At 43.1% G+C, this 57,671-nt stretch carries 49 protein-coding genes and 1 tRNA gene (1 of these 50 running past the window's edge); 34 read left to right on the top strand and 16 right to left on the bottom strand.

Going from position 1 to position 57,671, the window contains the following annotated elements:
* From J7I42_RS14820 to J7I42_RS14855, 8 genes are all read left to right on the top strand, one after another.
* Window positions 1–6,945: non-ribosomal peptide synthetase (locus tag J7I42_RS14820; RefSeq protein WP_209139605.1), on the top strand; the 6,945-nt coding region annotated here is incomplete at its 5' end.
* Entirely contained in the window at window positions 6,914–8,041 is a 1,128-nt protein-coding gene (locus J7I42_RS14825; RefSeq protein ID WP_209139606.1) for a glycosyltransferase, read from the top strand. The genes J7I42_RS14820 and J7I42_RS14825, both read left to right, overlap by 32 nt.
* Before the next feature lie 27 nt (window positions 8,042–8,068).
* Window positions 8,069–9,247, top strand: coding sequence for an alpha-mannosyltransferase (locus J7I42_RS14830; protein WP_209139607.1), 1,179 nt, complete (start codon window positions 8,069–8,071; stop codon window positions 9,245–9,247).
* Between the two features lie 10 nt (window positions 9,248–9,257).
* Entirely contained in the window at window positions 9,258–9,455 is a 198-nt protein-coding gene (locus tag J7I42_RS14835; RefSeq protein WP_209139608.1) for a hypothetical protein, read from the top strand.
* 21 nt (window positions 9,456–9,476) lie between these two features.
* Entirely contained in the window at window positions 9,477–10,355 is an 879-nt protein-coding gene (locus J7I42_RS14840) for a glycosyltransferase family 9 protein (RefSeq protein ID WP_209139609.1), read from the top strand.
* Window positions 10,356–10,365: 10 nt separating this feature from the next.
* Entirely contained in the window at window positions 10,366–11,193 is an 828-nt protein-coding gene (locus J7I42_RS14845) for a phytanoyl-CoA dioxygenase family protein (protein ID WP_209139610.1), read from the top strand.
* Window positions 11,194–11,239: 46 nt separating this feature from the next.
* Window positions 11,240–12,976: a carbamoyltransferase N-terminal domain-containing protein gene (locus J7I42_RS14850; RefSeq protein WP_209139611.1), complete on the top strand. Its 1,737-nt coding sequence runs from the start codon at window positions 11,240–11,242 to the stop codon at window positions 12,974–12,976.
* A gap of 29 nt (window positions 12,977–13,005) precedes the next feature.
* Window positions 13,006–13,617: a DUF4254 domain-containing protein gene (locus J7I42_RS14855; protein WP_209139612.1), complete on the top strand. Its 612-nt coding sequence runs from the start codon at window positions 13,006–13,008 to the stop codon at window positions 13,615–13,617.
* A 62-nt stretch (window positions 13,618–13,679) separates the two neighbouring features.
* On the opposite strand, the gene J7I42_RS14860 is transcribed toward J7I42_RS14855, so the two are convergent.
* Window positions 13,680–13,994 carry a hypothetical protein gene (locus J7I42_RS14860; protein WP_209139613.1) on the bottom strand — a complete coding sequence of 105 codons (315 nt, stop codon included), beginning with the start codon at window positions 13,992–13,994 and terminating at the stop codon, window positions 13,680–13,682.
* Between the two features lie 988 nt (window positions 13,995–14,982).
* On the opposite strand from J7I42_RS14860, the gene J7I42_RS14865 reads away from it, so the two are divergent.
* The 9 genes from J7I42_RS14865 (at window position 14,983) to J7I42_RS14905 (ending at window position 24,948) form a co-directional block, all read left to right on the top strand.
* Complete coding sequence (locus J7I42_RS14865) at window positions 14,983–16,143, top strand: efflux RND transporter periplasmic adaptor subunit (RefSeq protein ID WP_209139614.1); 1,161 nt, start codon at window positions 14,983–14,985, stop codon at window positions 16,141–16,143.
* A gap of 23 nt (window positions 16,144–16,166) precedes the next feature.
* On the top strand, window positions 16,167–19,313 hold the full coding sequence (locus tag J7I42_RS14870) for an efflux RND transporter permease subunit (protein ID WP_209139615.1): 3,147 nt from the start codon (window positions 16,167–16,169) through the stop codon (window positions 19,311–19,313).
* Window positions 19,314–19,377: 64 nt separating this feature from the next.
* On the top strand, window positions 19,378–20,721 hold the full coding sequence (locus J7I42_RS14875; RefSeq protein ID WP_236065523.1) for a TolC family protein: 1,344 nt from the start codon (window positions 19,378–19,380) through the stop codon (window positions 20,719–20,721).
* A gap of 107 nt (window positions 20,722–20,828) precedes the next feature.
* The gene (locus J7I42_RS14880) at window positions 20,829–21,074 is read left to right on the top strand and encodes a hypothetical protein (protein WP_209139617.1); all 246 of its coding nucleotides are present in this window, start codon (window positions 20,829–20,831) and stop codon (window positions 21,072–21,074) included.
* A gap of 245 nt (window positions 21,075–21,319) precedes the next feature.
* A complete protein-coding gene (locus J7I42_RS14885) occupies window positions 21,320–21,556 on the top strand; it encodes a hypothetical protein (protein ID WP_209139618.1) in 237 nt (78 codons plus the stop codon).
* 32 nt (window positions 21,557–21,588) lie between these two features.
* Window positions 21,589–22,359: a carboxylesterase family protein gene (locus tag J7I42_RS14890; protein ID WP_209139619.1), complete on the top strand. Its 771-nt coding sequence runs from the start codon at window positions 21,589–21,591 to the stop codon at window positions 22,357–22,359.
* A gap of 531 nt (window positions 22,360–22,890) precedes the next feature.
* On the top strand, window positions 22,891–23,739 hold the full coding sequence (locus tag J7I42_RS14895; RefSeq protein WP_209139620.1) for an alpha/beta fold hydrolase: 849 nt from the start codon (window positions 22,891–22,893) through the stop codon (window positions 23,737–23,739).
* Between the two features lie 137 nt (window positions 23,740–23,876).
* Window positions 23,877–24,353: an RNA polymerase sigma factor gene (locus J7I42_RS14900; RefSeq protein WP_209139621.1), complete on the top strand. Its 477-nt coding sequence runs from the start codon at window positions 23,877–23,879 to the stop codon at window positions 24,351–24,353.
* Window positions 24,343–24,948 (top strand): hypothetical protein, encoded by a 606-nt coding sequence (locus J7I42_RS14905; RefSeq protein ID WP_209139622.1) that lies wholly within the window; start codon window positions 24,343–24,345, stop codon window positions 24,946–24,948. Before J7I42_RS14900 ends, J7I42_RS14905 begins: the two co-directional genes overlap by 11 nt.
* A gap of 593 nt (window positions 24,949–25,541) precedes the next feature.
* Here J7I42_RS14905 and J7I42_RS14910 read toward each other — a convergent pair.
* Both J7I42_RS14910 and J7I42_RS14915 read right to left on the bottom strand, forming a co-directional pair.
* The gene (locus J7I42_RS14910; protein WP_209139623.1) at window positions 25,542–25,919 is read right to left on the bottom strand and encodes a hypothetical protein; all 378 of its coding nucleotides are present in this window, start codon (window positions 25,917–25,919) and stop codon (window positions 25,542–25,544) included.
* A gap of 168 nt (window positions 25,920–26,087) precedes the next feature.
* The gene (locus tag J7I42_RS14915; RefSeq protein WP_209139624.1) at window positions 26,088–26,459 is read right to left on the bottom strand and encodes a GerW family sporulation protein; all 372 of its coding nucleotides are present in this window, start codon (window positions 26,457–26,459) and stop codon (window positions 26,088–26,090) included.
* Window positions 26,460–26,938: 479 nt separating this feature from the next.
* On the opposite strand from J7I42_RS14915, the gene J7I42_RS14920 reads away from it, so the two are divergent.
* Window positions 26,939–27,760 carry a universal stress protein gene (locus J7I42_RS14920; protein ID WP_209139625.1) on the top strand — a complete coding sequence of 274 codons (822 nt, stop codon included), beginning with the start codon at window positions 26,939–26,941 and terminating at the stop codon, window positions 27,758–27,760.
* 31 nt (window positions 27,761–27,791) lie between these two features.
* Window positions 27,792–30,182: a phosphoenolpyruvate synthase gene (gene ppsA / locus J7I42_RS14925; RefSeq protein ID WP_209139626.1), complete on the top strand. Its 2,391-nt coding sequence runs from the start codon at window positions 27,792–27,794 to the stop codon at window positions 30,180–30,182.
* Between the two features lie 136 nt (window positions 30,183–30,318).
* Here ppsA and J7I42_RS14930 read toward each other — a convergent pair whose 3' ends face one another.
* Window positions 30,319–30,753 (bottom strand): Hsp20/alpha crystallin family protein, encoded by a 435-nt coding sequence (locus J7I42_RS14930; RefSeq protein ID WP_209139627.1) that lies wholly within the window; start codon window positions 30,751–30,753, stop codon window positions 30,319–30,321.
* Between the two features lie 109 nt (window positions 30,754–30,862).
* Window positions 30,863–31,981, bottom strand: a complete 1,119-nt coding sequence (locus tag J7I42_RS14935; protein WP_209139628.1) for an AI-2E family transporter — start codon at window positions 31,979–31,981, stop codon at window positions 30,863–30,865.
* Window positions 31,982–32,239: 258 nt separating this feature from the next.
* Between J7I42_RS14935 and J7I42_RS14940 the strand changes: the two genes are divergently transcribed.
* A complete protein-coding gene (locus tag J7I42_RS14940; protein WP_209139629.1) occupies window positions 32,240–33,280 on the top strand; it encodes a zinc-dependent alcohol dehydrogenase family protein in 1,041 nt (346 codons plus the stop codon).
* A gap of 101 nt (window positions 33,281–33,381) precedes the next feature.
* Here the strand turns inward: J7I42_RS14940 and J7I42_RS14945 are convergent, their stop codons facing one another.
* Window positions 33,382–34,017: a hypothetical protein gene (locus J7I42_RS14945; RefSeq protein ID WP_209139630.1), complete on the bottom strand. Its 636-nt coding sequence runs from the start codon at window positions 34,015–34,017 to the stop codon at window positions 33,382–33,384.
* Window positions 34,018–34,062: 45 nt separating this feature from the next.
* Window positions 34,063–36,585 (bottom strand): cation-translocating P-type ATPase, encoded by a 2,523-nt coding sequence (locus J7I42_RS14950; RefSeq protein WP_209139631.1) that lies wholly within the window; start codon window positions 36,583–36,585, stop codon window positions 34,063–34,065.
* A gap of 153 nt (window positions 36,586–36,738) precedes the next feature.
* Between J7I42_RS14950 and J7I42_RS14955 the strand changes: the two genes are divergently transcribed.
* The 6 genes from J7I42_RS14955 to J7I42_RS14980 all read left to right on the top strand — a co-directional run bounded on the left by J7I42_RS14955 (window position 36,739) and on the right by J7I42_RS14980 (window position 39,968).
* On the top strand, window positions 36,739–37,041 hold the full coding sequence (locus J7I42_RS14955; RefSeq protein ID WP_209139632.1) for an HPF/RaiA family ribosome-associated protein: 303 nt from the start codon (window positions 36,739–36,741) through the stop codon (window positions 37,039–37,041).
* 23 nt (window positions 37,042–37,064) lie between these two features.
* Window positions 37,065–37,241 (top strand): hypothetical protein, encoded by a 177-nt coding sequence (locus J7I42_RS14960; RefSeq protein ID WP_209139633.1) that lies wholly within the window; start codon window positions 37,065–37,067, stop codon window positions 37,239–37,241.
* 7 nt (window positions 37,242–37,248) lie between these two features.
* The gene (locus J7I42_RS14965) at window positions 37,249–38,091 is read left to right on the top strand and encodes a universal stress protein (RefSeq protein WP_209139634.1); all 843 of its coding nucleotides are present in this window, start codon (window positions 37,249–37,251) and stop codon (window positions 38,089–38,091) included.
* 228 nt (window positions 38,092–38,319) lie between these two features.
* Window positions 38,320–38,454: a phosphatase PAP2 family protein gene (locus J7I42_RS14970; protein ID WP_236065508.1), complete on the top strand. Its 135-nt coding sequence runs from the start codon at window positions 38,320–38,322 to the stop codon at window positions 38,452–38,454.
* A gap of 96 nt (window positions 38,455–38,550) precedes the next feature.
* On the top strand, window positions 38,551–38,997 hold the full coding sequence (locus J7I42_RS14975) for a DUF2231 domain-containing protein (RefSeq protein ID WP_209139636.1): 447 nt from the start codon (window positions 38,551–38,553) through the stop codon (window positions 38,995–38,997).
* A 143-nt stretch (window positions 38,998–39,140) separates the two neighbouring features.
* Window positions 39,141–39,968 carry a hypothetical protein gene (locus J7I42_RS14980; RefSeq protein WP_209139637.1) on the top strand — a complete coding sequence of 276 codons (828 nt, stop codon included), beginning with the start codon at window positions 39,141–39,143 and terminating at the stop codon, window positions 39,966–39,968.
* Window positions 39,969–40,457: 489 nt separating this feature from the next.
* Here J7I42_RS14980 and J7I42_RS14985 read toward each other — a convergent pair whose 3' ends face one another.
* The 3 genes from J7I42_RS14985 to J7I42_RS14995 are packed head-to-tail and all read right to left on the bottom strand — an operon-like array spanning window position 40,458 to window position 41,760.
* Window positions 40,458–40,610, bottom strand: a complete 153-nt coding sequence (locus J7I42_RS14985; protein WP_209139638.1) for a hypothetical protein — start codon at window positions 40,608–40,610, stop codon at window positions 40,458–40,460.
* A 15-nt stretch (window positions 40,611–40,625) separates the two neighbouring features.
* A complete protein-coding gene (locus J7I42_RS14990) occupies window positions 40,626–40,949 on the bottom strand; it encodes a nuclear transport factor 2 family protein (protein ID WP_209139639.1) in 324 nt (107 codons plus the stop codon).
* 22 nt (window positions 40,950–40,971) lie between these two features.
* Entirely contained in the window at window positions 40,972–41,760 is a 789-nt protein-coding gene (locus J7I42_RS14995) for an SDR family oxidoreductase (protein ID WP_209139640.1), read from the bottom strand.
* Between the two features lie 122 nt (window positions 41,761–41,882).
* Between J7I42_RS14995 and J7I42_RS15000 the strand changes: the two genes are divergently transcribed.
* Entirely contained in the window at window positions 41,883–42,239 is a 357-nt protein-coding gene (locus tag J7I42_RS15000; protein ID WP_209139641.1) for a winged helix-turn-helix transcriptional regulator, read from the top strand.
* 52 nt (window positions 42,240–42,291) lie between these two features.
* On the opposite strand, the gene J7I42_RS15005 is transcribed toward J7I42_RS15000, so the two are convergent.
* The 5 genes from J7I42_RS15005 to J7I42_RS15025 form a co-directional block, all read right to left on the bottom strand.
* Entirely contained in the window at window positions 42,292–42,513 is a 222-nt protein-coding gene (locus J7I42_RS15005; protein ID WP_209139642.1) for a hypothetical protein, read from the bottom strand.
* Window positions 42,514–42,672: 159 nt separating this feature from the next.
* Window positions 42,673–43,902, bottom strand: coding sequence for a site-specific integrase (locus J7I42_RS15010; RefSeq protein WP_209139643.1), 1,230 nt, complete (start codon window positions 43,900–43,902; stop codon window positions 42,673–42,675).
* 118 nt (window positions 43,903–44,020) lie between these two features.
* Window positions 44,021–44,347 (bottom strand): hypothetical protein, encoded by a 327-nt coding sequence (locus J7I42_RS15015; RefSeq protein WP_209139644.1) that lies wholly within the window; start codon window positions 44,345–44,347, stop codon window positions 44,021–44,023.
* Between the two features lie 81 nt (window positions 44,348–44,428).
* Window positions 44,429–44,502: transfer RNA gene (locus J7I42_RS15020), tRNA-Pro, on the bottom strand.
* A gap of 129 nt (window positions 44,503–44,631) precedes the next feature.
* Window positions 44,632–45,018: a RidA family protein gene (locus J7I42_RS15025; RefSeq protein WP_209139645.1), complete on the bottom strand. Its 387-nt coding sequence runs from the start codon at window positions 45,016–45,018 to the stop codon at window positions 44,632–44,634.
* Window positions 45,019–45,150: 132 nt separating this feature from the next.
* On the opposite strand from J7I42_RS15025, the gene J7I42_RS15030 reads away from it, so the two are divergent.
* Window positions 45,151–45,594, top strand: a complete 444-nt coding sequence (locus J7I42_RS15030) for a carboxymuconolactone decarboxylase family protein (protein ID WP_209139646.1) — start codon at window positions 45,151–45,153, stop codon at window positions 45,592–45,594.
* A gap of 217 nt (window positions 45,595–45,811) precedes the next feature.
* Window positions 45,812–49,063, top strand: coding sequence for an AsmA-like C-terminal region-containing protein (locus tag J7I42_RS15035; protein WP_209139647.1), 3,252 nt, complete (start codon window positions 45,812–45,814; stop codon window positions 49,061–49,063).
* Window positions 49,064–49,218: 155 nt separating this feature from the next.
* On the opposite strand, the gene J7I42_RS15040 is transcribed toward J7I42_RS15035, so the two are convergent.
* Entirely contained in the window at window positions 49,219–50,586 is a 1,368-nt protein-coding gene (locus J7I42_RS15040; RefSeq protein ID WP_209139648.1) for a TlpA family protein disulfide reductase, read from the bottom strand.
* A 169-nt stretch (window positions 50,587–50,755) separates the two neighbouring features.
* Here J7I42_RS15040 and J7I42_RS15045 point away from each other — a divergent pair, with 169 nt between their 5' ends.
* The 5 genes from J7I42_RS15045 to J7I42_RS15065 form a co-directional block, all read left to right on the top strand.
* Window positions 50,756–51,391, top strand: a complete 636-nt coding sequence (locus tag J7I42_RS15045) for an RNA polymerase sigma factor (protein WP_209139649.1) — start codon at window positions 50,756–50,758, stop codon at window positions 51,389–51,391.
* 66 nt (window positions 51,392–51,457) lie between these two features.
* On the top strand, window positions 51,458–52,471 hold the full coding sequence (locus tag J7I42_RS15050) for a FecR family protein (protein WP_209139650.1): 1,014 nt from the start codon (window positions 51,458–51,460) through the stop codon (window positions 52,469–52,471).
* A 29-nt stretch (window positions 52,472–52,500) separates the two neighbouring features.
* Window positions 52,501–56,037: a SusC/RagA family TonB-linked outer membrane protein gene (locus tag J7I42_RS15055; RefSeq protein WP_209139651.1), complete on the top strand. Its 3,537-nt coding sequence runs from the start codon at window positions 52,501–52,503 to the stop codon at window positions 56,035–56,037.
* A 22-nt stretch (window positions 56,038–56,059) separates the two neighbouring features.
* On the top strand, window positions 56,060–57,493 hold the full coding sequence (locus J7I42_RS15060; protein WP_209139652.1) for a RagB/SusD family nutrient uptake outer membrane protein: 1,434 nt from the start codon (window positions 56,060–56,062) through the stop codon (window positions 57,491–57,493).
* Between the two features lie 21 nt (window positions 57,494–57,514).
* A protein-coding gene (locus J7I42_RS15065; RefSeq protein ID WP_209139653.1) for a DUF4843 domain-containing protein crosses the window boundary here: on the top strand, window positions 57,515–57,671 show its beginning. 596 nt of this gene lie beyond the right edge of the window; 157 of the gene's 753 nt are visible here — the first part of the coding sequence; the start codon lies at window positions 57,515–57,517; its stop codon lies beyond the right edge, outside the window.

Genomic DNA, 57,671 nt, shown 5'->3' on the forward strand with positions numbered 1-57,671 from the left:
TACAGCGGCCAAACCGATATCTGTGTAGGCACACCGATAGCAGGCCGTAACCAGCAGGAAATTGAAGGACTGATCGGCTTCTTCATCAATACCCTGGCACTACGCAGCACTATAGACAGTGAAATATCATTCCATAACCTGTTACAACAAGTACGTACAACAGTGCTCGATGCTTACGAACACCAGGATGTACCGTTTGAAAAAGTGGTGGAGGTGGTAGAAACAGAAAGAGACCGAAGCCATAGCGCCATCTTCCAGGCATGGTTTGTATTACAGAACGCACCGGAATCGGGCGAGCTCCATTTAAATGAAGTAAAACTATCCAGTGAAGGTTCGGCCGACATCACAACAAAATTCGATCTCAGTATCGGCATAGAAGAATCGGCAGCGGGACTGCAGATTGGTTTAACCTACGCAGCCGATCTGTACCGCCCGGAAACTATGGTGCAGCTGCTGGCGCATTATGAACAGCTGTTGCAGGCTATTTCCTATAATACCAACACCACCGTTGGCCATTTACCGATGATGACCGCAGCAGAAGAAGACCACCTCTTGCTTACCCTCGGTACAGCCACCGTAGAATACCCACGTAGCCAGTCTATAATACAATTATTCGAACAACAGACGGCTCTGACGCCAGATAACATCGCCATCGTTTTTGAGGATACCAGCCTCACCTATAAAATGCTTGATGAAAAAGCCACCCAACTGGCAGTATTCTTACAACAGCAGGGTGTGCAGCATGAAGACAGGGTAGTGGTATCTGTAAAAAGGTCCTGGGAATTGCTGGTGGGTATCATCGGCACACTAAAAGCAGGCGCCGCTTTTGTACCGGTTGATCCGGCTTATCCTGCAGAACGACTGCAATATATACTGAAAGATACCGGCAGTAAACTATGCATAGGCGATGAGGGATTAAAGCAAAAGCTGTCTGAAAGCACAGCTGTACTGTGTATTGACCTGATCAACGACTGGCCGCAGATCAATAGGGCAACGGGTGCTGTACAATCTTATAGAAGACCATCCAGCCTTGCCTATGTGATCTATACCTCCGGTTCTACCGGCAGGCCTAAAGGCGTGATGATAGAAGACAGTGCCTTGCTGAATCACGTGTATGGCATGATACAACAGGGCAATCTGTCGGCCTGCCGTTCATTCGCTATTTTCTCTATGCTCACATCAGATCTCAGCCATTCCATTTTGTTTTCGGGGCTAATGGTGGGTGGGGCTATACACATACTGTCGGACAGGGTACTGGAAAGCGGTCAACTGGTAGCCAATTATCTTCAGGCCCACCAGGTCGACTGTATGAAAATGGTTTCTTCGCTCTGGCTGGCCTACGCAGATGAAGCTGTTTTAACACCACGTAAAGTATTGGTGTTTGGCGGAGAGCCATTGTCCGTTCATATTCTCCGGTTATTACGCGAGGCACAATACAATGGAGAATTATATAATCACTACGGACCAACAGAAACTGCCATTGGCCGATGCATATATAAAATTGATCTTAACAAGAAGTACACAAATATTCCTATCGGCATACCGTTTTCCAACACCCGATTATATGTGGTAAATGGATCACAGGTATTGAACCCGGTCGGCGTGGCGGGTGAATTATACATTGGGGGCGAAGGGATTGCCCGCGGGTACCTGGCTTCACCGGAGCTCACTGCAGAAAAATTTATTCCCGATCCATTCAGCAAGGATGCAGCTGCACGTGTATATCGTACCGGTGATATTGTTCGCTGGACTGTTGATGGTTACCTTGAGTACATCGGGCGTAAAGACAGCCAGGTAAAAATAAACGGATACCGCGTAGAACCCGGCGAAGTGGAATCCGTGCTGCAGTCATGTCCTGCTATCCGGCAGGGTTATGTATTGGCGAAGAAGGACCAGTATGGCACTTTGCAATTGATCGCCTTTGTAGTGGCTGATACAGCGATCGATACCGAAGATGTATTGCAATTCCTTCAGACCAGACTGCCGCAATACATGGTGCCCGCTTTCATAACACAGATCCAGCAGGCCCCACTTACACCAAATGGTAAGATAAACAGGCAGCAACTGGCGGCTATGGATATCACAACCAGCGTCGTACTGGAATATGAGCCGCCACGTAACCATCAGGAAAAAGTACTCGTACAACTATGGCAGGAGCTGCTGCATGTGGAGGCAGTGGGTATCCATGATAATTTCTTCCGCCTGGGTGGACATTCATTATTAGCTATAAGACTGATCTCTGCCATTAGAAAAACATTGAAACGCGAAGTGGCCATCAGGGATATTTTCGATCATCCCACCATCGCATCCCTGGCATCGGCCATCGCCACCCGTTCGTTGTATGTAAACATGCCCGCTGTTACCGCGTCACCCCGACCGGATCGTATTCCTTTGTCGTTCGCACAGGAGCGGTTATGGTTTATAGACCGCTTCCAGGGCAGTCTGCAATACCATATGTCGTGGGTGTTTACCATACGGGGCATCCTCGACACCGCTGTTCTGGAGGACTGTTTCCGGGAAATCATTCAACGGCATGAAGTGCTGCGTACTGTTATCAGGGAATACGACGGTGAAGGATACCAGCACCTCCTGGATGGCTTTAACTGGCGGATGAACTGTGTAGATGAAGCCGCTATTCTTTCAGGCGGACATACCATCGAGGAATACACCACTGCACAGGTGCTTACGCCTTTTGATCTTTCCAACGATGCCATGATCAGGGTAACCCTTATACGTATCAGCGATACCGAGCACCGCCTGATCACTATTATACATCATATCGCATTTGACGGATGGTCCATCGCTATACTGGTCAACGAACTTACTGCTTTGTATGCAGGCAGGATAGCGGGTGTAGCGGCGGATCTAACGCCTTTACCGGTGCAATATGCCGACTATGCCAGCTGGCAGCGCGCATACTTCGAGGGGCCTGTGCTGGAATCGAAGATCCATTACTGGCAACAAAAATTGCAAGGTGCACTGCCACTTCAGTTACCCACAGATTTTGAAAGACCGGTTGAACAAAGTATACAGGGTGGTACGGCAGTAAAAATAATCGGCAAAACCCTGCGCAACCAACTGGTAGCCCTTTCGGAACAAGAAGGCGTGACTTTATTCATGACACTGCTTACCGCCTTCAAAATATTGTTATACCGGTACAGCGGCCAGCAGGATATCTGTGTAGGTACGCCCGTAGCCGGCCGGCACCAGCAGGAGCTCGAAGGATTGCTGGGCTTTTTCATCAATACCCTTGTTTTGCGAAGTGAATTGAACGGCAACCAGTCATTCAATACTTTATTGCACCAGGTAAAAGAAACTACCTTGTCTGCCTATGAAAACCAGGATGTGCCTTTTGAAAAAATAGTCGAGACACTCCACCTTACCCGCGACGCCAGCCGCAATCCCTTGTTTCAGGTAATGCTGGTATTGCGCAATACGCCCAGGGCGGAACTGCCCGAACTGGGTGAAACTACCATTGTGCCCGATGGCAAAACACAATTTACCTCCCAGTTCGACATCACCTTTTTTGTTACAGAATCTGCAGAGGGGCTGCATTTTAGCGTAGTGTATTGCAGTGACCTGTTCCGGCACGATACCATCCTGCGGATGACCGATCACTTCGAGAACCTATTGACCGACCTGGTACAAAACAGAGAGATCCCCATCAGCGAACTGAACTTGCTTACAGTACGGGAGCAACATCAGTTACTGAATGCATGGAATGATACAGAAGCAGCCTATCCGCACGACAAAACCGTAATCGATCTTTTCGAAGAACAGGTGAACAAAACACCAGATACCGTAGCACTGGCATTCGGTCAACAGCAACTGACCTATAGCGAACTGAACAGGCAGGCCAATCAACTGGCGCATTACCTGCAACAGATGGGTATAGAAAAAGGGGAACTGGTCCCCATTTGCATAGAACGTTCTGTTTATATGGTAATAGCTATGATTGGTATTGGCAAAGCAGGTGCCGCCTATGTTCCTATAGATCCTGATTATCCGCAGCAGCGCATCAACTATATGCTGGAAGATATAGGCGCCCGCCTGATCATCACCTCTGAATTTGTAACAACCACCCGAACATTCGATCACCTCGTAAGACACATAGTGCAACTCGACCAGGATGGGGATACAATAGCCACCTGTGAATACAACAACCCGCCAAAGAACCTGCAGCCGGACGATCTCCAATATGTGATCTATACATCCGGTTCAACAGGACAACCTAAAGGCGTGATGGTGCCATACAAGGGAGTTGTGAACCGCCTTTACTGGATGTACCAGCGCTATCAATTTAACAGTGACGTGGTGCTGTTGCAGAAGACGCCCTATATATTCGATGTATCAGTATGGGAATTCTTTATGCCCTTATGCTTCGGTGGCAGGCTGGTGCTTTGCAGCAAAGAAGTGGTGCATGATCCCTTATTGCTGATCACTGCTGTTGAAGAATATGGCATCACGCATATTCATTTTGTACCCGGCATGCTGGCAGTATTCCTGCAAACCCTCGATCAGCACCTGGCGCACCGGTTGCGTTCGCTGCAACATGTTTTCTGCAGTGGTGAAGAACTGAGACCGGAATATGTGAAACAACATTATGCCCTGTTGCAATGCCCATTGCATAATTTATATGGACCAACCGAAGCATCTATAGAAGTAAGCAGTTACGACACAACGAAAAACGACACAAGCATACCGATAGGAAAACCCATTTCGAATGTACAGTTATATGTGCTGGATGCGGCGGCGCAATTATTACCCATAGGTGTACCAGGTGAACTGTACATAGGAGGAGTAGCCGTGGCACATGGCTATCTGCATCAACCCGCGCTGACTGCAGAAAGGTTCATCGAAAATCCATTTGTGCCTGGTACAAGAATGTACCGTACTGGCGACAGGGCCCGCTGGCTTCCTGATGGCAATATCGCCTTCCTGGGCAGAAAAGATGAACAGGTAAAAGTGCATGGCTACCGCATCGAATTGGGAGAAATAGAAAATAGCTTACTGGCATATAGTGACATAAAACAAGCGGCGGTTATCGTTCGCGAAACAGACCCCGGAGAAAAACAACTGGTTGGTTACATAGTACCTGGCCCGCATTTCAGCAGTGAAAAAGTATTTGCGTACCTGCGGTCGCGTTTGCCAGCCTATATGGTCCCTGCCTTTTTGATAGAACTGGCCGAACTACCATTGACTGAGAATGGTAAAGTGAATAAACAACTATTACCACACGAAGAAATGTTTGTTATTACCCAGGACAACTACGTGGCCCCTTCAAACGATATCGAAGCAAGACTGACGCTTATTTGGGAAGAACTGCTTCGAAAAAAGCAAATAGGCGTATTTGACAATTTCTTTGAACTAGGCGGACATAGTTTACGCGCCATGCGGCTGGCCGCTGCAGTATACAGGGAATTTGCCGTGGCCATCAACTTAAAGGAATTTTTCCTGGATCCTACAATACAGGGTATTGCCAGGATGATCACAAACGGCACATCTGACGGTATCGGCATGCCGCATGCTGGACAACAAATGGATATCGTTGTACAAGAGGGCGTTACTTACTTTGGCATCACCGCTACGCAGGTATATTGGGTAAACGATGAACAGGACCGCGCATTCAAAGAAAACGATCGTTTGCATGGATATGTGTATCCCTGTTATGAGATCGAAGAGGCGCTGGATCTCGCCGCGTTATACAATGCCATTAGCTATCTCATTCAAAGACATGAAAGTTTACGGTCTACTTTTCATTTCATCGATGGCCGTTATATGATGAAGGTGGAAGAGGCCGCCGACCCTATGTTCCTGCCCGAATTCAGGGATTACAGGCAAACGGACATTCGCAGTGACGAAGCCATCGATTACATCAGTTATGAACATCACCGGTTCAGGTTCGATAAAGGCCCCTTGTTCCTCGTGCGCATCATTCAAGCGGCCGATGAAAGGTATATCATCTCATTCGGTATGCACCATGTTATTTACGATCCCTGGTCGATGGAGATCTTCCTGCGCGATCTGTTTACCGCTTACAAAGCCTTTGCAGAAGATAAGCAACCCGATCTGCCCCAACTGCCGATACAGTTCAAAGAGTATCTGTCATTCGAGAACCAGTATGTTAGAAAGTATTACCGACAGCACAAAAATTACTGGCAATCGCTGTACCCTGCTCTTCCAGGCAAACTGCATATTCCCGGTCGCCTGTCTTTTGATGAAAAACCTATGGCTGAAAGAAAAGGCGGTTCCAAAAAATTCTGGTACACCGAAGAGACGATTGAAAAGCTGAACCAGCTGGCGCGCGCACATTCCGTCAGTTTGTTCGTGGTACTGCAGGCAACGTGTAAAACCTATCTCGCCCGCATCACCGGCCAGTATGATATCATGATCGCAACCTATGTGTTCGGCCGCGATTATTTGGGTGCAGAAGAACAGATCGGCAGTTATGCAAGGACCGTATTGATCAGGACCGTCTTCGATGAGAAAGACAGTTTTACAGATGGCTTGCACAAGGTGATCCGCTCAAATGAAGACATGCGTACTTTCAGGGCCTGCACCTTGCGCGAGCACCTGGAAGAAATAGGATTTCCATTCATACAACCGGGCGCTACCTGTTGGCAGATCAATATGCAGTTTGCCGATACTACCGGTATCTATCTCAGCCAAACGGAACTCGGAGAAATTTCACAGGTGATAAAACGTGGACCACCCAGACGCCCCGGTAAGTTTATACTGCCCATCGATATGCAGTTCCAGTTCCACAGGTCCAACGAGGGACTGAGCCTAAACATCCAGTACGATACCAGCTTGTATGATATTACAACTATCGAAGAACTGGCTGCAGGCTACTTTGCCTATGTACATGAAGTATTGAACGAAAAACATCTCCATTTATCAAAATCCGAAGCGCATGATCAAAATATTGAAAGAGAAGTCCGCTAAACTTGAATGGGTAAACGGATATCCTGCCGGCAATAACGAAACGGCCCTGCTGATCCCTTTTTATAATGAAAGCTCTAACTGTGACTTTACCCGGCGGCTTTTCTACTATGAAGAAGTGGCCAGGAAGTACAAGGATAAGATGGACGTTATATTGATAGACGATGGATCGACCGACGACAGTCTCGAAAAAATAAGATCATTTGTTACCGACAATTACAGCGAGTTCATTGTAGTCTCCGTAACGCCCAATACCAATAAGGTAGGCGCGCTTTTTCTTACGGTGCTGTCTATCCCTCATGACCTTATTGTACTGTCGGATTTCGATACCGATATTATCAACCTCGAAAACCTGCTGGCTGCTTCCCAAACAATATACCACGAAAAAGACCTGATGGGCTGCTATTTCAGAATGCTGCCATATGAAGGAGATGGCGCTATATTCCGGTTCCAGCAGTTTGAATACTCGCTTGTTCGAAGCCTGTATGAATTTCATAAAAAGGATGGGAGTGTACCGGTAATGCCTGGAGCCGGTTCCTGTTACAAACGCGATGTACTGGTTTCAATATACCGCGAGCACAGCGGGTTCAGAAGCGGGGAAGACCGCGAAGCCACCCTGCTGGGATTGAAAATGGGTTACAGAACGGTGTACAAGGAAAATGTGTTGACCCTAACGCGGCCGCCCTTATCTTTTAAAACACTCGTAAAGCAGCGCATTCGCTGGAACCTCGGCTATCTCGAAACCTTTTACAAAGAAAAAAAATATTACTACAGGCAAATTAGCCAGTTGACTCGGGTGGGTATAAGAACAGTATACGATATGTTCCTGTTCAGTTTTGTTGTAACGCTGCCCCTGTTGTTGATCGTGGCCGGTATCATTCATATATGGCTGCTGGCAGGATTTATGGTTTTTATATATGCTTTTTGCCTGTTATGGTGCCTGTATGTGTTGATCTTTTTCCGCAAGGAAACCGGTGATATGAAAGGAAGAAGTATCAAAACCGTATTAGCCTATCCGGCCATGAAAATAGCCGTTGATTATTTCGCCTGGACCGGCGCCTTATTTCGATTCTTAAGAAAAAAACAGGACAAAATATAGCATTGATCGTTTTACAAAACTTAACATATGTCCACTGAATCAACAAAAAAAGCAGATAGTTGGAAAGCAGGAAAAACCAGTTTCACTGAAGATGGCATACGCATGATCGAACTGGAGGCAGGCAGTAATGTAATTAAAAAGCTGCGCGAAGATTGGCAGGCATTTGCTGCGGCTATACCGCCTTATCCCGGTGGCTTCGAAGGTCGTGGTATCGTTATTTGCGCAGGCGGCTTACGGTACTTTACCTGCGCGTGGATCAATATCCATGTATTAAAAAAGACCGGTTGCTCCTTGCCTATAGAAGTGTGGTATACCGGGAATGAATTTACCCCCGAAGTAATAGCAACGCTTACAGACCTGGGTGTTACCTGCAGGAATGCAAATGATCATAGCAAGCTCCCCATCGATGGGCTGGCGCTGAAGCCTTTCGCCATTTTGAATACCCGGTTTAAAGAAGTGCTGTACCTCGATGCAGATAATATCTGTACGGCCAATCCCGAACAGTTATTCGAAAACGAAACCTACCGGCAGGGCGGCACCATATTCTGGCCCGATATCTGGGTAACCGATAAAAACAATCCCATTTGGAAGATCATTGACGCTAGTGATTACGATTCAATAGAACAGGAAAGTGGGCAGATACTGATCAATAAGGAGACATGCTGGAAAGAGCTGAACCTATGTATGTACTTCAATGAACAAAGGCAATATTATTACACCATGCTGCTGGGCGATAAAGATACTTTCCGGTTTGCATGGAAAGCCTTGCAATCACCCTATTATATGATCCCAAAACCTGTGGCTTATTGTGGTTATACCAATAAGAACGACAACAGCTTTTTTGGGCTTTCCATGGCGCAGCACGATCCGATTGGCAATATCCTGTTTATTCATCGCAACCTGTTGAAATGGGATATTACCGCCCCCGGGGAAACCATCTGGAAAGAGATCCGGCAGTTCAAGGCAGATGCCAGGCAAAAGGTGATCAACGGGAAGTATATCAATACGCCAAACGGACTTGGGTTTAATGTGATCGATGTGCAGGGAGAAGTGGAAACCCTCGACTTCAGGCATCTGCTGGGCGATCTGGAAAAGGAATGCCTGCAAATACTGAATGCCCTGCGTGATTCACCAATGTATGGGCGCTACCTGCTGCATACTTACTTCTGTTATTTCAAACCGCAGTACCTACATAATACTAACTAAAAAACCGTGTATGAGACAGGAAACTGAGATCCTGGAAAAAATTGAAGAGCTACGCACCAACCTTAACAATATAGTGGAAAAGGCAGATGCCGAAATGACCAAGCCTTATGCAAAAAGGGATTTGCGCCTGTTACGATTTCTAAACAGGGAAAAGAATGTATGGCAATTTGCCCTGCAGCAAATGGAATGGTTGCTTGCCACTGAATAATATTTAAAAATAATAGTTTGTATGAAACAGCCACCACTTCGGGTTATCGTGTTTGGCGGACTTGGTGATGTATTGATCACTACGCCTACTTTTAAGGCCATCAAGGAGGCATCCCCTCATCGCAAGATCATTCTTTACTGCTTTACCAGGAACCAGCAGAGCATATTCAGGAACAATCCGCACATTCACCGGGTAACCAGTACTTCCTTCTGGCGCAATCCAATTTCGTTTATAAAGTATTACCTGAAGATGACGCCCTTTTTCGATGATTTTTACGCCGGTCTGTCACCTACCGTTACGTATAACAAGAATGCAAAAGATATTATAGCAGAAATGTACGGCATAGAACTAAAGGATGATAAGGTGCAGGTTTTTCTGTCACCGGAGGAAGAGTCGTTTGGCCGCAGCTTCATGTCTCAGTACAACCATCCCATTCTATTGCATGTAACTTCGCGCACTTCACAAAACCAGGAATGGCCGCATGCTAACTGGGATGAGCTGGTGCAGTCCATGCCGGGATTTACATTCCTGCAGATTGGACTGAATGAAGAGAAGAAGGTTGAAAGTGCCGTAGACCTTCGAAGCAAACATTCCATCCGCGAAACACTCGCCATTATGAAATATGCCAGAAGCTTTGTCGGCGTTAATTCGGCCTATGCCCATGCCACCAATGCTTTTGAAATTCCAGGCGTGGTGCTTTTCGGACCGGCACAACCTGTTATCTGGGGCCATTCGAATAATATCAACCTGTATAAACCGCTTCGTTGTTCACCCTGCCTCGACCTGATGCATACCTCGCCCTGTCCTTACGACAGACGCTGCATGCATGATATTTCTGTTGCCGAAGTAAGGGCAGCCCTGTTACAACAGCTGGAAAAAGATACTCTATCACTTGCTTAAAACATCCATCATGAAACTATCAGAAAAGCAGCTCAACGATTATCACCGCGATGGGTTTCTTGTTCTTCAGGATCTGTTTGCCGCTGGGGAAGTGGCTGTAATGCTCCAGGAAATGGAACGCATCATCCAGGAAGATTGTCCGCGCCGGATATTGGAAAAAAGCGGTGCCGTCAGGTCTTTCTTTGCACCTGAAGCCGGAAGTGGTATATACGCCAGGGTTATAAGGGATGAACGTGTACTATTGCCTGCCATCCAGTTGCTCAATAATAATGTATATGTACACCAGTCAAAATTGAATACAAAGCATGCTATGGTGGGCGACTGGTGGGCCTGGCACCAGGATTTCACCTTCTGGCATAACGATGATGGCATGCCCCGGCCTGATGTGCTAACCGCCATGATCTATCTGAATGATACGAATGAATTCAACGGCCCCATGCTGATCATCCCCGGGTCGCACCGGGATGGGATAGCCAGTACCGGCGATACCGATGAGAAGGAAGATGATGCCAACGGATGGTTCAACGCATACCAGAACAGTGCTACGTATATGTCGGCTTTGACCGCCGATCTTAAATACACGCTGGAGAAAGACAATATAAAAAGATGGGCCGGGCGAAAGGGCATTGTTTCAGCGAAAGCGCCTGCCGGTAGTGTGCTTTTCTTTCATGGTAATGTATTTCATGCTTCTTCCAACAACCTGTCGCCATGGGATCGCCATGCGTTTCTCATCACCTATAACAGTATTGAAAACCAGCTGACCGATATTTCGAATCCACGCCCCGAATTCATAGCCAGCAGAAATTACACGCCTTTGCTAAAGAACATACAGTTGTAAAACAGCCTCCGATTATACTATTTCTTGTTATATAAAACTCATTATTATGACTATTTGTGGCATAAAACTAACGCATGATGGCGCTATCGCTCTTATTGATAACGGGCAACTGATCTTTTCGTACGAAATGGAAAAGCTCAGCAACAGTTCCAGGCACTCCGAATTTAATATCACCATGGAAAGGGTAGAGGAGATCCTGTTAAAATATGGCTATACACCCGATCGTATCAACAACTGGGTAATTGACGGATGGGATAACTGGCGTTCGGAAGACCTGGATGTTTTCAATCCAACCAAACGAACAGCAGGACCTAATATCGTTAAAGGATTTGAGCTGGCAGCTTATGGTCATATGGTAAACGAGGAAGATATTTTACTGCCTGCACTATTCAGGAATAAACAGGTCCCATGGCCTTATAAAAGCTATATGCATGTATCAGGTCATGTAACAGCGGCGTATTGTACAAGTCCATTTGCCCATAAGCGGGAAGATGCGTTCGTGCTGGTGTGGGATGGCGGTATGCCGCCGCAGCTGTTCTATTATGATTACCATAAGAATAAGGTGCACAATCTCGGTTACCTGTTTTTACTGGCCGGCTATATGTATATCAATTTCGCCCATGCTTTTGAGCCCTTCAATAAGCTGGAAAAAGAATTATCACTGGCCGGTAAAGTGATGGCCTATATCGCCCTGGGCACTGTGGATGACCATTTAGTGGAGTTTTATAAGGAAACATTCAACAAACTCAACAGGAAAGTGGATACAGCGAATGTGAATATAGATGTAGTAGCCATTCTTACCGCCGAATTTATAAAGCAATCCAGGCTTCACTGCGACCGGCACCAGATCGAGCACCGGCATATGCTTGCTTCTTTTCATGCCTTTTTGGAGCAGATCATAATTGAAAAACTGCAGGAAAAAGTAAAAGCGCATGCACTGCACACCCGTAATTTATGCTTTGCCGGCGGCAGCGCTTTGAATATAAAATGGAACAGCGCCATTAGGGAGACCCGCTTATTCAAAGAGGTATGGGTACCACCTTTTCCGAACGATGCCGGCAGCGCCATTGGAACAGCCTGCTGTGAGATGCTTGTAGCAGATAGGATCAGGGCATTGGACTGGAACGTGTACAGTGGCCCGATGGTGTGTGCAACCGATGATCTTCATTCCAACTATTCCGTTACTGAATGTTCTCTTGAGGAACTCGCCCGCTTGTTGCATACTTTCAATGAGCCTGTGGTATTCCTGAATGGGGCCGCCGAACTGGGCCCGCGTTCGCTCGGCAACCGCAGCATATTGGCACCTGCGGTTGAACCTGCCATGAAAAAATTGCTGAATAAGATCAAAGGCAGGGAAGATTACCGCCCTGTAGCGCCGGTTTGTATAGAAGAAGAAGCGAATGTGATTTTTAACCCGGGCACTCGTGATCCCTTTATGTTGTACGAGCATAGGGTAAAAGAAGAATGGAAAGATAAAGTACCTGCTATCTGTCATCTCGATGGTACGGCCAGGTTACAAACGGTGAACCGCAGGGAAAATGAAATGCTTTACGACCTGCTCCTGCATTATAAAAAATTAAGCGGTATACCCTTGTTGTGCAATACCAGCGCCAATCATAAAGGCAAAGGTTTTTTCCCGGATGTGAAATCTGTGATGGACTGGGACATGGTAAATTTTATATGGAGCCATGGTAAACTGTATCATAAAGTAAGCATTGCCAAATTGCAACCACAGCCGCATCCACAACAAGGGCCCTTGCAAAAAGCAAATGAAGGAGTATGACCATTCGCCAGAATTTAATAAGCCATTACATGAAAAATATTCCCGCACATTTTTATAAAGTATATAAACAGGCCATCAGTGATTATCATGTATTTGATGATGTAGACCATGCGCTGGACAATGCTTTTGGACCCGGAACTATTGAGCACATTGCTTACGAAAAGAGCTGGATCGATACCGTGCAATGGCACCTGGAGGACCTGATCAGGGACCCGGCAATAGAAAGTCTGGCCGCATTGAGAATCAAGAAACGCATCGATCAGTTGAACCAGAAAAGGACCGATATTGTAGAACTGATCGACGACTATTTTCAGCGAAAATACAAAGGGGTACCGTGCCAGATGAATGCACGCCATAATACTGAAAGTCTGGGCTGGGCCCTTGACCGGTTATCGATCCTGGCATTGAAAGAGTATCATATCGATATCGAACTTGGCCGACAAAATGCTACCGAGGCCCATCTTGCCAAATGCATGAACAGAAAGAATATCCTGCTTTCCCAGAAAGATGATCTTTTACAAAGCATCAATTGGTTGATTGAGGATATAGAACAAGGGAGGAAAATAAATAAGGTATACCGGCAGTTAAAGATGTATAATGATGTTGAGTTCAATCCGGTGCTTTATAAAAAGCTAGGCTAGGGTACTAAGCTAATGGAAATACTGGTCTTTATGGGACCTTGCATTTCTTATTCTGTATTTTATCAGGAAAGCAGTTGTTTGTCCATAAAATAATAAGGATCTATAGAAAAGAACGGATCTTTACTCTGTGGGGATTCTGCATAATCCAATACAAGAAAGTTTTCGGCACAGTTTGTTTGCCATAGGATCATCTTTTTACTTTCCCGATCCTCACCATATAATTCAGGAAGCGCTTCTTTATAAAAGCCATTCCAGGCTGCCTCTTCCAGATCACTGCATTCTGAAGCTTTCTCATTGTTATCATTTTTATCAGTCAACAAAAAAGAAGAAAACTTTGTATTGGTGAATAGTAAAATTTCGAGTTGTTGCGGTTTCATATACTATAATTTTCATGTAATTAATAATCGATTAGTCAGATCGCTTTTTAGGCCCGGTTAAAATGATTGTTCAATAAAGCTACTGCAGTAACAAAGCGTTTTCAAGTCCTAGTCGTCCAACAAACAAATTCGATCGTTCAATGGCCAGATTCTGTAGTAAAGTTCGCCTCTTTTGGAGGCGGAAAACAATCACATTTGTGAATAAACTACGAGTGGTCTGAGAAAACAATGGGATGATTGTGCCATTAGTACTGGAGGATCAAAGGCGAAAAAATTCTTTGAATTTGTGAAAGGAAAGATTGTAAATGACAAGATTGAAATAGTTCTCCTGACAGCGCTAAAAAGTTCAAAATGAATGCCCAAAGCGGGCTATTAGTGTTGAGTTTTTATCCTGCTTAAAGATTTGGGTGCAACGTAGAAAAGAATGGAACTGTCGTTTCTGACCGTTGCTATAACATTGTCGCCAAAAGAAGCCACCTCTCTGTTTTAAACCAGGAGGTGGCTTCTTCTTTTATACCCGAACTACTGAATACTGATCAACGAAGTGATTTAAAGGCTGCACGGATCTCCTGAGCAAGAATTAGCGGCTGTTCCCATGCCGTACTTACCCTTCATCGAACTATTTAAACTTTGTTTTAATTCACAAATGCGAATGTCTGTTGCGACCAACCGTTGTTTCTTTGTAGCGCATCTATTGAACTTTAAAAAATAAACAGTTTAAAAACGAAAAGTAAGAAAAGCATTCTTGCAACTACGCTCATTGCAGGAGCTTTAATAGTGTAAGGCACAATAAGTTCGGGATTTTTTTATGCAAACAACCCCTATTCAGGTGTTCCAATTCACCGATCAGGTTTGCCTGTTTACCGACTCATTCTCCCTGCCGGTCTGTTTGCCCCTGTAATCCTTTAAAATATCTTCAGATTTGCCCCGAAGTTTTGCCTGCATAAATTCATTATTTCATTTACAGTCTATTTTAAAAAAGTATGCTATGCTCCCAGGGATAAATCAGTGCGTTACAGGCTTTGCCGTAATAATATCTTTCGGAATATTTTCAGGATGTAATAATGAGCAGAAAAATAAGACTGTTCAAAATGTACCGAAAGAATATGAAGTGATGCAGATGGCTTTTTCAAGTGCTGTAGTGAATCAGGATTACCCAGCCACTATACAGGGAATCAGGAATGTGGAGATCAGGCCAAAAATCGACGGATACATAGATGCCATTTATGTAGATGAAGGCGCTGCTGTTAAAAAAGGGCAGCTGCTTTTTCGAATTAATGCGCCTCAATATGAGCAAAATGTAAGAACGGCTGAAGCAAATATCAATATTGCAAAAGCCAATGTAGATGCCGCGCAAATGCAGGTGAATAAGGTAAGGCCCCTCGTTGAAAAAGATATTGTAAGTTCCTATGAACTGGAATCTGCACAGTACACCCTTCAGTCAAAAAAGGCAGCATTGGCACAGGCCAACGCTGAGCTCAAAAACGCACAGTTGAACCAAAGCTACACTACTATTTACAGCCCTTCAAATGGAGTAATGGGGTTGTTACCATTTAAAATAGGCAGCCTGGTAAGCAGCAACACCGTGAACCCGCTTACAACTGTGTCGGATATAAAAACGATCTATGCTTATTTTTCCATCAACGAAAAACAGGGATTGGATTTTTTTCAGCATTCAAAAGGGAACACCGTACAACAAAAATTACAAACGCTTCCACCTGTAACGCTTCTATTAGCCAATGGCATGCCGCTTCCTGATGCCGGCAAGATAGAAACAGCCAGCGGATTGATCAATGCACAAACCGGCGCCATAAATATGCGCGCTACATTTTCTAATCCCGATGGTCTTGTGCACAGCGGAAGCAGCGCAGTGGTGCGCATTCCTCAGGGCATTGATACCGCCTTGCTGGTGCCGCAAAAAGCAACCTATCAGATCCAGGGCAAACTGTTTGTTTACCGTGTAGATAATGACAATAAAGTTAATTCGGTTGAAGTAATACCACAGGCAACTACCGGACAATTCTTTGTAATAAAAGAAGGGCTCAGACCTGGCGATCACATTGTGGCGGATGGCATTGCCAGTTTACGGGAAGGATTATTGATAAAACCCATACCAGCTCCATTACAATTGGCCGACATTAATCATTAATTATTTGTTTTTAAACAGCACCTATGCTTCAGCGATTTATTGAGCGGCCGGTTTTATCGACTGTGATCTCGATCATTATTGTAACCCTGGGTATAATTGGTTTGGTAACATTGCCAGTTTCACAATATCCGGATATAGCTCCACCAACCATACAGGTGCAGGCTTCTTATCCAGGCGCCAATGCTGATGTTGTGCTAAAAACAGTTATAGTGCCACTGGAACAGCAGATCAACGGTGTAGAAAATATGGACTACATCAGTTCCTCTGCCGGAAATGATGGCTCTGCCAATATCACTGTGAGCTTTAAACAGGGTAGCGATCCCAATATGGCAGCGGTCAATGTTCAAAATGCGGTATCAAGAGCTTCCTCTTTATTGCCGCAGGAAGTTGTTCGTAGTGGGGTGACCGTGCAGAAAAAGCAAACCAGTACCTTATTGATCCTATCTGTGTATAGCGATAATCCTTCTTTTGATGCCAGTTTTGTACAAAGCTATGTTGAGATAAATGTATTGCCGGTCATCAGGCGGATACCGGGCATCGGTGATGCTTCATCACCCAGCCAGATGATGTATGCGATGCGCATCTGGCTGAATCCGCAGGTAATGGCCAGTTACGGATTGGTACCGGCCGATGTATCGGCTGCACTTGCGGAACAAAATATACAGGCAGCACCTGGTCAGTTCGGAGAACGTGGCGGACAGGATTTTCAATACATAATTAAATATCCCGGCACCCTGGTTGACCCTGCTGAGTTTGGCAATATCATTATCAGAGCCAATGCCGGAAGCCGGTTATTAAGGTTGAAAGATATAGCCCGCATAGAATTGGGCGCCTTAAGCTATTTCAATAATACGCATACCAATGGACTTACCTCCGTGTCTATAGATGTAGCACAGGTTGCAGGTTCTAATGCCCGGCAGATAATAACCAAAACCCTCAAAGCGCTGGACGACGCCAGTAAATCATTTCCCAAAGGCCTGCATTATGTGGTGCTGCAAAACGTGAATAGTTTTCTCACTGCGTCCATAGACAAGGTATTACATACCCTTTTTGAAGCCTTTGTCCTGGTATTCCTGGTAGTCCTGGTGTTCCTGCAGGATATTCGTTCAACCCTTATTCCTGCGATCTCTGTACCCGTTGCCATCATAGGTACTTTCTTCTTTCTGAAAATATTCGGATTTACCATAAACCTGTTAACGCTGTTTGCATTGATCCTTGCAATAGGAATTGTGGTAGATGATGCTATTGTAGTAGTGGAAGCCGTACATGCCAAGCTAGATAACGGTTATACATCCGGTAAAAAAGCAAGTGTGGATGCCTTGCAGGAGATCTCAGGAGCCATTGTATCTATTACCCTGGTGATGGCAGCAGTATTTGTACCGGTAAGTTTTATTGGCGGTTCGTCCGGTACTTTTTACCAGCAATTTGGTTTAACCCTGGCTATTGCCATTGTGCTTTCAGCTATCAATGCCTTAACGCTCAGTCCGGCACTTTGCGCTATCTTTTTGAAAGAACATAATGCTACTGGAAAAAAGAAAAGCTTTTTTGCTCGTTTTGCAAGTGCTTTTAACACTTCTTTCGACTCGTTATCACAACGGTATGCAACCACCATCAATATATTCAGCAGAAAAAAATGGATACCACTCGTGCTGCTGGCAGCTTTTTCGATTGTCCTTATCATTATGTCTCGTATAGTGCCTACCGGATTTGTACCAGATGAAGACCTGGGTACAATAAATTGCAATATCAACCTGCCACCCGATGCATCCTTGCAAAGAACAGACTCTGCAGCGATGAAAGTGCAAAATATCGCCAGAACAATTCCCGAGATACAGAATATCCTGGTGGTTACCGGCAAAGGACAATTATCCGGCGCCGGTAGTAATTATGGCATGGTTGTGATGCGGTTGGCTCCCTGGTCGGAAAGAAAGCGGAATGTACAGGCGATCATAAAGGAACTTTTTGATAAAACAGCCAATATTACCGAGGCAGAAATAAAATTTTTCGCACCACCAACCATACAGGGTTTTGGCGCCAGTAACGGCTTCTCAATTTATTTACAGGATAAAACCGGTGGCGACATTGCAACTTTTTATAAGATCAGCAAAGACTTTTTGAGCGCTTTAACGCAGCGCCCCGAAATACAGTTTGCTACGACCTCTTTCAATCCCAACTTTCCTCAATTCCTGATGAATATAAATGTGGCCAAGGTAAAAGAAGCCGGACTGAATGTGACCGATATCACCGGCGCCATGCAGGGATATTATGGCGGTGTTTACGCTTCCAATTTTACGGAGTTCGGTCAGCAGTACAGAGTAATGGTACAGGCTTCACCCGAGTATCGGCTGACACCGGAAAGTTTGCAAAGCGTATTTGTTCGAACACCCGATTCACAAATGGTCCCTATCAGTGAGTTTGTTACACTAACCCCTGCGTATGGGCCGCAAAGCATTACCCGTTTCAATTTATTTACCTCTATCAGCATCAATGGTACGCCTGCTGCAGGCTACAGTTCCGGGCAGGCCATTCAGGCTATTGAACAAGTAGCGGCAACAACGTTACCGCAGGGATATGGGTTTGAATTTTCAGGTCTTGGCAGGGAAGAGCTAGCAGGCAACAGCCAGACGATCTATATTTTTCTGTTGTCTTTGATCTTTGTATACCTGCTACTCAGTGCACAGTATGAAAGTTATATTCTTCCACTTGCCATTCTTCTAACTATTCCCATAGGACTGGCTGGCACCTTCACCTTTGCCTGGTTGTTTGGAGTAGCCAATAATATTTATGTACAGATCACCTTGATCATGCTGATAGGTTTGCTAGCTAAGAATGCGATCCTGATTGTTGAGTATGCAGCAGAAAGAAGAGGGCAGGGGATGAGTATACGAGAGGCGGCTATCCATGGAGCACAGGCAAGATTGCGCCCAATTTTAATGACCTCATTTGCTTTCATTCTGGGATTGCTACCGCTCGCATTTTCAACCGGGGCGGGCGCCAATGGCAATCATTCTATTGGGATCGCCGCTGTTGGCGGCATGTTAACCGGAACTTTATTCGGACTTTTTATTACCCCTTCCTTATTTATCATATTTCAGGCTTTGCAGGAAAAGCTCACCCGAAAAACAGTTGCGCCGGCACCTGCACACACTACTGCAGATGCGCTTATCTAATGAAATTATTATGATCATCAATAAACCATTACACAGGACGGGAAGCAGTCTGCTTTTATTGCCGATGCTGTTCATAATAGCATGCAAAGTAACTAAGCCCTATAAGTCTCCGGCGGTGGACACTCACTATTTGTACAGGGATCACCAAACCATAGACACAACGTCGTTGGCTACGCTGCACTGGAATGAACTTTTTACCGACACATTGCTACAACAATTAATAGGGAAAGGCATTTCAAACAGTCCGGACCTGCGTATAGCTTTTTCGCGGGTGCAGCAGGCGCAGGCTTCCTATCAGCAAAACCGGCGGCTCATTTATCCCAGTGTGAATGCCAATGCAGGGGTAACGGCTTCTGGTTATTCAAGCACGCTCAATAACGCTGTAAAAACGACTGCCAGCCCCCAGTTTCAGGGTTCCTTTTCTACGACCTGGGAAGCTGACATTTGGGGAAAGCTGACAAGTAGCCGCCGGGCGAGCCGGGCCGCGGCACTCGCTGAAAACGATAATGCACATGCAGTACAGACAGCCCTTGTGGCCAATATCGCTTCCAATTATTATGACTTGCTGGCATTGGATGAACAGCTATCCATTACCGAACGTACTGTTATCAGCCGGCAGGCAACTGTAGAGGTAATGAAAGAATTAAAAAAAGCCGATGTGGTTACCAGTGCTGCGGTAGTGCAAAGCGAAGCCAGCCGATATGCAGCTGAAGTCACCATTCCAGATATTAAACGAGCTATCAGGGAAACAGAAAACCAGTTAAACCTGTTGCTTGGAGACCCGCCGGGACCCGTAAAACGAAGTGTTTGGAGCAATCAGCCGGTTACCGCTGTATTACAAACCGGTGTACCTGCACAGTTGTTGGCAAACAGACCTGATGTACAAGCTGCAGAACATACTTTCAGACAATATTTCGAACTCACCAATGTGGCTCGCACCTACTTTTATCCAACGCTGTCATTAACTGCATCCGGTGGTTATTTAACTGTTCATGATCTATTTTCACCCGGGTCGTGGATAAGCAGTCTGGCTACAGGTTTAACCCAACCTGTGTTTAACCAGGGCTTAAATAGGGCAAGATGGGAAACAGCCCATGAGCAACAGGACCAGGCATTGTTAGGTTTTGAGAAAACATTACTCATCGCCGGACAGGAAGTGTCAGACGCCATGTATGCGTACCAGATGGCTACTTCAAAGGTCTCTACCCGCAATAACGAATTGACGGACCTTGAAAAATCGGTCACCTACACACAGGAACTGGTAAAATATGGATTTGCAAATTATACAGAAGTACTTACCGCACAACAAAACCTTTTAAGCGCCCGGCTGGACCAGGTTGCAGACTATTTACAGGGTTTGCAGGCGGTTGTTCAACTTTACCGGTCATTAGGCGGAGGATGGCAATGATCCGCGTTTAATTTATTACTATCTTAATAAAACGCTAAATTACTTGCAGTGATCTTCAATGCAAATGTCAGGAATAAGTATTGCTGTTAGTTTAAAAAAATCGTCACATGGATTCCCGGTATGCTGGTCTGTCTGCTGTAGAATTGAAAAATATGGTCCTTGATGAGACGCGAAAATTTATATTGGCCCTGCAATTTAGCTCCCCACTTCACGAATTGGAGGAAATAAGAGAGCGGATAAGACTGATGACAGAGGCTCTTTCAACAAAAGAAAAGGAAGTAGTTATTGTGAGGCCCGTGGATAATTTTCCCCAACTAAATAAGAAAACACATCTTGATAATGGTGAAGTATGATTACTCATTATCTTTCCAGAATAGAATTGGATTAGACATTTTTCCTGCGAAAGCTTATATGCTTTTTGAACAGAGCAAGGTTCTTCAGTGGTTGAAAAAATTACTATCGGCACATCTTTATAAGCTTTATAAAAAGAGGACCATTTACTATGATCCTTTTTTTATGTCCATACTCAAACAGTAAGTTGGGCTTACGGTGGCATATGTTTTACTGTATTTTGAATAGTAATTTAAAGTAGCTGAGTATGGAAACTACATATAAAATACAACCATCCAGGAACATTGAAGTGCAAGGATCTAAACAATCACCGAATATGTTTCTTTGGTTATTGGTTAGCGCAATATTAACATTGATGTTTAAAGTAGGCCGCCAAAAACGCAAGGATTCATTTATTGCTAAATGGGTTGCTCCTATTATGTTATATGGAATTTTGAATAAGATAAAAAAACAATTAAGACGCGACTTGACTAAAAAAGCATAACTTCCCAAACCGGCATACGGAAGTCCTTTAATATGAAATCATACCTTGTCATTTTTGTTTTTTTGCTGGCGGCTTGCCTGGGGATAAAAGCACAACCAGTGCTGTCTTTTACAAAAGCGGTGTATACAACAGGTAAAGATAGCCTACCTTACCGCCTTTTATATCCGTTACACTACAACAAACACAAGCAATATCCGCTTGTACTTTTTTTACATGGAGCGGGGCAGCGCGGCACAGATAATGAAACGCAACTAACAGGGGTGCCGAAAGCATTGACAGATACTGCAGGCAGAGAAAAATATCCTTGTTTTATTCTTATACCACAGTGCCCTAAAAACGACGTATGGGTTAAATTTCCCCATTTCCCTGAAAACATACAAACCACCGAGCTACCTACACGAAGTGCACAGGCCGCGTTAGCTACCCTGGATTCATTGATCAAACAATTACCTATTGACAGAAAACGGGTATACATCACCGGCTACTCCATGGGTGGCGAAGGGACCTTTGATCTTTTAACACGCCGCCCGCATTTGTTCGCAGCCGCTATACCCATTTGTTCGGTAGCAGACACAGCAAGGGCCAGGCTTATTTATCAAACGCCTATTTGGGCCTTTCACGGCGACCAGGATGATGTAAATGAAGTCAAATATTCCCGGTTAATGATTGCCGCACTCAAAAAATTTAACGGCACGCCCATTTACACAGAATACCCTGGGCTTAAACACAACATCTGGAGCAAAGCTTATAATGAGCCGGGATTGTTTGAGTGGCTTTTTGAGCAGCGGAGGCGTCTTTTTTGATGGCAAACCGGTAGCACCACACATGAAATTGCGGATTTTTCTATCCAGACAATCATGATGAGACTATTGCAGTACCTGCTGCAGGTGATGCGAAATTAAAATTAAAAGACAAAGGCCTTTATCTTATCAGGTTGGATTGGATCGATCGGAAAAGCAGATTGTACGAAAATTGAAAGTACAATTCAATTAGGCATCGATGTGACTATTCCCTTTATGTGAAATAGTTAATTTTAATAACATATGTTTACTATTGAGCAAAAAAGCCATGATACGCTGATTTCGTTTCAAGGCTCTTGCTAAAATTACTTACCATCCATAATACGTTGCAAATCCCCCTTTCCGATAACTCCGTTTTACTTTAATAAAAAGCTTCTTCATGCATTGCTTTCTGTTCTTTGAAACAGATTTCCAGATGTAATGATTCTTTACCTTACCTGGAAAGCGTAATTTTTTCAAAATCTCCTGTAACATTTTGTCCGGCTGTGTATCAAAAGGTAGAATCAAACAAATTAACAATCAAATCTACAGAAAATGAAAAAGCATACATGGCTTATTATTGTTATATTATTTACCGCTCTTTGTACGAATGTATTCGGTCAAACAACACCCACGAGGCCCTTTGAAGTGAAGAAAAGCGGGCAGGGCAAACAGGCTATCCTCTTTATACCCGGCTTAGGTTGTTCAGGTGAAGTATGGAATCAGACTGTAGAAAAATTTGAAAAAAATTACACCTGCTACACGTTAACCATGGCCGGCTTTGCAGGCACACAACCGCAACCTGAAGCAACCTTCACCAACTGGGAAAATCAGATTGCCAGGTATATCAGGGAAAACAACATTCAAAAACCCATAATAATAGGACATAGTGTGGGCGGCGGATTAACGTTAGCTATTGCTGCCGATTATCCCCAGCTTATTGGAAAAATAATTGTAGTGGATGCGCTACCTTGCCTGTCCGCTCTCCGGAACCCCACATTCAAACCAAAAGAAAACAATGATTGCACTCCCGTGATCAATCAATTTACCGCCATAACCAATGATCAATTTGAACAAATGCAAAAATCGAATATTGCCGGGCTTGTAGCCGATACATTAAGCCAAAAAAAGGTGATTAGCTGGACAATGCAATCAGACAGAAAAACATTTGCCGGCTTATTTTGCGACTTTTTAAACACCGATTTGAGAGAAAAACTCAGGTCCATCCAATGCCCCGCATTGATCTTGCTTGAAAACCCGTTTACCCGATTAAAATCAGCCATTGAAGAGCAATATAAAAATTTAAAAGACGCCCAATTACAGTACTCCTCAAAAGCCCTTCATTTCATCATGTTCGATGATAAAGAATGGTATCAAGATCAATTGACCGGTTTTATAAAATAAAAAATATGAAAAGCAAATTTCTTCCCTGCTCCATTGTTCTTATTATTGCCGATAGGCCATTATAACCAGCACCCTTTTCATTGTTGTATTGATGGCCCTTACCAAGCCTTTTCCCTTAAAAACAAGCATAGCAAAAAATGACATTTGACGAAATCTACAAAATATACTGGCAAAAGATCTTTCGATTATGTCTGGGATATGTGAACGATTTCGATTGGGCTAAAGACATTGCACAGGAAACCTTTATCATTGTTTGGCAACAGCTTCCCAAATTCAAGCATGAATCAGCTGTCGGAACCTGGATATTCAGAATTGCGACAAACAATTGTTTAAGGCAAATTGAGAAAGATAAACGTACCCCCAAAGCAGCATTACCCGATGATTTGAAAGACGAAAAACAATCCTCTATTGAACCTCAGATCCGGTTCCTGTATCAATGTATTGCCGAACTACCCGAAACGGACCGTATCATTATTTCATTAGAGCTAGAAGATGTTAAACAGTCCGAAATAGCCAGCATTACAGGACTTTCAGAAGCAAACATCAGGGTAAAGATTCACAGGATCAAGGAAAAATTATCTCAAAAATTTAAAGCCCATGCTCATGAGCAGTAATATAAATTTCAAGGACTTGTGGAAACAGCAACCTGTAATCGAGCCCGACATGAAGGATTTAGTGAACCGGTTGCACCAATTCAAACAATCAAATATCAGAAGACTTATAATGACCAATATTCTACTGATTGCAACAAGTTTGTTTATTGGTTTTGTATGGTATTATTATCAGCCAAAGTTCATCACCACTAAAATGGGAATAGTAATAACTGTTTTAGCCATGGTTATTTACCTGTTTGTTTATAATAAAATGGCTGCACTGTTCAACAAAATCGACAATACAAGCGACAATACCCACTACCTGCAAAAACTGATCATTATAAAAGGTAAACAACGGTTTTTACAACATACCATGATGAATTTATATTTCGCTATGCTTATGACCGGTATTTGTTTGTATATGTATGAATACACCTCGCGCATGACAATGACAGCAGGAATAATTACCTATGCAGTTACATTAACCTGGTTCATTTTTAACTGGTTTTACATAAGACCTAAAACCATCAAAAAACAGCAGGCAAAGCTGGATGATCTGATTTCAAAATTCGATGGGATCAATAAACAAATCCTTGATGACAGCCACCTTTTATAAGCATTGGTGATATTTTCCATCCTTTTCGTCTGGCCGGCTGGACAATTATCGAACCACTTCATTAATGAATTATCGGAAATTCAAAAATTTACGCATATATTAGAAACTCAAATTTTCAAATGGATATATTGGGTGACCAGCCCTATAGCATTCGCAGCTTTATTTAAATGCCTTTTGCAAGTTTAACTTAAAGCCAGCAATTCGATCAAGGTGCGATGGAGATATTTATAAAAATATAATCAATCTTACAATTGATGAAAAATCCAGGAATGGCACTCTGGCTGGCCACATTTCTTTTGATCTGCACTTTCGCTGGAATGGCACAGTTACCGATCAAGCCGGGCAGCACAGTTAGTTGTGATGAAAGCAGGTGTGTTGTATGAAAGTGAAACGCTTGGCGAAGTATGGCCCGATAAAAAAAAAGGACCAATGAGTTGGCGATGAAGTAAAAGAGATTAGGCGTAGGCCTGGATGGTTTCATTCCCAATTGGAATTGTTTTGTAATTGATGGTAAGCGCCTGCAGGAGCATGACAGGCAAGCGTGCTATTGAAAGTATCTTGGTCGTGATGCAAAAGAAGAATATATCTTCATTCTATTCTTTTGTAAAATGTGTTTTTTTTGAATAAGCTTTGAAGGTTAGAAAAATGCCAATGGTAAGAACAAACATTGCTCCTGCTATTACAGCGGTGGTATTTTTTGCGACCTCCAGTTGCAGCTCAGGTGCAAACATCCTGAGCAGGCCTAATAACATAACAAACCAACCGGAGAGCGTTATGATAACCGGCCAACCTGGCATCCAATGATTATGGGAGCGGATAATGGAAAGTCCGGCTATAAATAACAAAGTACCATTAAGATAAACACCGGCGGCAGTATTGCCTGCCCAGATGTGAGCATTGCGTATTTCGGATATGGTGATTACAATAATAGCAGGACCAATTAGCCCTGCGATGTGTTTAGAATTTATCATTTTACCCTGATTAAATATCTTTTCATTTATTAATAAAGAACTTGTCAAGTTTATCTAAAACCCATTCCCATGTTGCATACCAAGTTCCGGCAAATGCCCGTGCTATTAGGAAATGTTTTATCCAGAGTATTCAATTCACTTTACCTTGTCTAATAAATTGTTGCTATTTCACTTACGTGAAAACAATCCACGTAAAACAAAACCGATCAACAGCCCGGTAACCAGGATTTTGTGACCCGAAGCAGGGATAAACCGCGTACAGGTAGGGGTTATTTCATAAACTCCCTTTGCTTTGGCGTACATTCCTCCACCACCACCTGCACCTTCTTCCATAGTATCATCTGTTGTATTTATAGGTTCTTTCAACTGATTTAATTTCTTTTTACCCTGTTCATAGCCCCCGCCACAGCCATAAGCTATTTGGGCAACTGGTATTATGGTTTTATTGCCTGAGTGCACTGGTTCACCGTACACATTTTTCACAGTTGCACTTTGGCCAAATTGTGAGGCCAGTTTTTCAATGAAATTGTCGGTACCCATATACAAAATTTCTTCAAAGAAATGGTATTTGGTTTGCAATAAAAATGAGGGATATCACAACTGGTACTGATGTGTATCATTCATATAGGGCGTTACCGAATGGCCAATGCCAAGTAAAATTACATACAAGGTAAACCTGTCTGCAACTACATGACAACTATCAAAAAGCTATATAATAATGCTCCTGTAACCGGCTAACTATGCCGCCCAATGGCCTAATATGACGATGCTGAGAATGCTGCCAGGGCCGCACCTGGTGTTACCAGCGTTGGGAACGATCTTATGCTGGAAGAAGTATTTGCTTTTTAGATATGGTTTATAGATTATAATTTCAATCAACATGGCAAAACCGACTAAACACATGGTGTGGTTGCCTGTTTTTTCTTAATGCCCATGATTATTATCAGTGTTCATTCCAACTACAGTCATAGCTTTTCCTTCACTTCCTTAGTAGATTCATATAAATTAAAAATTCTTTTATGGAAAAGATCCTGATTGCGATTGATGTCAACATGATAAATTTGAACGTATTGGATTTTGCCTGCTATATGGCAAAATTGACCAATTCAAAATTGATTGGGATTTTTCTTGAAGACGGGGAAACGGCAAAGGCGCCGGTTACAGAATCGGTAAGTGAGAGTGGCATTGAAGTGTTGCCTGGAACAAAAGAAATAGTAAATCAATATGATAAGAACATACATCTTTTTACAGATGTATGCAGAAAAAAACAGACAAACTGTGCCATTCATTTCGACCAGGGCTTACCCATTAGCGGAATAATTAAAGAAAGCCGCTTTGCCGACCTGCTTATTGTTGACCCTGAAATGTCGTTAAGATCAAAAAAAGAAAGAACGCCAACCGTTTTTATAAAGGAAGTGTTGACAAAGAGTGAATGTCCCGTTGTGATTGCGCCATTTAGTTTCAATACCATCGATGAGATCGTATTTGCGTATGATGGCAGCCAGTCGGCAGTTTTTGCCATTAAACAATTTACCTATCTCTTTCCTGAACTAACTGATAAAAATATCACCATTCTGCAGGTAAATGAAAAAGATAATCAACCAATTGTTGAAAGCGAAAGGGTAGGAGAATTGCTTCAGATGCATTATTCCGCCATAGGTTATCACCGTCTTAGCGGGAATATCGGCAATGAGCTGTATAGTTACCTGCATGGAAAACAAAATGTGTTTGTAGTAATGGGAGCCTTTGGTCGCAGTATGATTTCTGATTTCTTCAAACAAAGCACGGCTGAATTGATTGTAGAAACAATAAACCTACCGGTATTTATTGCTCATCATTAATTAGGCATTGCCTGATTATAAATTATTTTTTATGGAATCATTGATTATGAAGTTTAACGACATCAGCATTAATGATGTGGCCCGGGTTGGTGGAAAGAATGCCTCCCTGGGTGAGTTGTTTAACCAACTGGCCGATAAAAAAGTGGCCATACCGCCAGGTTTTGCAACCACGGCAGACGCTTTCTGGCTTTTTATAGACGGAAACCAGCTTCGGGATAAATTAAATGAGTTATTGGCGCTTTTAGACAGAGAAGAATATTCAAACCTCGACTATATTGGCAAACAGGCCAGATGCCTTATTTTGAATGCTTCCCTGCCGGATGAATTAACCAATGCAATTAAACAGGAGTATAAGAACCTATGTGGCAATACCGATATTGAAGTAGCCGTCCGGTCAAGCGCCACGGCGGAAGACCTTCCGGAGGCCAGCTTTGCTGGTCAACATGAATCATATCTTAATATCCTGGGAGAAGATAAATTGATGCTGGCCGTTCATAAATGTTTTGCTTCACTATATACCGACCGGGCTATAAAATATAGGGAGGATAATCATTTCAGTCATGATAGAATTGCATTGTCTGTTGGCGTTCAAAAGATGGTACGTTCTGATAAAGCATGTTCAGGTGTTTGTTTTACGTTGGAGCCTGAATCGGGATTCAGGGATATTATTCATATAAGCGGAGTATGGGGTCTGGGGGAAAACATTGTGCAGGGAACGGTAACACCTGATGAATTTTTGGTGTTTAAACCAATGTTGCAGCGGGGAAAGCGCGCCATTGTTCAAAAAACACTGGGTGAGAAAGCAAAGACCATGATCTATTCAACAAGCGAGTATTCAGCCACCATAAATATTGAAACACCGGCCAACAAAAGAGAAGAATTTGTATTGAAAGACGAAGAAGTTACCCGAATAGCGCAATGGGCCCAACTAATCGAAGATCATTACAGGCGGCCAATGGATATTGAATGGGCCAAAGATGGTATTACCAATGAACTTTTTATAGTTCAGGCACGGCCTGAAACCATCCATGCGCAGAAAAATCCTGCGTTGGTAAATGAATATCAGTTGGAAAACAAAAGCGTTTTGCTGGCGCAAGGCGAAGCTATAGGGTCAAAAATAACTACAGGTGTTGCAAGGGTTTTACGCTCACCTGCTGAAGCTGATAAATTACAAAAAGGTGAAATTGTAGTTACAGAAATAACCAGCCCTGACTGGGATCCCATACTTAAGAAAGCGGCTGCTATCATTACAGATAAAGGTGGCCGTACCAGCCATGCTTCTATTGTTGCCCGGGAACTGGGGGTTCCGGCAGTAGTTGGTACCGGTAATGCAACGCAAATGATCCGTGATGGTGAAAAAATCACCGTCTCCTGCTGTGAAGGAAAAACCGGTTTTATTTATCAGGGCGAATTGAAGTATAAGGAAATAGAACATGATTTCAGCAATCTGAAATTGCCAGAAAATACACAGCCTATGCTTATTGTAGGCGATCCTGAGAAGGCATTCTCCCTGTCGTTTTATCCAAACAGCGGCGTGGGGCTGATGCGCATTGAGTTTATTATAACGCATTTTGTGCAGGTACATCCCATGGCTCTTGTAAAATTCAATGACTTACAGGACCAGGCTACAAAGGACCGCATCGAGCTACTTACGCACCATTACCCTGACAAGGAACAGTATTTCGTTGATAAACTGGCCCAGGGTATCGCCACTATTGCCGCCGCCTTTTATCCCAAAGATGTGATTGTACGCTTGAGTGATTTCAAGACCAATGAATATGCCAACCTGGTTGGCGGTGCAAAGTTTGAGCCGAAAGAAGAAAATCCCATGCTTGGTTTCAGGGGTGCATCGAGGTATTACAATGATCGTTACCGGGAAGGTTTCCGGCTGGAATGCGAAGCCATAAAAACCGTTCGTACTATAATGGGACTTACCAATGTAAAAGTGATGATCCCATTCTGTAGAACGGTAGAGGAAGGAAAAAAAGTGATCGAGGTAATGAAAGCAAACGGGTTGAACCGGGACATGGACCCTTCACTAGAAATCTATGTTATGGCGGAAATTCCTAGTAATGTGTTGTTGGCGGAACAATTTGCAGCAATCTTCGACGGATTTTCCATTGGCTCTAATGACCTCACCCAGCTTACATTGGGAATAGACCGGGATTCAGCTATCGTGAGCGGCTTGTTCAGTGAACAGAATGATGCGGCAAAACAAATGATGACTATGGTGATACAAAAAGCGAAAGCCGCTGGAAAAAAGATTGGCCTATGCGGTCAGGCGCCAAGCGATTTTCCGGAATTTGCACAATTCCTGGTTCAGCAGGGAATCGACAGTATTTCATTTAATGCCGATGCATTGCTAAAGGGCATTGAAAATATTAAAAAGGCGGAAGGGAAAGAAAAACTAATAGTTACATAAAATGTTGTCTTTTTTTAGGTGTTATACAGCCGTCCCGATTAATCGGGACGGTTTTTTGTAACTATCCGGTTATTGCCAATAAAAAGGTCCCGCCAACCCAATAGCGGGACTTAGGAAAAAACAACGCCAACTGCGCTCATTTAACGGTGATATGTTTTGATAAAGTTGCTTTTTTAGCCTCTTCTGTTTTTGGAAGCATGATGCGTAACACACCATCTTCATATACTGCTTCAATCTTGTCTTTAATAACTTCTTCAGGCAATGTAAAACTGCGACGAAAAGAAGTATAATTGTATTCCTTGCGCGTATAACGTTCATCTTTTTCTTCCTTCTTTTCTTCTTTTTCGCAACTAATCGTCAGCATATTGTCTTCCACATCAATATTAAAATCATTTTTCTTCAGGCCGGGAGCACCAACCGATACTTCATAATGATTTTTGTTATCGATAATGTTTACAGCAGGGGTTGTCAGGCTTTTTCCCATTCCAAACCATTCATTCCATGGTCTGAAAAAATCATCAAATAATGCCGGGAATGATTGCCCTCTTCTGGATAATTCTCTTGTAGACATACATCCTCCTTTGTTTTTTGGTTATTAATAAATGATAGTTGAAGTTAAATATACCAGTAGCCATTGCCATAGATCACCATCATATGCCAGGTTGAGATTTGTCACCAGTTCATTTTATAACTTGTTGTATATTCTTCTTTTTAAACGACGGATTCTCTTTTACATTGATCTCTTCTATTACATTTAAATCCCGACCCAGTAAAACATTAAGCGCTCCCCATTCCGGGATGTGTTCAGTAATAATTTTAAGAATACCTATAAATGGAATGAACAGGATCATCCCCGATACACCCCATAAGAGACCGCCTGCGACAATAGCCACCAGGGTAGCCCAGGTACTTACCTTTAACTGGGTAGCCACTACTTTAGGAAAAATTATGTTCGCTTCCAGGTACTGTACAAAGGTGAAAATAGCTACTACACCTATGGGATACCAGATGGAATCTTTTGTGATCCAGGCAATAGAGATGGGCAATAAGGCGCTGATGACAATGCCCACATAGGGTATAATGGTCATAATAGCTGTAAGCATGCCAAAGAGTATGGCATGGGGAATGCCCAACGCCAGTAATCCAATGCTGTTCAGCGCCCCCACGATCAGGTAAACCAGGACCATGCCTTTTATGAAATGAAAGTAAGTGTTAATGGTTTCTGCCAAAATAACCTGCAGTTGTTGCCGGTGGCCGCCGCCGATTAGTTTAACAAGGAATTGAACAAATGTTTCCCGGTTGTGTAAAAACAAAGCTGCATACATGGGCACCAGAAATAAGGTGAATAATCCGCCCGCTGTTGCCGCAATTATTGATTGTAAAATATTACTTGAATTACCGGATAAATTATGCAACAACTGCTGCCACCACTCGTTTTGCGATGCCACTGATAAACCCAGGGCAGATTCAATCCAAAGCTGTAGTTGCACAAGCGATGGCTTTGCTTTAACCATTAATTCCGGAACCTCTTTCCGTAACACGTCGATCTCAATGAACAATAAACTGATAATAATACTAAAAATAATAAAGACGAGCAGCAGCCCTGCTGTAATTGCCAGGCTGCGCGGCCACCGATGCCGTTCGAGCCATTTGCAAAATGGAAACAATATCACAGCGATCAGCAACCCATAACAAATGGGAATAAACAAGGTGCTGCCAAAATATAGCAACAGTGCACCGAACAGGGTGATTTGCAGAGGCTTTAATAATGAGTAGTGGTTATTATGCATGTTTTCCATACAACTTAAAGCTAGCTATTGTATTGTGCCTTTTCCCAAACATTTATCAGTAACCGTTATGAATTTCGTCATGGCGGCAGGTTATTTGAGAGATATCAATTGTGTTAAAGGCAAAAGTTAACAAACAAAATGTGGCTGTTCAATAAGTAGGTAATGACGAGGGTCATGACTGCAATTGACTGCTCTTACCATTTTTCTACAATATTAATAACACCTTTGATTGGTAATCACTAATTATTCAAGATCAAACTGAGTGTTATGAAAGCATTAGTTTATCATGGACCCGGTAAAAAGAACTGGGAAGAAATGCCAAAGCCTACCTTAATTAAACCTACCGACGCAATTGTAAAGATCAATAAAACTACTATTTGTGGTACTGATCTGCATATTCTTAAAGGTGATGTGCCTGAAGTAACAGATGGTAGGATCCTGGGGCATGAAGGTGTTGGTGTCATCGAAGAAGTGGGGACCGCTGTCACCGGTTTTAAGAAAGGCGACCGCGTGCTGATCTCCTGCATTACCTCCTGTGGCAAATGTGAATACTGTAAAAAGGGCATGTATTCCCATTGCGAAGATGGCGGCTGGATATTGGGCCACCTGATTGATGGAACACAGGCTGAATATGTGAGAATTCCCCATGCCGACAACAGCCTTTATCACATCCCGGACAATGCCAACGAAGAAGCGCTGGTGATGTTAAGTGATATTCTACCTACCGGCTTTGAATGTGGCGTGCTTAACGGCCAGGTAAAGCCAGGTGATACAGTGGCGATAGTAGGGGCGGGCCCTATCGGGTTGGCAGCACTACTCACTGCACAATTTTATACCCCGGCCGAAATAATTATGATAGACCAGGATGATAACCGGCTGGCTGTTTCAAGGCAATTCGGCGCTACACAAACAATCAATAACCGGAATGAGGATGCAATAAAACGTATATATCAACTCACTGGTAATAAAGGAGCCGATGTGGTTATTGAAGCCGTGGGCGTACCCGCTACTTTTGAGCTGTGCGAATCGATAGTGTCGCCCGGTGGCCATATTGCCAATATAGGCGTCCATGGTAAAAGCGCCTCCCTTCATTTGGAAAAACTCTGGTCGCACAATATTACCATTACCACCAGGCTGGTAGATACGGTCACCACGCCCATGTTGCTGAAAACAGTATGCTCACATAAGCTGGAGCCTGGCAAACTGATCACGCACCGGTTCCCGATAGCCAATGTGCTACAGGCATATGATACTTTTCAACATGCTGATGTTGAGAAGACACTGAAGGTGATCCTGGTAAATGAGTAGGGTTATATGGTGTTAAAAAGAGTATTACGGACTGGTACATACTCTTTTTGTTTTAACGATAACTATTAAATAGAATCGAGATCAGCAATATAAATGATTGCTCATGTATAATTGGTTTTGCTATTCTTTTTGAACATGATTGCGAGCATCAACATCGCCAATGGTGCTGTAATTCCCCAGGGAAACCCCAGGGCTAACAAATTCTCTGAATAAGTCGGGGAAAAATACACAAATGAAATCAACGGTGTAACAACTGCATTCGCTAACAAAGAAATCCTGACCCATTTCTGAAAGCCTTGTTTCTCAATTGCTGGGATAGCTATCAACATTGTCAAACCCATAAAGATGTATCCTATCGCATCAAAATCCCAAAACAAAGAATGAGGCGTTTGTTCAAGCAGATGTATGTCGGTCGAAGCACCTCTGAGCTTCGCAGGGATTACTGTCGATAATTGAACAACATAATTAGCCGTGACAAAAATGGAATAAATGACTGAAAAGATAACCGCTGCATGACTCCAAAATTTTTTCTCGTCCGGTGTTATGTAATGAAGTGCAAGTATTTCAAGAAGAAATGGTATAACTATGCAAAGCGAAGTCCCATAAATTAAAACTTCATCCTCTGGATAATGAAGAATGCCGGCAAGCTGTAGTAACTGCACGATAACATATGCCAGTGCTGAAGCAAAGGCAGTCAGCCCTGACCAGAAACCAATCTTATATATTTTTTGATTCACGTTTGGCTTATTATTTCGGTAGCTAAGCTAACCGCATTTAACCTGTTAGCGCTTTTTTCTTATAAACGGCTGTTCAGGTTTATACAGGTTTGTCTTGTATATCTCAAACCAAATAACCGCAACAAAAGCGACACCCGTACATAACAATAGATTGGTGAAAGTAATGGTTGACAACCCAAAAATTGATTGTATGGCAGGAACGAGGTTTATAACAATTAGAAATAAAACCGAGATCAGCAATACCCAAGGTGCCAGCTTGTTTTTATAATGAATTGTTTTGGTAAAATTTTGCATAAACGACCGGTTGGTAAACGTTAAGAAAATATTGCTGATGACAAGGGTGGTGAAAACGAGGGTCCTGGTGTGGCTGATGGAAGCGCCATTGTTCATAGAAAAGTGATACAACCATAATACCCCTGTGGTTATCATCAGACCCTGTACGATACTAATGAGCAGTTCATCCTGTTCAAAAAGGCTTATAGTTCTTCTACGAGGTGGCAGTGCCATTATATTTTCTTCAACCGGTTCCCGTTCAAAGAAAATGGAACAGGTTGGCCCCATGATCAATTCAAGAAAGATAATATGTATGGGGGTGAAAATGTTTGGGTATTTCCAGCCGAGTAACAGAGGTACAGAGGCGGTAAGAATAATGGGAATGTGAATTGAGATGATATAGCGGATGGCTTTTTTCAGGTTGCTGAAAATTTTTCTGCCCTGCCTGATGGCTTCCACGACCTTTCCCAGGTCATCATCTGTTATTATCAGATCAGCGGCCTGTTTGGCCATTTCTGTTCCTTTTTTACCCAATGCAATGCCAATGTCCGATGCCTTTAATGCAGGTGCATCGTTTACGCCATCTCCTGTCATGGCAACAATATGTCCATTGTTTTTCAGGGCGTTTATCACCTGAAGCTTTGCTTCAGGGAACATTCTTACAAACAGGCTGACCTCTTCCACCGATTTTTTTAATTCGTCTTCTTTCATCGCCAAAATCTGGTCGCCGGTAATATATCTTAAATACCCCTTTATGCCAGTTTGCTTACAAATATTTACGGCTGTTTCAGCATAGTCGCCTGTTAGCAACTTTACATCTATGTGTGCTTCATATAATTGTTTAATTACCTGATTGATGTTTTTCCTGGGTGGATCATATAAACACAATAGCCCTTCAAACTGCCAGTTGAATGCATCCTGGGTTTCAGGGAAAGGCTTGTCTTTACGAATGGCGCTAGCCACGCCGATAACACGGTATCCTTTTTCGGCCTGTTCCGTTGCATAGCGGGTGATTTGTTGCCGTTGATTGTCCCTGAGATTACTTACCTGTACGATCCTTTCCGGTGCGCCTTTGGCTGCAGCTATATAATGATTGTTCTTGCTGTAGACGTGGGTCATCATAGGAGGCCGGCCCTGAAGTGGGTATTCATATACCTGGGTTAATGTTCTCCAATAAGGATGTATTATGTATTGCATATTCGCTTCCTGTATGGCCTTCTCCATGGCATCAAAAGGATTTCGCTCACTGGCCAGCATGGCATACTGTAGAACAAGTGAATTTTTCCATTCCGGCCCTGTATCAATCAATACATCTTTTTCAAAATCATAGATAGCCTTTACGGTCATTTGGTTCTCGGTAATGGTGCCGGTCTTATCAAGGCATATGACGTTAACAGAGCCCAGGTTTTCGATGATCTGGGGCTGCCGGGATATGATGCCCAGTTTACTCATTTGCCAGGCGCCCAGGGCCATAAAGGAGGTTAGCGCTACCGGTATTTCTTCAGGCACGGCTGCCATTGCCAGGGTAAGTGCAAACAAAAGGCTTTCTACCCATAAGCCGGTCTTGATAAAATTGATAGCCCAGATCACCAGGAAAGCGCTTATCCCAAAAACAGCCAGTTGCCTTACAAACTTATTTACCTGCAGCTGTAACAGGGTTTTGGGTACTGTAATGGCAGTTATTACTTTCCCTAATTTTCCCAATACGGTGCTATTGCCGGTGGCTGATACAGATGCATAGCACAGACCAGAGTTAATAGTGGCGCCCTGGTATACAGCATTGTGGCCTGTTGTTTCATCCTTCTCTACCGGAATACTTTCCCCGGTAATAATGGACTCGTTGACCGTTAGATCGTTTGCCTGGATAATGATGGCATCTGCGGGGATCTTATTTCCTTCTTCCAGTTTTATTACATCGCCCGGCACCAGTTCACGGGTCTGTATGTTTTTTTCAATTCCATCCCTGATCACGGTCACCATTGGTTCTGTAAATTGTTTCAGTGCTTCCAGTGCCTTTGTACTTCTGATATCCTGGTAAAGCGAAATGGTTGCTACAAAACAGGTAGCTATCAACATCATAAACCCTTCAGCCAGCTGCCCCAATAAAAAATAAATAATACAAGCCAGTAACAACAACAGGAACATCGGTTCCCTGACAATATCCATAAATACCTGGTATAGCTGTCTGGGTTTTTCGTATTGAAAAATATTTTTACCATGCTGCTGTTGAAGGCCCGGGATATTCTTTTCAGATAACCCTGTTATACCTTCTGCGCGTGTTACTTTACCTGACATGTCTGGTTTATTTTCTAATCAAAAGGTATTTATTATGAAGGTCGGGTAAAATGACATACATCATCCTGTCTGTTGATGTATGTCAGCGGCAGACACGCTTTAATGGTAATAACTTTAGAAAGTAAACACATTTTATCAGCAAAACATATTGTTATGAAATTAAAATTCAAATCACCGGATGTGAGGCTGGATGTGGGTCTGGATAGACTGTTACATAACAGGTTTGCCCGTCTTGAAAAGGTATTTAACCGTATTGCCGGGTTGGAAGTGTTTTTAAGGAAAATTGATAGTAACAAGAAGGATAAATACGAAATGGAAGGACGGGTATTTATTCAAAATACTTCTTTGTTCTGCAGAGAAAGAGGTGAGTCAATAGAAGACGCGATCAATAACGTAATTGAAAACCTTGCCCGTCAATTAAGATGGAAAAAAGAAGAACGGGTTGAAATTTGGTAAACAAATTAACAAAAACATGTAATATGAAAAAAGTGCTGGTTGCTGATGAATTGTTTGGTTATTTACCGGAAAAGAAAAATGTATTTGTGGTAATGGGAGCTTTTGAGCGAAATATGCTTTCTGGATTATTCAGAGCCAGCACTGCCGAAATAATTATTAAAACCATTAACGTTCCGGTTTTTATTGCACACCATAAATAATGCCAATATGAAAAAGATAATTGCGGTAATTGACGGGTTAAAATATTCTGATAGCAGTACCGAATATGCTGTTCATATTGCAAAGCAAACGGGATCGCACCTGGTAGGTGTCTTTTTGGATGATTTCACTTACCACAGTTACAAAATATATGAGCTGGTAGATGGCAGGGGGTTTGTTAACGAAGAAAAGATGGCCAGGTTGCAAAAATCCGATGAGCAAGCACGTGAAGAAGCTACCCAACAGTTTAGCAAAGCCTGCGAGGAAGCAGGCGTAAATTATGCAGTGCATCATGACAGGAACATTGCTATCCATGAATTACTGCATGAAAGTATTTTTGCCGATCTGCTGGTGATTGAAAGCAAGGAAACGCTTACCCATTACGAAGAAAAATTGCCTACACGGTTTATTCGAGATCTGTTGAGCGAAGTGCAATGCCCTGTACTGGTAGTTCCCAAAAAATTCACCCCTTTTGAAAAGGCCGTTTTGTTGTATGACGGAGAAGCTGCCTCGGTATATGCTATCAAAGCATTCAGTTACCTGTTTGCAGGTCTTCCTGAACTGAAAGTGGAGGTTGTTTCAGTTAAAGCCATCGAAGATACCCTGCATGTGCCCGACAATCATCTTATGAAGGAATTTATGAAACGTCATTTCCCGAAAGCAGTATTCACCGTTTTAAGGGGCGAGGCAGAAAATAGAATTGTTAGTGATCTAAAAAACAATAAAGAACAATTGATGGTTGTTCTTGGCGCCTATAACAGGGGTATGGTTTCCCGTTGGTTCAGGCACAGTATGGCCGACATATTGATGGAAGAATTAAACAAGCCTTTATTTATACCGCACCATTCCTGAACCCTGGCCGACTGAAACTCCTTTTGTGATTGTTAACTGGTAAAATAAGTATACATCTTTTCATAATATTCTGCCGCCCGCCGGCAGGTACCGGAGGAGCCCCCTCTTTTCCATCAGGCCATACCTCAGAAGCGTTTGCGAGGGCAACTTCGCTTACATTAGCCTGGTCCAAAATGGTGGGTAGCAATTCCTGCATATTCCTGGGCATGCACAGTTGGCTATTCATGAATGTACCTGGGTGTCCATTATCCTACTGATGTGGCAGCTGGTGCTCTTGTTGGTGCAGGTAGCGCCTGGTTAATGTATAAAGGCAACCAGTGGCTGCACCGGCATAAAACCAACTCCATTCATCCTTTCTTTTAATACCCAATATGAAATATACTGTTCTGGATCAGCTTAAGGATTGATGCATGTCATTGTTTAACGGTGGCATTCTTTGAAACTTTATAGAAAAAGAATATGGACCCTACACATTTGCATTTGATGATCACTCACTTGCCTATTTATGGTTCCATTCTTGGCACGCTGGTGTTAATATATGGAATGGCTACTAAAAGCCATCATACAAAGATGGCTGCCTATTTTGTTTTGCTTATAGCATCACTGGGTGGAATTGTTGCCTTTAGTACGGGGGAAGCAGCAGAGGAAACGGTTGAAAATATGCAGGGTATTAGCAAAAACCTTATTGAAGAACATGAAGAGTTCGCAAATATAACTTTTGTTGTCATTGTTGTGCTGGGTGTAACATCACTGGTTGGCTTGCTATGGAAGAAGTCGAAATTAATCAACCTGATATCAATCATTGCTTTAATACTCTCAATTATATGCGTAGGAATGTCTTCCTGGACAGGTTACCTGGGTGGTCAGATCAGACATACTGAGATTGACCATGTTTTCAAACAATGACAAAAAGTGAAAGAAGTTCATTATTAGCAATAGGTTATTGCTAATAATGAAATCTATCCAAAAACAATAATTGTATATTGATCAGAGTCATTCCCACCCCTGCTTAAATTAGAATTAAATACTATCACAACAATGCCATTCAAATGAAAAAGATAATTCTTGTTTTTGACGGAACAAATTTTAGTGAAGGGGCTTTCAATTTTGCTAGTAGAATGAATGAAATATCGCCCATTTTGGTTACGGGTGTTTTTTTACCACAGATAAATTATTCAGCATTATGGAGCTATTCTTCCGCCGCTATAGGTTCAGGTGTAGTAATACCCACGGTTGAAGAGGAGGATGCAGCAACCATTGAACAACATATTGAACGCTTTAAATCATTATGCCAGTTAAACAATATTGAATACCGGGTGCATAAGGATTTTACAGATTTTGCATTACCTGGGTTAAAACTTGAAACTAGGTTTGCAGATCTGCTGATTCTGGCCAGTGAATCATTTTATGAACATGTAGGCGTTAGTGAACCCAATGCGTTTTTAAAAGATGCCATCCATAATTCAGAATGCCCGGTACTGATAGTGCCTGAACAGTATAATTTCCCGGAAAAAAATATCCTTGCCTATGATGGAAGCGAATCTTCTGTATATGCAATCAAACAATTTGCTTATCTGTTTCCCGAATTCACTGCCAATAAAACGGTATTGTTATATGCGGAAGCTGACGATGATGTGGATTTTCCGGAACGACAGAATATAGAGGAGTTGTGTAGCCGACATTATTCTGAACTTATATTGTTTAAACTGGGCGTAGATCCAAAGAAATATTTTGCTGTTTGGAGTCGTGAAAGGGATGGCGGTATTCTTGTGAGTGGATCTTTTGGTCGGTCGTCGGTTTCAATGTTGCTTAAAAAGAGCTTTGTTTCAGATGTTATCCGTGATCATAAGTTGCCAGTGTTTATCGCAAATCGGTAATATATATGACTAATTTAATGCAATGGAGTCTGGGTTACGGGGGTTAAATAGTTTTTCATGCTGCCTTTTTTCAGCACTTTTTGCATGATCCGTATTATGCTGGCTAACCACCCACAACAGGGAATTTTCTTCTTCACAAACCATTTGGATTTGCTTGTAACAAAATGATATGAAAAAAGGCTTATAAAACATACGTTTTATAAGCCTTTGGGATGTTTTACCATCCTCTAAGTCGGGGCGGCTGAACAAATGTCGAACCAATATATAAATGAGTTGGCCTTCAGAAAATTAAACATATAATAAAGGCTATAGTGAAATAATTCCTATAGCCCTAAATAAATACGGTAATTGCCTATAATCACCAGCAGCGGTTTATAATACTGTTTTAAACGTTAGATCATGGTGGTCAGGTTTATATGAGGAATCATTGCAAGGGTTGCATAATGATCGTTAATTTACCGTCTGTATCTTTATTGGTAAGCTTGAACATTAATGATCACCCAGTACGCTGATGGACTTGCGCTCATTTTCTCTTACAATTACTTCTTTCATTTTGTATTTTAATATTTTATTGTTTATGATGCAAAGTTCTGCAAACGGACGCAGGGCATAGTGTCCAAAACCTTGAATTGAGTATCCCAAAAAGGCGATGTGGTTTTAAGCTGTTACTTTCAATGATTGGATCAACCCACTGCTTATTTTAAAATGGTAGTGCAGCACGATATGGCTACCTGGAAAAGTTCCCGAAATTTCTGCTGTCAGAATTGAAGTAACGTCTTTTTCTTTATAGGCCACTGGCTTTATCACTGTTTTATATTTTTCATTGGCTTTGGCAATCCATTGCTGTATCTCTTTTTTCCCAGTATGTGTATGCCCTTCGTCGAACACCACTGCCGTTTCGGAAAAGCAATTGGCATAGGCAACACTATCAAATTCGTTTTGTGCCTTTACCAGATCTCCAATAACTTTCGGTAAGTTCATTGCTGTTTCGTTTTTAATATAATTAAATAGTGGGTATAGTACCACCATCGATGACGTATTCAGTACCAGTCAGGTAACCAGCCCTGGGTGAAACCAAAAAGCCCACTAGTTCAGCAACTTCCTCTGGTTGTGCTGGCCTGCCATACGGTATTCCGCCTAAGGCGTCCATAACGCCTTGCGTAGCTTGCTCAACTGTAGTATTCGAACTGGCTGCGATTCGTTCCATCATCCGGGTGGCTGATGTTGTCATGATCCAGCCCGGTGATACGGTTAAAACGCGAACACCTTTTGGTGAAACTTCATTTGATAAACTCTTACTGTAATTGATCAATCCTGCTTTGGCAGCAGCATACGGCAATGTGGAATCGTAAAGAGGTAATCTGCCCTGAATGGATGCGATATGAATGACGACCCCGGTTTTACGTTCTATCATCTGCGGTAAAAATCCCCTGTCCAGCCGAACAGGCGCCAGTAAGTTAGTCCTGATTGTATCTTCCCAATCCTCATCGTTCAGAACAGCAAATCCACCGCCTGGGGTTTCGGAACTGCCCAGGTTGTTTACCAGGATGTCAAGCTTTCCATATCTTGTTAAAATCTCTTTCACTACTTTTTGAGTGCCTGCGGGCAAACTGAGATCTGCCGAAATGAAGCGCAATTTCTCATTATTTTCTTCGGGGGTGTTTCTTGCAGTAATAATAACTGTTGCACCTGCTTCCAGCAATCTTTCTGCTATGGCTTTTCCTGTTCCCTTCGTGCCGCCCGTTACCAGGGCAATTTTTCCTGATAGCTCGCCGTTGAATTTGTCTTGCATAAATATCTTTTTATGCAAAATTCAGGCATTCGGTCACTTTGTGCAAGTAGGGGCAAGCGATTCCCATAGGGATAAATTTATCCCATATTGCACAATTCCACCCAATGGGATAATTTTGTAATATGCATGAACGGAAAATACCTTTAAATCTGAACTGCGGCCTTGACTTGATCGGCGAAGTGCTGTATGGCAAGTGGAAAATCCGCTTGCTATGGTTTATCTACGAAGGGTATAAGCGCCCAAGCGACTTGCAACGTAAGATTCCCGATGCTTCGAGAAGGGTTTTGAACGCACAGTTGAAGGAACTGGAGCAGCATGAACTAATTTCTAAAGTAATTTATCCAGTTGTCCCTCCTAAAGTGGAATACAGCCTTACAGATTTTGGAATGACGTTGATGCCTGTCATCAGCGCTTTAGGGCAATGGGGCGACGAAAATGAGGAACGATTGAGGAATGTGATTTTGAAACAAATTGAGTAACTGCCGTTAGATTAAAAACCATCGAAAATATCCTGATAATCAATGAGCAAAATTATGCCTTGGCTATCACTAATTTAAGTTTAAAAATCAGGATTAATTCTTCTTTCTCCTGGTTTGATAATTCCCTTAAGTGAGGCACGAAAAAAGAAAAGGCTTTAGGCCTGCCATTATGGGCTTCTTTGGAGGTACTTATGAAAGCGCCAGTACCGATAGCCGAAAGGAGTTTCAGCGGATGCTTGAGTTTATCAAAAAGAATAAGGAAAAAGTAACCCATATGCCGCCGGGGTTACTAGTAATTCTTGTCTTATATCAGGTAGGAGAACAAAGGTGAAAAAGTCATGTAGTACCAGAAAAGGGTCTTCTATTTCTTCTTCACTGAGTTTGTGAGTTGCATACTCTATCTTACCAAAATCTTTAAGTGGCATGAGAACGATTAATTTGATTTTGATTTCTTGTTAATATTAATTGCTGGCAATGCAATAGCAGGTTTCCCTACATGAACATAATTACGGGAAGCAGTCTCAATAGTACTATGTCCCATTAAATAAGCCACATCAGTTAACGGCATTCCTTGCTGAATGGCTCTTGTACCGAAACTGCGTCTTGCAGCATATAAATCTCTGTCATCAAAACCCAGTTCTTTCAACACTGGCTTAATAACTCTCCGTTGCAACATCTTGTCATCTATACATAGTCCAGTAGGTGAGGGAAAAACAAATTCATCAGAGGTTTTATCATTTAGTTGGTATTCTAGCAAAGAAAACAGTTCATCTGTCAATGGTAAGTACCTGACATTCTCCATTTTTGTGCCTTTCTGTATTCTGGCTGCATGATTAGTACCTTTTATAGTACGTGCAAAGGCTTCTGATATTTCAACCGTTTTACTGTCAAAATCAACATGCCTTACCCTAAGCCCAATGGCTTCCGCATTTCTAACACCAGTATAAAAGATGAATGATAAGCATGGATAATAGTAGGAATGCTTAACTGCTGAAGAGGGTTGACAGTAGGTGTTGTTTTTAATGGCTTCCAGAAAGGTCAGAATTTCTGTTTCTTCCAATGGAATACGCCTGGGGTTCTTTTTCCTTTTCTTTTCCCGTTTCCTACAAACATCCTGCAAAGGATTCAGCTCAATGACTTTTCTACTGACAAGCCATGCAAAGAAAGTATTGAGGTAGCCTAATCTTCTGTTATAGGTAGTAACAGCCCAATTTTCACCGTTTAACTTCTGAGCTACTTGGTCAATTGGAATATTCACCCATTTTTCAAGCAATCTCCTGGTATACAGGTAATCTATTGAGTTTTCAATATCAACATTCCTGATATTGGCACACCAGTCATTAAAATTCGTAACCAGTTCATGTAGGAGAGTAGGAGATTGAGTTTTCGCAGTAGTAACAGGCACTTCCACCTGTTTAAATGCCTTTGGTTTGACTATTATTTCAGGCTTGTACTTTTCCAGTGAAGGATCAAAACAGCCCCTAATAACGTCTAGCTTGATTTCTGTAGCCTTTACAGTACCATGATGCAAATTTTCAGGTAAGTAAGCATGTGGTAGATTCAAAGAATATCTTTCTCCTGCATGCCGCCACCTTAATCTGATCCTTCCCTGAAAGTTGGAAATGCTGATTTCTCCCTTTGAGGATTTTAGTTTCTGACCCATTTCTGACCCAAAATGTGTTTTGAAGGGTCAAATGAGGGTAGATTCTTCGAGGAGTACAGAATGCTATATACTAAATGAAAAAAGCCCCGAAACTCTTATCTGTAAATAATTCAAGTCTTTATCTTTCGTCGGGTGGAACTAATTTATTAAAGTTTTTCTCGAAGTCTTTAATTATTTCTTCGACTGTTTTATTTGTCCAGGCAAGAATTTCTTTTTGAAGGTTTTCAAAGTCATGTAACGGAGACTTATTCTCATATTGTCGGTCCTTGTCCTCATGAATTTTTGCCTTGAGCATTGAAAGCTGCGCGATACGATATCTTTCTACAGCCTTATTTATTTTTTCATCAGGAAGTTTTTTGTTTAAAGCATGCCAAAGCTCACTTTGTCTTTGAGAGAGCTGTTCTTTTTTCTTTATTGGTTCTTTTCTTGGTGGGAAAGTTGGCATGGAAAAACTTCAATTGACCTTATAAGTAGGGAAAGATACATAAAAAAAGCCCGCCATCGCTTAAAGCTTTGGCGGGCGAAGTCGGGTGGACAAGATTCGAACTTGCGACCCCTAGCACCCCATGCTAGTGCGCTACCGGGCTGCGCCACCACCCGAACTCGACATCTTAACTTTCAAAACCCTCTTTTACAAGGGATTTTACTACCAGTTATTCTGCCTTTGGGGGTGCAAATGTAGCTTAAAAAATTGATTTCCTGAAAAATATGACAAAAAATGTAAAATATTTATTGCGCCGCCACCGCCTCAATCTCCAGCTTCCATCTTTTGTCCAGTAAGGGGCAACAAATAACCGTCCGGGCCGGCGAATGGCTTCCCAGGTATTTCATTAACATTTTTACATTGGCTTCATCATACGATGGATCTGCCAGGTAAAAACGCAAGGAAACAAGATGCGCATAACTCATACCTGCGGCATTAAGTATGACACCCATATGCTGCCAGATCAGCTCAGCCTGCTCTTCAAATCCCTCCGGCATATCAATGCCATTCGACAAATACCCATTCAATCCGCTTATAAACAATAAGCTGGCGCTACCGTTCACCTGTACAGCATGACTGTAATTGCGATAAGGCGGAAAAAGGTTTTCCGGATTGTGTAGTTGCATTTTCATGTACTAAATATACTGTAAACTTAACCTTCAACGCGCCGTTTCCATTTTGCATTAACTCCATTTACCTATAACTTTAACCTCCGTCCCGCCAATACAGCTCCCAATTATTACTGAAAAAATAAATTTATTGCTATGAGCACAAGATTCCAAATGGGTAAAGTACAACCCGAAGCTTATAAAGCCATGAACGCATTGGATACTTATATCAGAACTACCTCCGTTGACCCCATTCACCGGGAAATGATCAAGATAAGAGCTTCGCAGATCAACGGCTGTGCCTATTGTATCAATCAACACACCCACGATGCACGCAAACTGGGCGAAACGGAACAACGGATTTATTTAATGAGCGCCTGGCATGAAGCGCCTAATGTCTTCACCGAAGAGGAGCAGTTGATCCTGGCCATCACTGAGGAGATCACGCTCATCAGCGAACAGGGACTTAGTGATGAACTGTACGATCAGGCCATTGAAGTATTTGGCGAAGAAAAAACCGCCCAGATCATTATGATCGCCATTACCATCAATGCCTGGAACCGCATTGGGGTAGGACTGAACATGCACCCCGCACTGTAATTAAAATCACACTGCAGATATGTTGCTGAAATGGCATATGTTGTAGTGAAAATGCCTCCAGAAGGCAAATACTTTTTTCCCCAATATTTCGTTAACATCAAAGCTTTACGGAGAAACTCGTAGTTCCCTGTAAAGCTTTGTATTTTTTTAAGTATTCAGCAGTTATTTTTGCACCGGCTTTGCTTGACCGTAATTAGAACCCCAAACCAATTCGTCCATGAAAAGCAAGACGCGTAAAAGGCTCATTCGCTTTATATTGATCCCGATCATTGTGCTGTTGCTGTTGGTAGGTACCGCATTTATTATGCTTACCACCCAACAAACCAGGTTGGTAAAAATGGCACTGAAAGAACTGAATAAAAAACTACCTGGTACTATCTCCGTTGAAAAAAGTGAGATTTCCTTCCTTGATAATTTCCCTTATATCTCCATTCGCCTTTCACAGGTACGCTTTTATGCCACCAAACGCACTACCGACAAACCCCTGTTTGCGGCTGAACGGGTATTTGCCGGCTTTAGCCTGTCTGATATCCTGAATCAGAATTATAAAGTGAAGGTTATAGGCACAAAGAACGGCCATCTCGATCTGGTTGAAGAAAAGAACGGCCAGTTGAATATTATAGAAGCCAGCCGCATGGCTCCCGATACTACCGCAAAAACCGACACGACGGAATCGCCGCTGAAACTCGACATCAAAAAGATCGTACTTAAGGGTATGACGCTTTCTTTCATCGACAAACAAAACGATCAAACAATCGTTTCGAAGATTGAAAAGATAACCTCGTCGATCCAAAACGACAGTCTGAAGATAAATGCCGGCCTCCATGGTAAATTTGTTCTCGATTATACCAGTCCCGCTTACCCGACATTATTTCGCAATAAACACGTGGAAACAGATTTTGTGATCACGTATGGAAAAGTCAACGAATTGCTTAGCATTGATACCGGAAAGCTAAAACTGGAAGATGCCGTGTTTAACATAGCAGGCACATATAGTCTGCAGAAAAACAACAATGCCATCGACCTCAAATTTGCCGGCGACAAACCAGATCTGCAACAGCTGTTTGCCTTTATTCCTGAATCTGCCGCTAAAGAGATTAAACGATTCAAATATGATGGCCATGTGAACTTTGATGGAACGGTTAAAGGCAGTCTGGCCAACGGACAAATGCCTCGTATAGACCTGAATTTCGGCTGCGCCGAAGCCTGGCTGCACAACTCCGAAACCAATAAAAAACTCGATTCCCTGGCCTTTAAAGGCTATTACACCAATGGGGATGCCCGAAACCTCAAAACATCGGAACTGCGTTTGCTGGGCATGCATGCCAAACCCGGCAGCGGCGTTTTTGACGGGAACTTCATCATGCGCGATTTTGAGAATCCCAAGATCCTCATGCAATTAAATTCCAATCTGGAACTGGAATTTATTGGCGCCTTCCTCGGAATAAAAGACCTGCAGCGCATAACGGGACAGATCAGTTTAAAAATGAATTTTAAAGAACTGATGGACATGAGCGCCCCCGAACAATCGATGGGCAAACTCACTGAAGGCATTCAAAGCGAGCTCGCCGTTCGCAACCTTACCTTCCGCATACCGAATTATCCATATAATGTAGAACACCTGAATCTGCATGCCAACATGAAAAGCGGCTTTGTAACGCTGGATTCACTGGTATGCAACATCGGGCATTCCGATTTTTATGTCGCAGGCTCGCTCAGTGATCTGCCCGCCATCTTCCATGCCCAAAGCAAACCCGTACAGGCAACCCTGCGGGCGCATAGCCGGCAAATGATCCTACGTGAGCTTTTTAACATCGATACCGCCAAAAACCGTAAAGGAAAGGAAGAGATCTACGGGTTCAACATTGGCGTATCGCTGGAAACTTCCGTGCACGAATTGTTACATCCCAACCCTTTACCTAAAGGGCTAGTGAAGATAGAACACCTCAATGCCGACTTTAAAAGATTCCCGCATGAGTTCAAGGAGTTTGGTGCCGAACTCACCATTGCCGATACCATGTTGCGGTTAAAGAATTTTGCCGGTCATATTGATAGCTCCGATATCCAGTTCAGCGGTCGCGTAAATAACTATGCGCTCTGGTTCGATAAAGTAAAAAAGGGCAGGACCGAAATAGCCTTTGACCTGAAATCTCAACGGCTGGCACTGCGGGACCTGCTGAGCCGCAAAACCAAAAAGATGGTACCTACAGACTGGCACGACGAAGTGGCCACCAATCTGTGGTTGCGTTCCAAAAGCCAGCTGCGGTATGACTCCGTGTTCAAATTTGCCAATATAAAGATCGCCAATATCTCGGGCCAGTTAACAAAACATGCCATTCAACTGGATAGCATCAAAGGCAATGTAAAGTTCAACACCGATAACTTTATCAAGATCGACACCCTTACCGGAAAGATCGGCCGCAGCGATTTTGATCTCAACATGCGCTTATACACCGGTAACGACAGCGCCAGGAAGATGAAGGAGAATTACCTTAGATTCAACTCCCGCTTCCTCGATATTGACCAGCTGACCAATTACAAGTTTACTGCCATGGAAGAAACACCAGCTGCCATACCCGACACAGCAGCTGTGGCTACCACCAACACCACACAAACCCATACTGTATCCAATTCAAAACACGCGAAAGCATTCAATATCTTTGAAGTACCGTTTATTAATTTCAATGCATCAATAAACATTGGCAAAGTGAAGTATCGCCGGTTGTGGATCAAGAACATCGAAACCAACTTGCGCATGCTGGAAACACACCACCTGTACCTGGACACCCTGCACATGGAAATGGCCGGTGGCAAAATAGATGCCCGCGCGCATTTCAATGGCAGCACTCCTGAAAAGATCTATTTAAGGACCCGCATTAAAGTAAATGATGTAGACCTGGAGAAAATGCTGTTGAAGCTCGATTACCTGGGCCAGGACTATGTGATCAATAAAAACCTGAAAGGACATATGACCGGTCAAATAAGAGGCTACATGCGCGTACATCCTGATCTTACGCCCATGCTTGACCAGTCGCAGGCAGAACTAAATATAAACATCTACAATGGAGAGCTCGTGAATTTTGCGCCTATGTCGGCCATGGCGGCTTATTTCAAGGATAAGAACATGACCAGGATCCGGTTCGATACCCTGCGCAATGTGCTTACATTTAAAGACAATACCCTGAACATCCCAACCATGAATATCAACTCTTCATTGGGCTTTCTGGAGTTCTCCGGCACCCAGTCGCTCGATATGAAGATGGCCTATTTTGTACGTATTCCGCTGAAAATGGTCACCTCGGTAGGTTTCAATATGCTGTTCCATAAGAAAAAGGAAGAAATAGACCCCGACCAGGTTGACGCAATTGAATACCGCGACAAAGACAAACGGGTCCGCTTTATGAACCTGACCATCACCGGCACCCCCGATAACTATAAAGTAGGTTTGGGTAAACCGAAAAAAGCATAAAGAATAAAATGACCTGTAAGGTTCGCCTTTGAGTCCTGAACAAATAGGACGATGTTGCGAACCTGACAGGCCAAACACTTTGAAACAGACCTGACAAGTACAAAACATCTCACTGCATATGCAAGCTCAGATGATGCACTTTACAGGTCTTTTCTTTAATTCTTCAGCGTATTCAACAATAATTCCTTTAACTCAGGCGCAGAAGGCCGAGGCGAATCTACCGTTACTATTTTTCCTTCCTTATCAAAAACCAGAAAACGGGGAATACCATGAATATCGTAATACCTGGTAAACTCACTCCAGCCTTTGGCGTATAATTGAATACCACGCAGTTGTTCTTTGGCAACAAAATTCTTCCATTTCTCTTTGTCCTTTTCTTCATCAACAGAAATAGAAACAAAGGCAATGTCCTTATCCCGTAGTTCTTCTTCCAGTTTTTTCAAATGGGGAAGCTCCGCTTTACAGGGACCACACCAGGTAGCCCACACATCAACCAGCACCACTTTACCTTTCAAACTGGCTAAGGTAACAACGTTCCCACTTGAATCGGGGTATGAAAAATTGAATGCTTTATCTCCTTTTCTATAAGTGCTTAAACGCTTCAAATTCCGCGCGTACCTGGCCTGCATAGTATCAGTTACCAGGTATTTTTTTACAGGTTCAATTTCCTGGTTAAACTTTTCAAGCGACCTGTAACCCGGCAATTGATTTTCTACAAAAATCCCTTTAATGGTATCATTGCCAAAAAAATCCAGCATCTCTGATATCGTAGGCCTTTCTTTGGAGTCAGGATTTTTAACCTTACCATACTTATAGATGGAATATAACATGATCAGATCTACCCCATTACCTGAATTTAAAACAGCGGTATTGGTGAATTTATTAGGCTGTACTATGGTATTGTAATAGGGGATCATTTCGTCTTTGCCAGGAAATTTCGAGTTGGGAGTAAGCATGAATTTCAAAGCAGCATGTTCTATATCAAAGTCGACAGCATTTTTCAACAGATCATTGAATGCAGCATTAGGGGTCTTGATCTTTTTCTTAAAAGCATCGGCCTTTGGCAGAAAGGCTGTAAGGATAGGAAAGAAGCTGGCATAGGTAGCGGTATCTTTCCGGGGAAAAATGCTCATCCGGGTAACCGGTTCCGCAAAATCATTCCACTCTTTTAAAAGTTTATTCTCCGGCGTTGGTTGTACAAATGCATAATTGCCGCTATCATTAATGGCAATTTGAAATTTATCGCCTGCTTTTAAATAAAGGCGGATAAAACTTCTGCGGCCCTGGTTGCTTAAATAATAAAAGCCATCACGGATGTTGGGCAAAGCAAATGCAAATTGGTACTGGCCATTGATCCGGGCAGTTGCCATCTCCAGCTTTTCCCCGTTCTGTACATCGAACAATACCATCGATTTCGTTTTATCACTATTTACAGTACCCTGCACAAGGGTGAGTTTGCCCTGTGCAGTTACCGATAAGGCGGTAAAACAATATAAAACACTAAACAATACCCTGATTCTCATTTAATAGTTATTTTAAAAATGGGGTGATGAATACAGATAAATTATCTTGCGGTTGTAGGTACAAACGATGTAATTGAAAAATTTACCCCATCCCAAAAGGCTATTGTTCAACAAATAATTTATGCAGACTGTAATTTTATTTTGATATTGAGACACTTTTTCCCGTTTCATGCACAGCAACCAAAACGAACATATAGAGGAACATAAGCTATGGGACTCCTTTTTAAAAGGAGATGATAAAAGCCTGGAGATCATTTACCGGCGCTTCTTTGATGAGCTCTACAACTATGGTATTAAATGGCTTAACGACATTTCACTAACAGAAGACTCCATCCAGGACCTGTTTGTAAAATTGCTGCGCACCCGAAAAAACCTCTCCGCCACCACTTCTATTAAATACTACCTTTTCAGGGCTTTCCGGTCAATTGTTTTAGACAAATTAAAAGCGAAAAGCAAAACCGATCATCTGGACGAAGCCGGAAAATCCTTATTTGTATTTGAACTGTCGCCCGAAAAGAATATGATCATGCAGGAAGAGAACACCTCCCTGCAACTGCGGCTCACAGCGGCGCTGGATGCATTAACGCCCCGGCAACGGGAAGCTATTTTCTTACGCTATATAGAAGGCTTCTCCTACGAACAGGTAGCGGCCATGATGGACCTTACCACCAAAGGCACCTATAAATTAATGGCCCGGGCCATCGATGCGCTGAAGGAGCAATTAAAGGGAACCGCATGGCAGATTTTTATGCCGGCAGGACTACTAATTCCCCTTTTAAAAAATATTTTAAAAATGATGGGGTAAAAAATAAAACGCCCTCGTTTTATTCATATACCTATTACCATTACCACCTATCCGAACGTTCATTATATGCCAGACCAATACGCGAAATACGATCAATACATGGTGTCCGACTTTATGTTGGATGAAGACTTCCTGTTGTGGATCAAACAACCGGATGCAGCAAAAGATGCATTCTGGAATGGTCTGGTGCTGGCATATCCCCATCAGGGAGAAAACATGTCAGCCGCCCGTACACTGGCAAAAGCCATTACAGCACAAAAAGTAAAAGCAAGCGAAGCCACTAAAGACAGGATCTGGAATGCAGTCACCCACTCAAACAGCAAGGTGGTTACCATGAGACGCGCCTTCAGGTGGGTAGCCGCCGCAGCGGTTGTACTCATTGCAGGCAGCCTGATCTTTTTTCAATACCTGCGCACCAATGAATCTTTGATAAAAACAGCGTATGGCCAAAAACGCACCATCTCCCTTCCTGATGGAAGTCAGGTAGTGCTCAATGCCAATACGCAAATCAAATACAAACCCCGTCCGGGAAAGAATGCCCCACGCGAAGTCTGGATCACTGGCGAAGCCTGGTTCAATGTGGTGCATATAAATAAGAAGGGAACACCCGTACAACCAGCCGAGCGTTTCATTGTGCATTTGCCCAATATGAATGTCGAAGTGCTGGGAACTACCTTCACCGTTAATACCCGGCGTAACCAGGAACAGGTAGTATTGCAAACCGGTAGGGTAAAAGTGGAATTACCCTCCAACCCATCGGCAATCTACCTGCAACCAGGCGAAAGGGTTAGTTACAATAAAAACAGTAAAGTACTTTTAAAAGCTATAACCAATCCAGCTGATTGCTCCTTATGGAAAGAGAACAGGTTGAAGTTTGATAACACACCGTTGCGGGAAGTAATACAACTTATAGAAGATGATTATGGTTACAAAGTAGAAGTTACCGACAGCACTATTTTAGACCGAACCCTCGGTGGCAACCTTTCCTCAGAAAATGAACAGATCTTATTCAAAGCACTGGAAAACATGTTGGATGTAAACATTACAGTCAACAATAAAACGGTTACGATCAGTAAGTAATAACCAAACTTTAAACTGAAACAGTACGAATGAACAAACTGCTATTGCATAGCAAGGTGATGGCTATTGCCATTACTGCAGCGCTATGCGTTTCAACATGGGAAAATGACGCCTATAGTGCCGATGCACGCTATTCTCACTATTGGCATCAGGCCACTTCCGTAAAGTCGATCCTCGATGCTATTGCAGCTCATTACAAGATCAACTTCGTATATGAAGACCGGCTGGTAAAAGGACGATCCTCAGCATATACTTTTGTTCCCGGCCAGGCTCCTATACAACAGGTTTTGCTGGAGCTATTGACGCCGCTGGGACTAAAAGCCTCCCGGCTCGACGACAAGAACTTCACCATTACCGTGGTAAAACGTGCCACCCACCATGCAACCACACTTAATGACACGACCAACAATACAGGCGCGAATACGGTGACGCTTGCAGACACCACCATAAAACCCGTTATAACCGATCAACCATACACAGACACCACTGGTACCGAAAAAATAATCCGGGGCCGGGTATTGTCTGCTAATGGCGAAGGACCGGTTGTTGGTGCTTCCATTCTGGTACCCAATATGAAACTGGGTACTACCAGCGATGTAGAAGGGTATTTTACGTTGCGCATTCCCGCCGCTACCCGTAGCATTACAGTAGCTCACGTAAGTTATTTGCCACAGTACATGGCCCCCGATAACAAATCGCTGATGACGATCAGGTTAAAGCCTAAAAAGGAGCAACTGGAAGAAGTTATTGTAAGTACAGGTTTGTATAAAAGGCCAAAAGAAAATTTTACCGGTGCTGCCGCCACCGTTTCTGGTGATGACCTGCGCAAAGTGAACAGCGTAAATGTGCTGGATGCACTGAAAGTATTCGATCCTTCCATTCGCATTCCCGATAACGTTCAATTCGGAAGCGACCCCAATAGATTACCTATGATAACCATGCGGGGAACCAATAATTTCCCCCAGCAAACCACAGGCGCTACGGCGTCTGTTTCGGGAGCCGATTACATGGCCAATTACTCCAAGAACCCCAACCAGCCACTCTTCATTCTCGATGGTTTTGAGGTAAGTCTGCAAAAGATCTATGACCTCGACATCAACCGTATTGCCAGTTTTACCATTTTAAAAGATGCAGCCGCCACTTCCATGTATGGTTCCAAAGCAGCCAATGGAGTAATTGTAGTTGAAACGCGTCAGCCGCTGCCCGGCAAATTGCGATTGAACTACAGTGGCATGATGCAGGTAGCAGCCCCCGATCTGACTGTATATGATCTTACCAATGCCGCCGAAAAACTGGAAGTAGAACGCCTGGCCGGCGTATATAATGAATTCGCTTCCGGTGTACGGCCCGATGCCGATGCCGTTTTGCGTGCCCGCTACGCAAGCAGGTTAACTGCTGTACAACAGGGCGTGAATACGTACTGGTTGAACAAACCGGTGAGGACCGGAATAGGAACACGGCACTCGGTATACCTGGAAGGCGGCGACGCCATCATCCGCTATGGATTAGAGATGTCTTATAGTAACAACAGCGGGGTAATGAAAAACAGCAACCGGGATAATTATAGTGGCGCCATGAACTTCAGTTACCGGCACAAAGGCCTGTTGTTTAAAAATATTTTATCCGTCGCCTTTAACAAATCACGCAACTCCAACTACGGTTCATTTTCCGATTACATCAAACAGAACCAGTATTGGAATCCCTATGATTCAAACGGCAATGTGGTACGGGTGCTCGAAACGGTACTGGATCCGATTAATGCTGCTACCGTTTCTAAATCTTATTTAAATCCGTTATACAATGCCTCCCTGAATACGGTTGACAGGTCCGACTATTCCAACGTGATCAACCAAACCAATATTGAATGGCTACTGGGTAGAGGAGTGCGATTGACCGGCAAGTTGCAACTTACCAAACAACAAGACGGCAGCGACTATTTTTTACCCGCACAGCATACCAGCTTCGATACCGTAACCAGCATAACCCGTAAAGGAATTTATACTAAAGGCGAGGGCAACTTCTTTTCTTATGATGGGACTGTACAACTGGATTATAGCAAAAAGCTGGGCCGTCATCTGATCCTGAATTCAACCGGCAGCAGCATTTCCCAAACTACCAGCGACTTCACGACGGTTACGGCAACCGGGTTTCCCAATGACCGCCTCGACCAGATCAACTTCGGTAATAACTACCAGGAGAACAGCAAGCCTAAGTATACCAATAGTACCACCCGGCTTATTTCAGCCTATACCAACTTTAACTATAGCTATGACAGCCGTTATGCTGCCGACTTCAGCATCAGGTCCGACGGTTCATCACAATTCGGTACGCAGAAACGCTTTGGCACCTTCTGGAGTGCCGGCGTAAGCTGGAACCTGCACAAGGAAAAAATACTGGCCCACCAATCATACATCAATCTCTTCCGTGTGCGCAGCAGCATCGGCACCACAGGCGACAGCCGGTTTCAATCGTTCATGGGCATAACTACCTATGAATATTATACCGATCAAAACTATCGCGGACAGGCAGGCTCCATAATAAAAGGCTATGGCAATGAAAACCTGCAATGGCAAAATACCCTGAAAAAAAATATAGGCATTGATCTTGGTTTATTCAGGGAGCGCGTACTCATCAACTTCGACATGTACCGGGAAAATACCGACCAGCTCATCCTGGATATCAACACGCCGTTATCAGTAGGGTTTAGCAGTTATAAAGAAAATGTGGGTGAACTGGAAAACAGGGGTTATGAATTTAAACTAAACGTTTTTGTTATAAAGAACGAAAACAAACAATTCTACTGGAACATCTTTGGAAATGGTTTACATAACCGCGATTATATTAAATCAATTTCCAATTCGCTGAAGAAGCTGAACGAGTTAAATGACAAGAACTCTGACAAACCTTCTGACGAAAATTATAACAAACAAACAAAAACACAATTCCGTTTCCAGGAAGGCGAAAGTGTGAACGCCATTTGGGCTGTGCCATCATTGGGCATAGACCCCAGCACCGGACGTGAAGTATATCTGGCAAAAGACGGTACCCAAACGTATGTATGGGATGCCACCAACAAAAAACCGGCGGGGAATACCGTGCCTAAGATGCGCGGCAGCTTTGGCTCCAATATTACCTGGAAAGGCATTTCATTAGGCGTGTATTTCACCTATGAGTTCGGGGCCGACATGTATAACCAGACGCTTGTCGAAAGGGTAGAGGTGGCCGATTTTACGTACAACGTTGACCGCAGAGTATTGCTCGACCGCTGGAAAAAGCCTGGTGATGTTACTTTTTTTAAAGGACTGATAAATGAATACGGGAACCCTGTAACCACTAAAACCAATGTTACTTCCCGTTTTGTTCAAAAAAACAATTATGTAAATGCCGAAAGCATTTCCCTTTCCTACCAGTTACCCGAAAAACTGAATAAAAAATTAAAGCTGAGCAATACAAGATTCACTTTTATTGCCAATGACCTCAAACGCTGGTCTTCCATACAGGTGGAAAGAGGGTTGGATTATCCATTTGCCCGCAATCTTACATTGAATATCAGCACATCATTTTGATCACTTTAAACTATTTGGAATAATGAAATCAAAATATCTCACCAGCCTGTTATTGGCCACCTGCCTGGTTGCCGGCACCGGTTGCAAAAAATGGCTGGATGTACAACCCAAATCAGAAATACGGGAACGGGAGTTGTTTACCTCAGAATCGGGTTTTAAAGATGCTCTGATAGGCACTTATCAGTTGCTGGCTACTAAACCGGCTTATGGCGAAAACCTTACCATGGGTTTTGTAGATGGGTTGGCCCAACGATATGCATCTACTTCCACCTCTCAGACCTTTTACTTTGCCGCCCGGTACGATTATACAAATACAAAGACCTATATCCGCGATATCTGGAGCACCTTATACAAGGCAATTGCCAATGTAGATAATCTGCTGGCGCAAATTGACGATAAGAAAAACATTTTCCTGGGCAACAATTTCAATTTAGTGAAAGGCGAAGCGCTGGCCCTGCGCGCCCTTCTGCACTTCGATCTGCTTCGTTTGTTTGGCGCCGCACCTGTAATAGATGGCGGCAACCGGAAATCAATTCCCTATGTAACCACTTTTGGTCTGGAAACATATCCTTTATTAACAACAAATGAGGTAATTGCCAATTGTCTCACCGACCTGGATGCAGCTGCTGAGCTGTTACGTGTCGACAAAACCATCCGCGTTCAGTATAATGACGATCCTTTTTTGTCATACACCCGCAACCACATGAATTATTGGGCGGTTAAAGGCTTGCAGGCAAGGATCAACCTGTACAAAGGCGACAAACCAGCCGCTGCCGCCGCAGCCCTGGAAGTAATAGCAAATGCCGCTACTAATTTTCCTTTCGTAGTACCGGCTAATGCGTCCGCCGCCACAAACCGCGACCGCACCTACACCTCTGAATTATTATTCTCGCTGTATGCCTATAAGATCTCCGATTATGTAGATGAGTATTTCAAAACAGTCGTAATCAACGGAACACCCGCTTTGTATACCACAAGCTCCAATATTGCCAGTTTATATGAAACAGCCAGCGGCAGCAGCTCCGATATGCGCTATAACTATTTATTCACTCAGTATACGGCAGGATTTTCCTCCATCAAATACTGGCAGGATGATATTGCCAAAAACAACTCCAATTACGATTATTTAAGAGGAAATATTCCCATCATCCGCTTATCGGAAATGTATTATATCGCAGCCGAATGCGCGGCTACAACGGCAGAGGGAGTTGCCTACCTCAATACGATACGCGATAAACGGGGATTGTTTCAATTCACAACCAACATCAGCGCAGCCACGCTGGAAACCGAAATACTCAAGGAATACAAAAAAGAAATGTATGCCGAAGGACAATTGTTTTACTATTTCAAAAGGAAGAATACAACCCGCGTAGATGGCAGTTCCATCATCATGACGGATGCAACCTGGATCTTACCTCTGCCCGATGATGAAAAGGAGTTCGCAAACCGGTTTTAATTAATTGCAATAATGAATACCATGGCAAAAAAAATAAAATATTTATACATACTGTTGCTGTTTGGTGTAGCGATCACCGCCTGTAAAAAAAGCAATCCCACCAGCTATACGCAGGCCGACAGGATCTATTTCTATAAAGACAATTACAATCCAGACAAGGATAGCATCGTATATTCTT

The sequence above is a fragment of the Niastella soli genome, from assembly GCF_017742245.1.
Classification (GTDB): domain Bacteria; phylum Bacteroidota; class Bacteroidia; order Chitinophagales; family Chitinophagaceae; genus Niastella; species Niastella soli.

Excerpts from the sequence above, each read along its gene's own strand:
- J7I42_RS15015 (WP_209139644.1), bottom strand. The coding sequence starts at position 44,347 with ATGCCAACTTTCCCACCAAGAAAAGAACCAATAAAGAAAAAAGAACAG.
- J7I42_RS14895 (WP_209139620.1), top strand. The coding sequence starts at position 22,891 with ATGAAAAAGCATACATGGCTTATTATTGTTATATTATTTACCGCTCTT.
- J7I42_RS14845 (WP_209139610.1), top strand. The coding sequence starts at position 10,366 with ATGAAACTATCAGAAAAGCAGCTCAACGATTATCACCGCGATGGGTTT.
- J7I42_RS14865 (WP_209139614.1), top strand. The coding sequence starts at position 14,983 with ATGCTCCCAGGGATAAATCAGTGCGTTACAGGCTTTGCCGTAATAATA.
- J7I42_RS14935 (WP_209139628.1), bottom strand. The coding sequence starts at position 31,981 with ATGGAAAACATGCATAATAACCACTACTCATTATTAAAGCCTCTGCAA.
- J7I42_RS14830 (WP_209139607.1), top strand. The coding sequence starts at position 8,069 with ATGTCCACTGAATCAACAAAAAAAGCAGATAGTTGGAAAGCAGGAAAA.
- J7I42_RS14940 (WP_209139629.1), top strand. The coding sequence starts at position 32,240 with ATGAAAGCATTAGTTTATCATGGACCCGGTAAAAAGAACTGGGAAGAA.
- J7I42_RS14990 (WP_209139639.1), bottom strand. The coding sequence starts at position 40,949 with ATGAACTTACCGAAAGTTATTGGAGATCTGGTAAAGGCACAAAACGAA.
- J7I42_RS15010 (WP_209139643.1), bottom strand. The coding sequence starts at position 43,902 with ATGGGTCAGAAACTAAAATCCTCAAAGGGAGAAATCAGCATTTCCAAC.
- J7I42_RS14970 (WP_236065508.1), top strand. The coding sequence starts at position 38,320 with ATGTACCTGGGTGTCCATTATCCTACTGATGTGGCAGCTGGTGCTCTT.
- J7I42_RS14980 (WP_209139637.1), top strand. The coding sequence starts at position 39,141 with ATGAAAAAGATAATTCTTGTTTTTGACGGAACAAATTTTAGTGAAGGG.
- J7I42_RS14860 (WP_209139613.1), bottom strand. The coding sequence starts at position 13,994 with ATGAAACCGCAACAACTCGAAATTTTACTATTCACCAATACAAAGTTT.
- J7I42_RS14850 (WP_209139611.1), top strand. The coding sequence starts at position 11,240 with ATGACTATTTGTGGCATAAAACTAACGCATGATGGCGCTATCGCTCTT.
- J7I42_RS14905 (WP_209139622.1), top strand. The coding sequence starts at position 24,343 with ATGAGCAGTAATATAAATTTCAAGGACTTGTGGAAACAGCAACCTGTA.
- J7I42_RS14885 (WP_209139618.1), top strand. The coding sequence starts at position 21,320 with ATGGAAACTACATATAAAATACAACCATCCAGGAACATTGAAGTGCAA.
- J7I42_RS14900 (WP_209139621.1), top strand. The coding sequence starts at position 23,877 with ATGACATTTGACGAAATCTACAAAATATACTGGCAAAAGATCTTTCGA.
- J7I42_RS15035 (WP_209139647.1), top strand. The coding sequence starts at position 45,812 with ATGAAAAGCAAGACGCGTAAAAGGCTCATTCGCTTTATATTGATCCCG.
- J7I42_RS14840 (WP_209139609.1), top strand. The coding sequence starts at position 9,477 with ATGAAACAGCCACCACTTCGGGTTATCGTGTTTGGCGGACTTGGTGAT.
- J7I42_RS15055 (WP_209139651.1), top strand. The coding sequence starts at position 52,501 with ATGAACAAACTGCTATTGCATAGCAAGGTGATGGCTATTGCCATTACT.
- ppsA (WP_209139626.1), top strand. The coding sequence starts at position 27,792 with ATGGAATCATTGATTATGAAGTTTAACGACATCAGCATTAATGATGTG.
- J7I42_RS14825 (WP_209139606.1), top strand. The coding sequence starts at position 6,914 with ATGATCAAAATATTGAAAGAGAAGTCCGCTAAACTTGAATGGGTAAAC.
- J7I42_RS14890 (WP_209139619.1), top strand. The coding sequence starts at position 21,589 with ATGAAATCATACCTTGTCATTTTTGTTTTTTTGCTGGCGGCTTGCCTG.
- J7I42_RS15060 (WP_209139652.1), top strand. The coding sequence starts at position 56,060 with ATGAAATCAAAATATCTCACCAGCCTGTTATTGGCCACCTGCCTGGTT.
- J7I42_RS15045 (WP_209139649.1), top strand. The coding sequence starts at position 50,756 with ATGCACAGCAACCAAAACGAACATATAGAGGAACATAAGCTATGGGAC.
- J7I42_RS14960 (WP_209139633.1), top strand. The coding sequence starts at position 37,065 with ATGAAAAAAGTGCTGGTTGCTGATGAATTGTTTGGTTATTTACCGGAA.
- J7I42_RS15040 (WP_209139648.1), bottom strand. The coding sequence starts at position 50,586 with ATGAGAATCAGGGTATTGTTTAGTGTTTTATATTGTTTTACCGCCTTA.
- J7I42_RS14880 (WP_209139617.1), top strand. The coding sequence starts at position 20,829 with ATGGATTCCCGGTATGCTGGTCTGTCTGCTGTAGAATTGAAAAATATG.
- J7I42_RS14915 (WP_209139624.1), bottom strand. The coding sequence starts at position 26,459 with ATGGGTACCGACAATTTCATTGAAAAACTGGCCTCACAATTTGGCCAA.
- J7I42_RS15025 (WP_209139645.1), bottom strand. The coding sequence starts at position 45,018 with ATGAAAATGCAACTACACAATCCGGAAAACCTTTTTCCGCCTTATCGC.
- J7I42_RS14920 (WP_209139625.1), top strand. The coding sequence starts at position 26,939 with ATGGAAAAGATCCTGATTGCGATTGATGTCAACATGATAAATTTGAAC.
- J7I42_RS14870 (WP_209139615.1), top strand. The coding sequence starts at position 16,167 with ATGCTTCAGCGATTTATTGAGCGGCCGGTTTTATCGACTGTGATCTCG.
- J7I42_RS15005 (WP_209139642.1), bottom strand. The coding sequence starts at position 42,513 with ATGGGTTACTTTTTCCTTATTCTTTTTGATAAACTCAAGCATCCGCTG.
- J7I42_RS14965 (WP_209139634.1), top strand. The coding sequence starts at position 37,249 with ATGAAAAAGATAATTGCGGTAATTGACGGGTTAAAATATTCTGATAGC.
- J7I42_RS14975 (WP_209139636.1), top strand. The coding sequence starts at position 38,551 with ATGGACCCTACACATTTGCATTTGATGATCACTCACTTGCCTATTTAT.
- J7I42_RS14995 (WP_209139640.1), bottom strand. The coding sequence starts at position 41,760 with ATGCAAGACAAATTCAACGGCGAGCTATCAGGAAAAATTGCCCTGGTA.
- J7I42_RS14955 (WP_209139632.1), top strand. The coding sequence starts at position 36,739 with ATGAAATTAAAATTCAAATCACCGGATGTGAGGCTGGATGTGGGTCTG.
- J7I42_RS14930 (WP_209139627.1), bottom strand. The coding sequence starts at position 30,753 with ATGTCTACAAGAGAATTATCCAGAAGAGGGCAATCATTCCCGGCATTA.
- J7I42_RS14910 (WP_209139623.1), bottom strand. The coding sequence starts at position 25,919 with ATGATAAATTCTAAACACATCGCAGGGCTAATTGGTCCTGCTATTATT.
- J7I42_RS14835 (WP_209139608.1), top strand. The coding sequence starts at position 9,258 with ATGAGACAGGAAACTGAGATCCTGGAAAAAATTGAAGAGCTACGCACC.
- J7I42_RS14855 (WP_209139612.1), top strand. The coding sequence starts at position 13,006 with ATGAAAAATATTCCCGCACATTTTTATAAAGTATATAAACAGGCCATC.
- J7I42_RS15050 (WP_209139650.1), top strand. The coding sequence starts at position 51,458 with ATGCCAGACCAATACGCGAAATACGATCAATACATGGTGTCCGACTTT.
- J7I42_RS14950 (WP_209139631.1), bottom strand. The coding sequence starts at position 36,585 with ATGTCAGGTAAAGTAACACGCGCAGAAGGTATAACAGGGTTATCTGAA.
- J7I42_RS15000 (WP_209139641.1), top strand. The coding sequence starts at position 41,883 with ATGCATGAACGGAAAATACCTTTAAATCTGAACTGCGGCCTTGACTTG.
- J7I42_RS14875 (WP_236065523.1), top strand. The coding sequence starts at position 19,378 with ATGCTGTTCATAATAGCATGCAAAGTAACTAAGCCCTATAAGTCTCCG.
- J7I42_RS15030 (WP_209139646.1), top strand. The coding sequence starts at position 45,151 with ATGAGCACAAGATTCCAAATGGGTAAAGTACAACCCGAAGCTTATAAA.